Consider the following 49,744-nt stretch of genomic DNA (forward strand, 5'->3'; position numbering starts at 1 on the left):
ACATTCGTAATCACTGGAGTACCTCCATCGGTATCATCATTCCCAATCACATCAATATTTACAGGAGCATCTTCATCCGTGCTCGCTACATCATCTACTAAAACCACATCGGCAATCGCAGTGACGGTAATCACTACTGTAGCTGTTTCTGTTGTCGTACTACCATCGGCATTAGTCACTGTCACTGTATAGTCAAAGGTATCCGTACCGTTAAAGTCCGCATCTGGGGTATAGGTTACTGTACCATCTGCTTCAATAGTCACCGTTCCATTGGCTGGATCCGTCACCTGTGTTACTTCATTATTTACGCCTTCAAAAGTATCGTTTGCTAAGACATCCACATTCACTGAGGTATCCTCTGGTGTACTGTCTGCATCATCCACCACATCCGCAATTGGATTTACACTCACCACCACAGTCGCAGTATCGGTACTCGTCGATCCGTCAGGATTGGTGACCACTACCGTATAGTCAAAACTATCGGTACCATTAAAGTCTGGATTTGGAGTGTAAGTTAGCGTACCATCTGCCTCGATGGTGACTGTTCCATTGGCTGGATCCGTGACATTGGTAATCACTGGAGTCCCGCCATCGGTATCATCATTCCCAATCACATCAATATTTACAGGAGCATCTTCATCTGTACTGGCTACATCGTCTACTAAAACCACATCTGCGATTGGAGTTACGGTGATGACTACCGTAGCCGTTTCTGTATCAGTTGATCCATTTGCATTTGTTATAACTACTGTATAATCAAACGTATCGGTTCCGTTGAAATTAAGATCTGGGGTATAGGTTAGCGTACCATCAGCATTGATCGTTACCGTTCCATTGACTGGGTCTGTTACTTCTGTAATAATATGTCCAGGAACAGTATCATAGGTTCCAGGGACAGTATCATTATCTAAAACAGCTACATTTATTGGAGTGTCTTCTGGGGTTGTATCTGTATCGTCTACAAGCGTAAAACATGCTAGATTTTCAGTATCATCAAGAAAATCAAAAACACCATCACCATTTGTATCTGTAGGTTCAGTATATCCTGGCCCTCCATTTGCCGTGTCCGATATTACGAGTCCATTCTCGTCCACTACAGCAGGGGAGGTATTTCCAAGTTCTCCATCTTCGTCCGCTTTCGCGAAAGCGTCAATAAAACCAGCTTCTACAGTATCATTACAACCGTCATTATCTGAATCTGAATCTAAATAATCTGGAGTTCCGTCTCCATCTGTGTCTGGTGCGTCTATAAATACGTGACTAGGGTCATTATAAAGATTAATTCTACACTCATCAAATTGAATAGAATAAAAACGATCTACTTGTTGGTTTGTCCTTTTATTTGCTCCAATAGTAAAATTAAATGTATTGGTCTCTGTTTTTTGAAAGAATACTCTCCAAGGGTTTCCTGTATCAATAGGTTCTATAGGAGCACTACCGCTACCATCTGCTATGAACTGTACAATTCCTCCTGCTAATTGTTGGGCTATTACTCGTGTGGGATTCCCTATAGAATATCCACTAATATTTTGAACTCTATAAAACTCTCTGATTGAGCTTGTTTCTGGACCGCCATTAGAACCACTGTCAATGTCTTGTATAAAACCACCGATTCTTTCTACTGTCGCGTTCGTTGTTGTATTATCTTCAACAAGTCTAAAGTTAAAGACCGCTGTTCTATCTCCAGTAGTATTTGCATTGTATCTTATAATAGGCTGGAAAGCTACTGTACCTCCTGATGTTTGATCGATATTTGTGACACGTGCTCCTGCACTAATTGATGTAAGTGTTACTAAGGCATCTATAGTGTTTCCATTTATATCAACACCTACATTTTCAAAACGCCATATAGAACCTGCAAATCCTGCACCAGTAGGTGAAGATCCAGCTTGATAGGTTCCACCATTGAAGTCATAGTTAATACCTGTACATCCTATCCCTGTTGGGCCTACCCCTTCATAAAAGCCATATCCTTCTGTAACATCAGTGATCCCGTCATTATCATCATCTCGATCTTCATTATTATTTACATCATCACCATCACTATCTTCATTAGAAGTACGATCTCTAAAATCTACATTACCGCCATCATTGAGGTCTCCTTGTGGAATACCTCCAACGATAGGACCGTCTGTATCTGGAAGATCTGCTGTATCATTGATTGTTCCATTAGGATCTGCATAATTAGGTGTTCCATCTAGTTCTGGTGTATCCGTTGTGTCTACAGCGTCATCGAGTCCGTCTCCATCTGTATCAGTTCCTGCTAAGATTAATCCAGCTTCTGCGGTATCGTTACCTCCTTGATTATCTGAATCTGTATCTAAATAATCTGGTTGATCTACGGTATCTGTGTTTACTGGAAAAATACCAAGCTCTTCGCCTTGCGCATTTACATACGTCACTGGTAATCCAGTAGCGGTCACATTAGGAATACCATCCCCTGCAACGCTTCCGTCTGATCCGTCATCTAGAGGAGGTGTATATCCAAGAGTGGATTGTCCTTCATTATTATCTGGAATACCGTCGTTATCTGAATCTAGATCTAAATGGTTGGGAACCCCGTCATTATCTGCATCCATTGAAGCACAAATCCCATCTACACTAAGCGTACAGAAATCAGCATCTTGATAGTTAGGAATACCATCTAAATCATTATCTGCAGAAGGGTCTAAATTTGCACATATTCCATTTGCATTAAGCGTACAGAAATCAGGATCTCTATAATCTGGAACTCCGTCTGCATCTGTATCTGCCGTTAATTGTGCTTGTGTTAATGATTCTCTGATATCAAGAATTCCATCATTATCATCATCAATATCGAATTCGTCTTCTACACCATCACCATCTGTATCAATATTATCTGGAGTCACTGTAATGACTACCGTAGCTGTCTCTGTTGATGTACTACCGTCTGCATTGGTGACTGTTACTGTATAATCAAACGTATCTGTTCCATTAAAGTTTGGATCTGGTGTGTAGGTAACGGTTCCGTCAGGATTGATAGTGACCGTTCCATTGGCTGGATCGGTTACATCGGTTACTTCATTATTTGCTCCTTCAAACGTATCATTGTTTAAAACATCTACATTGACTGGTATGTCTTCTGGAGTCGTCTCTGCATCATCAACCACATCTGCAATCGGTGCGACTGTTACTACTACCGTCGCTGTATCTGTACTGGTTGATCCGTCTGGACTGGTCACTACTACTGTATAGTCGAAACTATCCGTTCCGTTAAAGTCTGAATCTGGCGTGTAGGTCACTGTACCATCTACCTCGATGGTAACAGTTCCATTGGCTGGATCTGTTACCTCTGTTACTTCAGCAGTTGCTCCTGTAGTGTTATCGTTATCTAAAACATCGATATTTACTGGAGTATCTTCATCACCACTTGCAACATCATCATTAATTATTGGTGTAATTAAAAAACCACTAGATTCTAATGTGATACATGCATTATTATCATGAGTGATAACCACAAAAAATTCTGTTCCTCCAAGACCCGAAACATCACCTATAGCAAGTGTTGCAGTAGTAAAGTCTGTATAATTTGTATCTGTACCATCAATGAGTGTTCCGCCCGCATTGGGGTCTCCAATATACCATTGGTAATTCACTCCACCATTTGCATTTCCAGGTGTCCCATAATCAGGCGTGCCTGTGGTATATCCTGTTGCGTCATCTCCTCTAGCGACAACACTAAATGTAGTCCCGCCTGTCATTACTGATTGATCAGAAACCTCTGTTGTCACTACTACCTGCGTAGCTTGAGTGACATCGGCTGTTGTAGTTTGCTGTTGAGAAGCACCACCTGCATCTTCAGGAATTCCATTTGCGTCTACCTGTCCTTCGTCATTATCTGCAAGGTTGTTTGAACTTGTAAGATCTGATTGCTGAAATGTTCCATTCGCTTCTACAGCATCAGGACATCCATCATTATCACTATCTGTGTCTAAATAATCTGGATCATCAGCACCGTCAGTGTTTAATAGCAAACAATACTTTAGATCAAATAAGCCTAAGGTCACATTTCCAGCATTATCAGAACCATCTGGCTCATCTTTTGCTGCTCTTATGGTTACGAATGTTACAGGTCCAGAAGTTATTACTCTCACCGCATTTGCAGGTGCATTACCTGTTCCATCTGTACTTACTACAGAATTTCCAAGAATAAAAGAGTCGGCATCATCTAGTGCATCAATGTTTTCTATTCGTAATGCTCCATCTGAGGCAAAGTCTGAACGGTCTCCATTATCTAAACCTCCCCAAGAAAACTCAAGATTATAGACAGGTTCACTAAATGTTAATGTATATAGCGCTGTTCTTCCAGTATCAAAATCTGAATCATCCAATCGTGATTGTAGCACTGTTCCTCCTGAAGCATCCTCAATTCCTCCATCCGTAGGCCAATTAGGTCCTACGCCTGCATTGACATCTGCATCTATTGTATTTTCTAACTCCCCAGTAAATGTTGCTGTTACCGCTGGAAGCGGCCCTGCTCCGTCAGGATCAAAGGTATACAAATTACCTTGTGATATTATCTCAGTATTATTTATAGTAAATGTCTGACCCAGAGCCACAGGATCTGGAGAGCAGTTTAGTTCGTCTGTATCTAAAATACCATCGTTATCATCATCTTGGTCTACATAGTCAAACACACCATCTCCGTCAGAATCTTCAACCACCGTAATTTCTAAAAGAGCTGTATTTGAAGAGGTGCCTAAATCGTCTTCAACCCTGAAATTTATATTTGCAGAACCCGTATAACCATTTGCTGGCGTATATGTTACGTTTCCAGAAGCATCTACTACATACGTTCCAATTCCAGGAACAACCAGTGGACTTCCTACTGTTCCTATATTTGTAGGATCATTTGGGTCTATTAAGGTAACACTTGATACATCTAAATTTCCATCAGGATCTGAAGATCCTGTAAGCACATTAATAGGTGTGTTCCCTGTTGAGTTTATTTCAACAATATTTCCAAAATTATCTACAACTACAGGTGGAGCATTAGTATTAACCACTGTTGGATTCCCGAAAACAACCTCTCCTAAAAAACCGATTGAAATTTGTCTTGTAGTAACTGGATCATTATTTACTCTCCCTAATGTAAAGTTTATACTACTTGTATTTACATAATTTAATTTTACAACAGATCTTGTATTTGCAGCGTCTACTCCTGCATCTGTAATATTTGCACTATCAAATCTGATTGTCTGGGCTCCTGGAGTTCCAGCTGTTATAATGGTACCTGGAGGCGTCGCTCCTTCCAACTCATAACTAGCAGGTACTGTAACGATTGCAAACTCTCCTGCATCCATATCAATAATCTCCATACTGTATGAATCTAAAGGAATAGGAATCGCATCTGCAAGATTAGGTTCCGAAGAATCTGCTACAATAAATTGCATATTCCAAGTTACTGCTTCATCTGCTGTATCGTAAGTTATAGAAGGTTCAAATCTATTTACTATAGCTGTTGTTCCATCTACTGTATTTACTGTAGGTGTTCCTGTAAAACTAACTAAAGTCACTAATGCGTCTACGTCAAGAATTCCTCCATTTACCGTTAAAGAAACATCAGAAAATCTATACACAGATCCTGGCTGATTAAGTGTTCCCGAAACTAATACTTGGTTATTAGGGAAAATCGGAGTCTCTTGTGCAAAAAGGCTATTATTTGATGCAAACAGTATAGCAATAAAAAGCGCACTATACTTAAATAGTGTGTGTATGCTTTTTAAGATGATTGAGAATCGAGTATTGATTTTCATACGCTTCTTCTTTTTACGCTTGAGTACATCAAGCATATATTATTTTGATGGTGAGTTGGTCTATTTATATATGTACGAAAAAAAACTTCTAATGGTTTTTTAAGTACATTGATTTTGATTTTTTGAACAAAAATAGTGGTATCGCACTGATTTATAGTGACAAAGAGGTTGCAAAAAGAGTAGAAAGGCATTATGCACCAACATAAAAAATGCATCATCATATATGATGTGCATTTTAAGTCTTCAACAATAGTTAACATTAAGACAAAGGTTGTCTTATTTGTTGCGGAGATTGTAGGTTTGATCATTGGTATATTAAAAAAATTATGATTCTTTTATACAGTTTAGGGACTAAACAAAAGAATAAAATAATTTTACAGCTAAGATAAAACTTAGCGATTTAACTATTCTTTAAGATATAACATTTTCTTTAAAAATCGATGAAACGTATTAAATCATCGACAAGATACACAATTTTATTCACATAATTATTAACAATAACATTTTTTTTACGGTATTTCCGTAGCGGCTATGGATTTAGCTTTAAATATCAGGGAATTAGTACAAAAATGAAAAATACTAGTAAAAAGAGAAAAGCATATGTAAAATTTACTAGTAAAAAGTAGTTGAATACTTTTTAGAAAGAGATCTAGAAATTTGACAAAATTTAAAATTAGGCTGTTTCACGCATTGTTAAAATCAAAATAATAAATGGTAAATAAAATTCTTAAAACGTGCTTAAAACGTTTTAAAAAAAGCTACAACAACGAGCACTATAACAAAAAATGATAGTGCTTGTTGTTTAAAATAATTTTTAGCTATTACACGCTTTCGCGAAAGCGTAGGGAGTTTTATTTGAATAAATTCCAGATATCGTTTCCAAAAATGACAAGCATTAACCCCATCACAATAATGAACCCTATAATCTGACCACGTTCTAATGTTTTTTCTGAAGGTTTTTTCCCAGAAATCATTTCGTATAGTAAAAACATAACGTGTCCACCATCCAATGCAGGAATTGGTAGGATATTCACAAAGGCTAACCACACAGAAAACATGGCTGTAAATGACCAGAATTTTACCCAATCCCAAGTAGGAGACATCATTTCTACAATTCCTATAGGTCCTTTTACTTGTTTATATCCTTGTACCTCCTTATTGAAGATCAATTTAAACTGTCTCACTTGTTTGGTCAATGAGCTTATTGTACGATTCCAACCTTCGGGTATGGAAGCAAGTATTCCGTATTCATCTTTGACGAGTAATTCTTTAGTATCTGTAATGACTCCTACAGGCTGACCTTCTTTTATGAAAAACGTTTTTGTAAATGGTGACCCATTTCTTTCTAGCGTGATTGTTAAATTTTCATCTTTCGCATCAGCCAGCAAGTCTTCAAATTGTCCCCAATAGGTGACAGAATTCCCATTTATACCTACAATTCTATCGCCAATTTCTATTCCATGTTCAGTAGCTAGTGAATTAGGCGCTACTACTCCTATAACATTACTAGCTCTAGGTGAAAGGAAAGCTCCTTTTTTACTTTCTAATATGATCTTTTTTCCTTGGTCACTTATAGGAAAAGGAACCTCTTTTCCATCTCTGAGCACTACTGCATTATCTCCCAATAAAATATCAAATAAGATCCCATCTCCAAATTTCTGGACTTTCTTATCATCTATAGATAAAATTTGATCTCCGTTTTGAAAACCTAAAGCCTCTCCTTCTTCGGTAACTTCTATTCCATATTTGAGTCTGTCTGCAGGGATATACACATCCCCATTAACCACCAATAACGTACTAAAGATCACCCATGCCAATAAGACATTTACGGTCACCCCTCCTACCATCACAATAAGGCGTTGCCAAGCTGGCTTTGATCTAAATTCCCAAGGTTGCGCAGGTTGAGCCATTTGCTCTTTATCCATACTTTCATCAATCATTCCTGCTATTTTTACATAGCCTCCTAATGGCAACCAACCCACACCGTAGACCGTATCGCCTATTTTCTTTTTGAATAGTGCAAACTTTACGTCAAAAAACAAGAAAAACTTTTCGACTTTAATCCCAAACCAACGAGCTGGTAAGAAATGACCAAACTCATGTAAGATTACTAAAATAGAAATGGCAAGGACAAATTGTGATATCTGTATAAATAGCTCCATGGCTGTTGTGGTGTGTCAAAATTTAAAACGCACAAAAGTAACCTTTTCGCACGGTTTAAGAAAGCAATTAGACCATTGTAGGTTTCTTTTCACTTTTTTTTAAGGGAAAAAAGAAGATCAACTCAATTTCCCGTTGTAATTTTGTAAAAACTACGTGTATGCTCCGCTTTTTTGAACGCTATAAAGTCTTTGCTATTGTGATGACCGTTTTATCTATCATCATCATCACTATCATTTATAATCTTCTCAAAGTTCCAAAAAAGCTACCTATCTATCAACCCGAAATGGTAGACAGTACGCTTGTGGATAGCACTATTCAATATGTAAAAAAATACCATAAAATCGCTCCCTTTCAACTCATTAATCAAAACGGAGATACGATTACACAAGAAGATTATAAAAATAAAATTTATGTGGCTGACTTCTTTTTTACCACCTGTCAGACGATTTGTCCTATCATGACAGATCACATGGTACAGATTCAAAAAGAACTTAAAGAAGATAGCGACGTCTTATTATTATCGCATTCTGTTATTCCAGAATATGACACTCCTAAAATTTTAAAGGAGTATGCTATAAAAAAAGGAGTAGATGATACGCGATGGAATCTTGTTACAGGTTCTAGAAAAGAAATTTATACGCTTGCGCGAAAAAGCTATCTGGCGGTAAAAAATATTCCTGGAGAAGAAGATGCCATGGTGCATACAGAAAACTTTATGCTCATTGATAAAAAAAGCCAGATAAGAGGCTATTATGATGGCACTGATCCTAAAGAAATAGAACGTCTTTTGGAAGAAATTGAAATTTTAAAACTCGAATACGAAGACTAAGTAAGTTTAATTTAGTAAATACCTTATGAATCTCTAAAGAGATAGCCCTTTTATTTTAACGAAAAAATCTCTTTTTCCTTTACTTAAAATGGTGTATTTTTGTCTTGTTTAAATTTAATCTAAATAAACATTGAAGAAAACAGTGGCTCATTTACAGAGAGGAGAAAAAGCTATCATTAAAGATATAGCTATAGATAAAGTCCCTCTTAAGCTATTAGAAATGGGCTGTCTTCCTGGCAACGAAGTACAACTTTTGCAACTTGCCCCCTTTTCAGATCCGATGTATATTAATGTAAATGGAAGTTATCTCGCTATACGAAAAGAGACTGCATTACATATTTTAATAGAAACGCCATCTTAGTCTTATGGCAAAGCAACTCAATGTAGCACTTATAGGAAATCCTAATACAGGAAAGACTTCGGTATTTAATCATCTTACTGGGCTTAACCAACAAGTAGGGAATTATCCAGGGATTACCGTTGAAAAAAAAGAAGGAATCTGTAAATTAGACAGAGGTGTGAAAGCACATATCTTAGATCTTCCAGGTACGTATAGTCTCAACGCTTCTTCTCTAGATGAAAATGTTGTTATTGAATTATTACTCAATAAAAACGATAAAGATTTCCCAGATGTTGCTGTTGTGATCTCTGATGTAGAGAATTTAAAACGAAACTTACTTCTTTTTACACAAATAAAAGATTTGGGTATTCCTACGATTCTGGCTATCAATATGGCAGATCGGATGAAACGTAAAGCTATTAGTTTAGATATTCCAAAAATGGAAGCTCTCCTGAACACAAAAATTGCTTTAATAAGTAGTCGTAAAAAACAAGGAATTGATTATCTCAAACAACTCATTACCGATCATAAAAATATTTCTACAAAGCCTTGTGTAAATGCGTCTGTGATTGCACCAGAATATTTTGACAGATTACGCAAAGCATTTCCTAATCAGGACTTATACAAGTTATGGTTAGTGATTACTCAAGATGTTAATTTTGGAAAAGTAGAACGTAAAGAGATGAATACCATTGCTTCCTTTAAAACAGAATCTGTGAGTAATCTTAAACGCTTACAGCAAAAGGAAACGATTATACGCTATAAATTTATTAATGAGGTTCTAAAAGAAACGCTTACGATAGATATTGCAAACGCTAAAGATTTGCGCACACGCCTAGATCGCACACTTACTCATAAAGTCTGGGGATATGTGATTTTCTTTGCTGTACTGATGTTTATTTTTCAGGTGATTTATAATTGGTCACAATACCCAATGGACTTTATAGATGCTAGTTTTGCGTCGTTAAGTGAATGGGTAAAAAATACACTTCCTGCCGGAGCACTTACTAACCTACTCGCCGAAGGAATTATAGCAGGACTAGGCGGGATTGCTATTTTTATACCACAAATCGCCTTCTTGTTTTTATTTATTTCCATTCTGGAAGAAAGTGGTTATATGAGTCGGGTGGTCTTTTTGATGGACAGGATTATGCGTCGTTTCGGACTTAGCGGAAAAAGTGTAGTCCCTTTGGTATCTGGAACTGCCTGTGCGATTCCCGCCATCATGGCGACACGTAATATAGAGAGTTGGAAGGAACGACTTATTACCATACTTGTTACTCCATTTACCACTTGCTCTGCACGATTGCCTGTGTATCTTATTATTATTTCGCTGGTTATTCCTGATGAGAAATTTTTATTTTTTAATTTACAAGGACTCACCCTTATGCTTCTCTATCTTATAGGATTTGGAACTGCCATAGGTTCAGCTTGGATCCTTAATAAGGTATTAAAAATAAAAAGCAAGTCCTTTTTTGTGATAGAAATGCCCAACTACAAGCTTCCGTTATTAAAAAATGTTGCAATTAATGTTTTAGAAAAAACAAAGTCATTTGTCGTTGATGCTGGTAAAATCATACTCGCTATTTCCATTGTGTTGTGGGTACTTGCCTCTTATGGTCCTACCAAAGAATTTTCAAATGCAGAAGCTATTGTAACGGCGCGTATGGATGAGGGCGCTTTCGCGAAAGCGGACTTAGAAAAACAAATTGCTTCCTTCCGATTAGAAAAAAGTTATATAGGACATCTTGGAAAGTTTATAGAACCCGCCGTAGAACCCTTAGGATATGACTGGAAAATAGGGATTGCATTGATTACCTCTTTTGCTGCTAGAGAGGTTTTTGTGGGGACACTTGCTACTATATACAGTGTAGGAAATGATGAGGAAGAAACTATTAAAATACGCATGGCAAACGAGACAAATGAGGTTACAGGGAAGCCTTTATTTAATTTTGCAAGCGGTATTTCGCTCTTATTATTCTATGCCTTTGCCATGCAGTGTATGAGCACCTTGGCTATTGTAAAACGAGAGACCAATACTTGGAAGTGGCCTATACTGCAATTGGGAGTTATGAGTGGTTTTGCGTATCTTGTTGCTTTAATAGCGTATCAAATCCTTAAGTAAAGAAAGATATTTAGCTACGACTGACTAGTGGAGCGTATTTATTAAATTATAGTATATGGATCAATTTCAAAACATACTTGTCTTTTCTATCTTTTTGATAGCTGTGGGATATTTGATCACAAAATTTGTATGGACACCTTCGTTCTTAAAAAGAAAGTCTAAAGATGGTTGTGGGGATGGCAATTGTGGTTGTCACTAGATGGGACTTCTCTTTGTTCTTATAGGGTATATACTTGACTTTAAAAACGACAAAGAAAACTTTCTAAAAGAGTTTGCTGTAGGATGTGCTTATTTTGGCGGGAATTTTATACTAGCACTTATTCTTAAGTTTCTATTTGGAATTCCTTTTCTCTACTGTATTTTTGGATTTGCCATAGAAATTGTACTTCTGTTTTCTATTAAAGCCTACGTGCAAAGCAAAGGTTCATAAAATCTACCCTCTTATTTCTAAATAATATACGCGATCGGATATTGCCATACTTGTGTTAGGGTATGGAGAAAGTCGAACTGCTTTTATAACAGAAGTTTTTGAGGTGTATAAAACAACATCTTTTCCTAAAGCGTCAAAAATAAATTCTTTCTCTATAGGTGCTTTCCCTTTTTCTTTGATACGTACTTTGATTTTTGCTTGCCCAGCCCATACACAGTCTACATCTTTAGGACATCTAGAATCTTCAAGTACTTCAAGAAAGGTAACTTCGACTGTATTTATTTTTTGATGCATTCCTATTCCTAATTTAAATACTAAAGCATCCGCTGAAGTTGTAGGGGAAGTATTTTGTGCTTTCGCGAAAGCGCAAAAACAAATAATAGCTAAAAAAATATGCAAAGATTTCATAAAGTTGTTTATAGTATATATGACAAAAAGGATACCAAATTATAGTATTAGCCTCTAAAGAGAAAGAAATCGTCTTTCATATATTCTATTTTATCATCCTTGTTGGTAACAATATACTCTAGTGCTAGGTCTGTAAATTCTTTTCCTTTAGGAGTCAATGTAACGATATTATTTGTGACCGTAATCATATTATTTTTTTGAGCTAAATCTACTACCGTTTGAGAACGTACTTTTTGCCAGTTGATGTGTTCATTCAAGTGATTGATGTGTCGCTCACTCTTTTCTGTATGATTGTTAAGGTGTAATAAAAAGGTGAGTAAGGACACTTCGGTACGTTGTTGACGCTGTCTGTACATCACTGCAATTAATCCTTTACGAGGCGCGAAGAGATAAACCATTAAAAACACGATACCGAGTACCGTTGTCATAGATCCAGAAATAGAGGCGTCTAATAGGTGTGCAACCCAATATCCTGCTATGGCAGAACTCACTCCAAACACTACGGATAATACTAACATCTTCTTTAAATCTGATGTCAATAAATATGCTGTCGCTGCTGGAGCAATCATCAATGCCACGACAAGTACAGCGCCTACCGCATCAAAAGCACCTACAACAGTTACTGATGATATGGACATTAACCCATAGTGTAAAACAACAGGTGAAAATCCTAATGCAGATGAAAGTCCTGCATCAAACGTACTTACTTTTAATTCTTTAAAAAAGGCGATTAATAATCCTATAGTAATCGTGAGAATCCCACCCATGACCCATAAGGATTTTGGTCCTACGTCTATCTCTGCTATTAAAAGACGATCAAAAGGAGCAAAGGCTAGTTCTCCTAATAAAACTGCATCTACATCTAGGTGGATATCATTGGCATTTTTAGCAATTAAAATAACACCGATACTAAATAAGGCTGGAAATACCAATCCGATGGCAGTATCTTCTTTGACCAATCCTGTTTTTTGGATCCCTTCTACCAAAACCACTGTAATGACTCCAGTAATGGCAGCCAATAAAATAAGCCAAGGGGAATTTAAATCTTCTGTTAGAAAAAATCCTATCACAATCCCTGGCAATATAGAATGGCTGATGGCATCACTAATTAATGCCATTTTACGAAGTACCAAAAATACGCCTGGTATCGCACATGCCATGGCAACTACTGCTGCAATTAGTTGTATTTCTATTTGTGGTGTTGACATTATTGTTTGTATAAATTTTCGGCGGCGTTATACCCATCTTGTGTAAGTGACCATTCTTGGCCTTGTACTTTTACCCAGTTTTTTTCTTCCATTTCTTTAAGTGATGTTTTGGCAAATCCTTGGAAGTTGTTTAGTATTTTGATGGCATGCGGATGTGATATATCTTCATGGGTTTTTGCAATATCAAACATAAATTGTAATGTTTTCTGAAGTTTTAAATCTCTTCTGTTTTGCCAAAACCGAACTTGCTTAAAGAGTACTCCTCTTCCTGGAGAAAATATAAATGAAAACAGCACAAACACCGAAGCCACCAAGACAATAACTGGTCCTGTTGAGAGGTTGTTTTGACTCGCACTAATGGCGGTTCCCAATACGCCTGAAAATGCTCCAAAAACAGCAGCAAGAAGAATCATCACGCTGAGTCTATTTGTCCACTGTCTTGCGGCGGCGGCTGGCGCTAATAGCATCGCACTCATTAAGACCACACCCACGGTTTGAAGTCCTAAGACAATCGCGAGTACAATAAAAAAAGTAATAAGTATGTCTATAAATCGGGTGTTAAATCCTAAGGTTTTTGTGTAATCTGCATCAAAAAGTAAGATTTTAAACTCTTTCCAAAAAAGCAATAATACAACCAAGCAAATTCCTGTTACAATTGCCATCAAGGTAACATCTTTCTCTACTAAGGTTGCTGCTTGTCCAAACAAATATTTGTCTAATCCTGCTTGATTTGCATTGGGTTGTTTTTGAATAAATGTGAGTAATAACATTCCAAATCCAAAAAACAATGATAATACCAATCCTAAAGCGGTATCACTTTTAAGATGTGTTTTGGTGATGATCCCTCGTATCCAAAAAGTTCCTATGAGTCCGCTTACGAGGGCTCCTAATAAAAGTAAATTGGTATCCTTTGTTCCCGTAATCATAAACGCGAGTGCAATACCGGGTAATGCTGCATGAGAAATCGCATCTCCTAAAAGGCTTTGCTTACGGAGTACCGCAAAGCTTCCTAACATCCCACAAATTGCCCCAAGAATAGCGGTGCCTAACGTAATGGTACGTAGGGTATAATCTGAAAATACTAAACTAAAATATTCTTTGAGGTCCATTGTTTTTTTAGCTGTTGGCTGTTAGTCTTTAGCTGTTAGCTATTTGTTTTTATAAATTTTTTAATTCCCTGAATCATTTTTGCTAATTCTTGAAGGTCTGCACGTGATACATCATCTTGCTCTTTGGTAATGTATGATTGCCTTTTAGCAACAGTTGAACAAACGACACATTCTTTTAAAGAATTTAATGCAATATTTAAATATCGATTAAATTGTGCATCTGAACTTCCTTGACCTTCTCCTATAATTTAATGATATAGACAGAGCTGCTCTTTTATATTGAGAGCTAAGACCATATAATTCTTCTTTGGGAAAATCTTTTACCAAAAGATATACTTGATCCACAAAGTCTAGTGATTTTTGGTATACACTAAGTTTTTCAAAATTAAAAGTTACTTCATCTGCCATATTTTAATACTGTTTTTTTAGCTAAGTGCTAAAAGCTAATAGCTTTAAAACTATTTATTCACCGCCACTTTATAGTTAATCCCATACGTCTTTGTTAAATTATCATCATTAAAAATATCTTTAACAGGACCTGTTGCTATTTTCTTAACATTTAAAAAAGTGACCCAATCAAAATACTCAGGGACGGTTTGTAAATCGTGATGCACTACGATAACGGTTTTACCCGCTTTACGGAGTTCTTTTAATATATTGATAATAGCAATTTCTGTGGTAGCATCTACTCCTTGGAAAGGTTCGTCCATAAAATAGATCGCGGCATCTTGCACTAAGGCTCTCGCCAGAAAGACACGCTGTTGCTGCCCACCACTCAACTGACTTATTTGTCTGTTTTTAAAAGGAAGCATTCCTACTTTCTCTAAGGCTTCTAGTGATGCTTTTTTTTCTTTTTGTCCAGGACGTTTTATCCATCCTAATTTCCCATACGTTCCCATCATCACAACATCTAGCGCTGTGGTAGGAAAATCCCAATCTACACTTCCTTTTTGAGGTACATAGGCCACGAGTTTGCGTTGTTTTTCATAAGGTTTATCATAAATGGTCACACTTCCCGCAATAGGTTCTATAATTCCTAATATGGCTTTAATCAATGTGGATTTCCCTGCGCCATTAGGTCCTACAATAGCCATCAAGACGCTTTCAGGAATTGTTAAATCAATATCCCACAACACAGGTTTGTAATTATAAGCAACTGTTAGGTCATCTACGCGAACTGCTATTTTCCTATCTTCCATACTCCTTTTATTTAAGCGAGTTTACGATCGTATTTACATTATACCTAAACATACCTATATACGTTCCCTCTTCAGTTCCTGCATCTCCTAAAGCATCACTATATAACGAGCCACCTATCACCACTTCGTGATCTTTTGCTTTTACAGCGGCTTGTAATGCTTCTATGGTTCGTCTTGGTACGGAGCTTTCTACAAAAATGGCTTTTACATCATTATCAATAATAAATTGAGAGAGTCGCTGTACATCTTGTACTCCTGCTTCTGTTGCCGTTGATAATCCTTGTAAACCAACTACGTTAAAATCATAGCTTTTTCCAAAGTAATTAAACGCATCATGCGCCGTTACCAAAATTCGTTTTTCCTTAGGTAGGGTTTCAATGATGGCTTTTACTTCCGTATCCAGTGACGTGAGTTGGGCAAGATAGGCGTTACCATTTGCTTTAAATTGTTCTGCTTGTTGGGGTAGCTTTCGCGAAAGCGTACTCACAACAACTCCTACAAACTCTTTAAAATACTGGATATTGAACCATACATGCGGATCGTAATTTGATGCAAAATAATCAGAACCAATGAGTGTTGATTTGTCCAATTGTTCTCCTAAAGCTACTTGAGTTTTTGTAGCAGATCCCATCTTTTCAAATACCTCGACGAGCTTTCCTTCCAGATGTAACCCGTTATAAAAAATAATATCTGCATTAGAAAGTTTTGTGACATCACCTGCACTCGCTTTGTATAGATGCGGGTCTACCCCTGCCCCCATAAGCCCTTGTATATCTATCAAATCACCTCCTACGTTTTTGACAAGATCAGTGATCATAGAAGTGGTCGTGACGACTTGTAATCTTTTATTTTTGGAAGCTGTTTCGTTTTTACAACTTATCACGCTTAAAGCGAAAAGAAATATGAGAATCTGTTTTATGTTCATAAATTTATTTTTTGTCTATTCTGAAACTCACACCCGCACTGAGCAAAAAGTCTTGTCCTTCTGTAATACTTTGTCCTATAGTGGCATCTAGCTGAATAAGTGGTGCAATGGCATACGTGAGACCTGCATCCCAAAAATGATTAGCACTACTATCTTCTGGCAAATCCCCATAGAGCTCTACATAAGCACCTAATTTATCTGTAATTGAATATCCGTAAGAGAGGGTGTAGATATACGCAAACTCAGCAGACTCACCACCTAATTGCCCTCCTAGATTATAAGCAATTCCGGAACGTTCACTCAAGGTATGGTTAAACGCAAATCTAAAATCGGCTGCTGTAAATGCAGGTTTGAAGTCAGCACTTGCTGTAAAAGGAAGAAAAATATGTCCTATCAACCCCATTTCTGGAAACCATCCCTTTTCTTGTGCAATAGCGATTTTTGCTCCAAATAATAAGGGTGACAGTCCACTCTGTACATTATCTAACTTATTACCATTTACCGAGCGTTGAACTTCTTCAAAATTCCACCCTACTCTCAACTCTAAATTTTTAAGAATCCCATAGCGTAATAGGGCTGTATTATATCCAAAAACTTCTTCTTTCACTCCGTTCTCTTCAAAGGAAGTTGTAAACGCTCCTGTCTCAACTTGTAAACTACCTACAGGAACAACCGTAGGTGATTCAGTAGCATCTGGGCGATCTGTTACAAGATCAGGTATAGAAGTTGTTTGTGTCTCTTGAGCGGTTACCTTAAAACTTAGCCCTAAAAGGCAGATTATGATGATTGACTTTTTCAAATTATTGATTTTTATGTAAAACTTGGATATATAAATTTTCAGCAATTTTTTTTGAAATAAAAAATTGTTCTTCTTTAACTTGAATAATCATAGAGCCGTCAAAAAATTCTATTCCTAGCACTTTTATTTTTGACCCAATGGCAATTTTACGCTTATCTAGATACTGCAAAAATTCTCCACTAGTCTCTCGAACGCCCACCAGAATTCCTTGCTGGTTTTTACTCATATCTGAAAGTACTTTCTTTTCTGTTTTCTTAATGTTTCCGTCTTTATCGGGTATAGGATCTCCGTGCGGGTCGTAGTCTGGGTGGTCTAAAAATTTGTCGAGACGTGTAATTAATTCTTCAGACTGAATATGCTCTAACTGCTCTGCAATCTCATGAACTTCATCCCATTGAAAGTTGAGTTTTTCTACTAAAAAAACTTCCCAAAGCCTATGTTTACGCACTACGGCGACGGCGACGGCGACACCTTCTTTTGTAAGTGAGGTTCCTTTATATCTACGATAGGCAACGAGCTCTTTATCTGCGAGACGTTGTATCATATCTGTGGCAGATGATGCTTTGGTGTTCATCATTTGGGCAATGGCATTGGTGGCAATAGCTCCTTTTTGTTCCTGCTCTAAATGAAAGATACATTTAAGATAATTTTCTTCTGCTCTCGTATACATACGGCAAAAGTAAATTAATTATGTTGGGTTATAAAAAACTTATTTTAGTTGAGACTAAAAATAGAATTATTACGGAACTAATTCCTTTGCTTTTTCATACACCCAATCTCCTTCCCAGCCTCTATAAAGTAAATAATCGGCTAGTTTTTTTCTTTTCTTGTATTTGTCTTTTTCTTTGGAAAGTTGCTGTATACGCTTTCGCGAAAGCGTATTAAACGTGCTTATATACTCTTCTTCAGAGATTTCTAACAGCGCTGTTTTAATATTATAAGCAGAAATCTGTCGCTGTTTTAATTCTCTTACAATGCGTTGTTTTCCCCAAGATTTATGATTGAACTTTCCACGCACATAGGCTTTTGCAAAGCGTTCTTCGTTTAAAAAATTATGTTCGATCAGATGTCCTATCACGATATCTATCGCATCGGGTATCATACGCATTTCTAAGAGCTTTTTGCGTACTTCTTGATGACAACGGTCTTGGTAGACACAATAACGCTCTAGGGCACGTTTTGCCTCTTCTATGGTGTATGTTTTTATGGGTTTTAACACGGGATAAAGTTACTATTTACTTTCCTATTACAGCTTCATTTTTAAGCACAAAAAAACCCCGTTCCTTTTCAGGAACGGGGTTTTAAATTCTATATTTTAATTTCCTCACCACTTTTATCTGTAAAGCGGTATTCAAGATACGTGTAAGCGTCTCTGGGTATAATTTTTACCCATTTTTTGTGTTCTAAAAACCATTTAGAACGAATAGATGGAAATCCTTTGGTTAGGAAAGCTGCAACAAATGGGTGCGCATGAAGCGTCACTTTACTTTTGCCACTTTTAAGAATTTTGTCAAGTTTACCTTCTAATTTTTGCACCATAACAATAGGTGCTTCTATCTCTCCGTCAGTTCCATTTGGATCTTCTTCTCGGGTTTTGATATTCATTTCTGGTCGTACTCGCTGCCTGGTGATTTGAATTAAACCAAATTTACTAGGCGGTAATATTTTGTGTTTTGCGCGATCATCTTTCATCTCTTCTTTAAGATGATTAAAGAGTTTCCTACGATTGTCTGCATTGTTCATGTCTATAAAATCGACAACAATAATTCCTCCCATATCTCGGAGACTTAACTGTCGTGCCATTTCTGAAGCGGCGATCATATTTACTTCCAGCGCAGTATCTTCTTGATTCTTTGCTTTATTTGATCTGTTACCACTATTTACATCAACAACATGTAGGGCTTCTGTATGTTCTATAACAAGATATGCTCCTTTACTCATTGATACGGTTTTTCCGAAAGATGTTTTAATCTGTCTTTCTATTCCGAATTTTTCAAAAATTGGAGTTGGACTCTTGTATAGTTTTACGATACTCTCTTTTTTAGGAGCGATCTCGCTTACGTAGTCTTTTATTTGATAATAAAGCGTTTCATCATCTACGGTTATTCCCGTAAAGCTATCATTAAAGATATCTCTGAGTATAGAAGATGCTCGGTTCATTTCACCAAGTATCTTACTAGGATGATGTGCGCCTTGAATTTTTTTACTCATGGTAGCCCATTTGTCTACCAAATTTTGTAGGTCTTTGTCTAGTTCGGCGACCATTACTCCTTGTGCAACTGTGCGTACTATCACACCAAATCCTTTAGGACGTATGCTTTGTACTAATCGTTTAAGACGTGCTTTTTCTTCATTGCTTTCTATCTTTTGTGAAATAGAAATTCTATCAGAAAAAGGCACGAGAACAATATATCTACCAGCTATAGAAAGCTCACTGCTTATTCTAGGACCTTTTGTAGAAATAGGTTCTTTGGCGATTTGTACTAATACACTTTGTTTTTGTTTTAAGACATCGGTAATTTTACCGTTTTTGTCTATGTCTTTTTCAAAAGGAAAGTTGTTTAAAGAATAATCTTTTAATTTACCTGTGCTTACACGTTTTATGTAACTTAGAAGTGTAGGAAGTTTTGGACCTAAATCATGATAATGCAAAAAAGCATCTTTTTCATAACCTACATTAACAAATGCAGCATTTAATCCAGAAACTGTTTTTCTAATATTTGCAATATAAATATCACCAACATTAAATTTATTTCCGTCTTCTTCTTTGTGAAGTTCTATAAGTCTTCCATCTTTTAATAAGGCAAAATCAACTGCCGAGGAACTAGATCTAATAACTAATTCTTTATTCACTCTTTAGTAATTTTTATCCATCACGCTATATGCGTAACAAATGGATTATACAATAATTTATCACAGGTGTGCTAACGTATACGTATGTATACAAAATGTAATAAATACGGTGTAACGTAAAGTCCTCAAGGTGTAAGGCTTTTGTGTTACGATGTCAAAGAACTATGAATTATACATAGGTTATCACCATCCAAAAAAGATGAACTTAAGAAAGACAATCACTTTATAGTTTTTATATCATAGCTAATGCCATGCAAAATTAAGTGAAGCCATTTTATGCACACGTATTTAAAAATCTACATAAATAGATTACGAATGGTATATGTATAATTCAAAAGAAAAAGTAGTCTAAGACTACTTTTTCTTTTTGTGACGGTTTGCTCTACGTCTTTTTTTACGTTTGTGCGTTGCTACCTTGTGTCTTTTTCTTTTTTTACCACTTGGCATAAAATGATTCTTTTAATAAGTTATTTAAATTATACTGCAACGTTCGTCTTTACACCTTCTACAAATACTTTTGCAGGTTTGAACGCAGGTATGTTATGCGCTGGAATTTTGATAGTCGTATTCTTAGAAATGTTTCTACCAGTTTTTTCAGCTCTTGTCTTGATAATAAAGCTACCAAATCCTCTTAAATAAACGTTGTCTCCACCTTCTAAAGAGGTTTTAACTTCACTCATAAATGATTCGATAGTTGCTTGTACGTCATTCTTTTCGATACCTAGTTTTTCAGATACCTTTGCTACAATATCAGCTTTTGTCATTTTAATAATTGTTTAGGGGTTAAACTTTTCAAGTTCGCAAATATAAGCATTATAAATTCAAACTTTCAAGCATAATCTTTTAAATTATAAGAAGATAAGTATATAAATTAGCAAAAACCTTTATTTTCAATTGAATATATCTAATAAACTCATATCGTGGTATCTAGAAAACAAGCGTGAAATGCCTTGGAGAAAAACCACAGATCCTTATCGTATTTGGCTATCAGAGATCATTCTTCAACAAACTAGAGTAGCGCAAGGTTTGCCCTATTATTTAAAGTTTACAGAGGCATTTCCCACCGTAAAAGATCTAGCAAATGCTTCTGAAGAAGAAGTTTTGAAATTATGGCAAGGATTAGGCTATTATTCTCGTGGCAGAAATTTACACACAGCTGCAAAGTACATTGTAGAAGATCTTAATGGAGTTTTCCCAAACACGTATAAAGAGTTATTAAAATTAAAAGGTGTTGGTGATTATACAGCTAGTGCCATAGCCAGTATCAGTTTTCAGGAGCCTACTGCTGTGGTAGATGGTAATGTGTACAGAGTGTTGTCTCGCCTTTTTGGTATTGACACTCCTATTAATAGCACACAAGGCATTAAAGAGTTTAAGGAACTTGCTCAAGAACTTATTGACAAAGACCAACCAGCAAACTTTAATCAAGCTATTATGGAATTTGGAGCCATACAATGTAAGCCTCAAAATCCGTATTGTTTACATTGTGTTTTTAATGACTCTTGTGTGGCTTTACAAAAAAATAAAATTGACACACTTCCTGTAAAACTCAAAAAAACAAAAGTTAAAAATCGGTATTTACATTATTTGGTGTTCAGATCTACAGATCATAAAACAATCATACAGCGTCGTACAGGAAAAGGAATTTGGGAAGGGCTGTATCAATTTCCATTAATTGAAGGGGAGTTTGACGGTGTACGCTTTCGCGAAAGCGAACCCTTTCTAAAAGAAACAGCTTCTTACACGATAAAAAATGCGTCTCAATATAATGAAACGCCTATTGTGCATAAATTATCTCATCAACATTTGCATACTATATTTTGGATTATCGATGTAGAACAACTTCAAGAAGATGCGATTGAAATTACAACCCTGAGATCCTATCCAGTTCCTGTGCTTATTTCTAATTTTATAGAAGAAATAGGTTTAATCTAGGATCGTTTTAATCTGTTTTCTGTATGCTGATGGGTTTTGACCTGTAAATGCTTTAAACCTTTTATTAAAATGTGAGAAATTATTAAATCCACTTTCAAAACATACTTCTGTGATACTAATGGCATGTTCTGAGAGCAACTTAGATGCGTGTACCAAACGATATTCATTTACAAACTGAGTAAATGTTTTATTGGTAATCTTTTTAAAATAACGGCAAAAAGAAGGAACGGTCATGTGCGTTAATGCTGCTATTTCTTCTAAGGTAATCTCTTCTTTAAAATGAGTCTTTACATGATTAAAGACTAAATTGATACGGTCATTATCCTGTACATTGGATAATAAGGCAAAGCCATCTGCATTTAAAATTCTAAACTCTTTTGTAATCGCAAGCCTATTAAGGATACTCAAGTAAGAAACTAATCGCTCAAAATCGGTTTCATGTTCCATTTCTTCCATGAGAGCCCCTACCTCTGTCTTGGTGTCTCCAGAAAACACGATACCTCGTTTTGAAACTTGTAAAAGCTTTTTAATAGGAGCCATTTCCGGAATATCAAAAAAGTCATCTCCAAGAAAGTTAGCTTTCATTTGTATCACAGTTTCAAACTTGTTGTTTGTTTGATGGTCTGTAAAACCACAATGTGGGAGATTACTCCCTACTAGTATTAATGTTCCCCAAGTATAATAAGAAAGATTACTCCCTACTAACCGCCTGCCCGTTCCCCCATTCACATAGACAAGTTCTAACTCAGGGTGGTAATGCCATACCGTATTATCATTTCTATTTTCCTTGTCAAATTTTTGATAGGTAAACGAATTGCCAAAATTGGGAGTGATAGTTTCTAATGTAGGTTTTTGTAAAAGCATGTCGGGGGTTTTTCTGGTTAAAGTTAAAAACGCTTCTGGTTATAAATCGTTAGAAATTTACCGTAAATCTATGCTAAATTAACATAAATGATATTCAGGTGTAATATTGAAGTTAATTTAGAACATTAATCTGAACATATTGTAATAGCAACTAACGTATTCTGAGTGTATGTTTGTATCATAATTATTTAGTTATCAATCTTTAAAATCGAAATAGTATGAAAACCACATTAAAATCAGTATTGCTTCTTGTGCTTTTAACAACAAGTGTGTATGTAAATGCAACAGGATCTGAAACATTTATAGATGAGAAAAAACCAATTACATCAACTATTGATAGTGATATGGTTATCCGTAAGAAAGATGAGAAAGTTTCTATAAATCTTTTAAACTTGGACTTAAATCCCGTAGAAATTATTATTAGAGATGGCTTAGGACGCATCGTTTTTTTTGAAACAATCAATAACGATCAGACCATTCAGAAATCATTTAATTTTACAAAAGCATACAAGGGAAGTTATAGTATTAAAGTAAAAGATGGATCTACTACTTATAATAAAGAGATAGAGATTATCTAAACACCTCTCTCCGCTTTACCGCATTTAACTTGCTTAGTTTTGTAAGATCTCTTTTAGATAATTCTATAAGGGATCTTCCTTTTTGGTTTTAAATGAAGTGAACTTTTATAAAACACTTCTTTGCCATAGAACTAAAAGTCTTTTAATATCTATTCTTATCTTTACGTTTATAGATTACAGCCTAATATTTTCTTATATTTGACACTATGGCAGGAACAGTTAATAAGGTAATTCTAATAGGACATACAGGAGACGAAGTAAAAATGCATTACTTTGAAGGAGGTAATAGTATAGGGCGTTTCCCGCTGGCTACCAATGAAGAATATACCAATCGAACTACTGGAGAACGGGTGAGTAATACGGAGTGGCATAACATCGTTGTTCGAAATAAAGCTGCCGAAATATGTGAAAAGTATCTCAAAAAAGGAGATAAGGTATATATAGAAGGTCGTTTAAAAACGCGCAAATGGACTGATGACAAAGGTATGGAGCGTTACAGTACTGAAATACAATGTATAGATTTTACGTTTCTCACGCCTAAAGGAGAAGGCCAACAACCTAATAACACTTCTACACCGTCAGCACAGCCTACGCAAACACCTCAACCTACACCATCACAGACGAGTTCTGCTGAAGATGTAGATGATCTCCCATTTTAAAACTACGTATAACGAATTTAAAGACGATTGGATCCTGACCCCGAACCCTTATCCTTATTTATAGTATTAGCTTTTAACAGTACTATTCTCATAAGCAGTATCTTACTGATACTACTCCTTGCATGCTCTGCACTCATAAGTGGTGCTGAAGTTGCTTTTTTTTCACTAACACTTACAGACTTAAAAGAGCAGGAAGCAGCAGACCAAGAAAATCCTAGATTAAAAATGGTCGTAAGGTTATTACAAAAACCAAAAAAACTATTAGCGACCATATTAGTAGCAAATAATACAATAAATATTGCGATTGTATTGCTTTTTGCGAGTCTTGGAGAGATTTTATTTAAGGATGTACAAGCTACAATCTTTGGAGCTCCTGTAAAATTTATCATAGAAATCGTTATTGTTACCTTTTTGATTTTACTCTTTGGCGAGATTTTACCTAAAATCTATGCGAGTCGTAATAACAAAAAATTTGCGAGCCTTATGGCATTCCCGCTTAGGTTTTTGGATATTATCTTCACTCCTTTGAGCGGTCCTATGCGGTTTATTACATTACAAATACACAAAAAGCTTGGAGATCAAAAATCAAGTTTCAATATAGATCAGCTTTCTCAAGCGCTTGAGCTGACAACCGACGGAGATACCACCAAAGAAGAGCAAAAAATATTACAAGGTATTGTTGCTTTTGGGAATACAGACACCAAACAAGTGATGCGTCCTCGTATGGATGTATTTGCACTTAACAAAGAAGATGCTTATACTTCTATATTACACCAGATAACCACCAAAGGATATTCTCGTATTCCCGTATATGATGAGAGTGTAGATAGCGTTATTGGTATTTTATATGTAAAAGATTTACTCCCACATCTATCAGATAAAAATTTTGATTGGACATCTTTACTAAGAGAGCCTAATTTTGTTCCTGAAAACAAAAAACTAGATGATTTACTTGCCGAGTTTAAAGAAAAGAAAAATCATCTTGCCATTGTCGTAGATGAATACGGAGGTACTAGTGGTATTATTACCTTAGAAGATATAATTGAAGAAATTGTAGGAGACATTAGTGACGAGTTTGATGATGAAGATATTATTTACACCAAAATGGATGATTACAATTATGTTTTTGATGGAAAAACATCTTTAAAAGATTTTTACCGTATTATACATCTAGGAGATGATAGTGTATTTGAAACTCAAAAAGGAGAGGCTGAAACAATTGCTGGTTTTATCCTAGAGGTATCAGGAGGTTTTCCTAAAAAAAATGAAGTAATAAAATACGACAGATATACGTTTACAGTTGAAGCTATAGACAAAAAGCGCATTAAACAAATTAAATTTACCATTCAGCCTTGACCCTACGTTCTCACTTCTATATACTACTCTGTTGCACACTTTTTATTTCTTGTGGTGATGATGTTTTGCCTAAACCTGAAGCTTTTTTGAGTCTTACGTATCCCAAACCAAACTACGTTACTACCACTACAGATTGTGATTATAGTTTTGAAAAAAATGATATAAGTACTGCCTACTTTAAAGATGATTGTTCTGCTACCATCAATTATCCAGAACTTGATGGCACTTTATTTCTAACCTATAGAAAAGTAGACAATAATATAAATGCTTTATTAAGAGATGCTCAAAAACTCACGTATGAACATGTCATAAAAGCCGATGATATTATTGAAGAGAAGTATATTAATAAAGAGCAAGACGTATACGGGATGTTTTACGATGTACGTGGTAATGCCGCTTCTCAATCTCAATTTTATGTAACCGATAGTACACAACATTTTATCACGGGTTCTATTTATTTTAATGCAAAACCAAACTACGACAGTATTTATCCTGCTGCCGTCTATCTTAAAAACGATATCCGTCATCTTATGGAAACTATTTCTTGGAAGAATAAAGATTAGTACGCTTTCGCGAAAGCATACCCACGAGCAAAATCAAGCTTAAAGACCATAATCATGTTACCCACCGCTTTCTTGACTCACAAGGCATTGCGTCTAATTACCCTGAACAATCAACTTTTAAAGTCATAAACTCGTAAACTTACCAACGAATTGCCCTAACTTTGCGTACCTAAAATTTTGCAATGCAAAACAGTACGTTAAAATGGATTTACCTTGTTGTTTTATCCATTATTTGGGGGAGTTCTTTTATACTTATAAAAAAGGGGCTTGTAGGCCTCGCCCCTATCCAACTCGGTGCTTTACGAATTTTATTTACTGCATTTTTCTTATTACTGATAGGTTGGAAAAGTGTACGTACCATCAAAAAACAAGAATGGAAATGGATTCTTATTTCTGGTATTTTAGGTACTGGACTTCCCGTATTTCTGTTTGCCTACGCTGAAACAGAAATAGATAGTGCTATTGCTGCTATACTCAACTCTAGTGTTCCTTTACTTACCCTTTTATTGGGCTTGGTTCTATTCGGCACTACATTCTTAAAACATCAATTAGTAGGGGTTTTAGTAGGATTAAGTGGCGCTACAGCGCTTATCCTTATAGGAGCAAGTATCAATCCTGATCAGAATTACTGGTATGCTTTACTCGTTGTATGTGCAAGTGTGATGTATGCTCTCAATGTCAATATTATTAAACGCTATATGCAGGATATTTCTGCGATTGCGATTGCTACGGGAAACTTTATTTTTCTAATCCCGCCTGCTGTTATTTTATTGATGTATTCAGATTTTTTTAATACAGTTACATTGAACACTCCTGAAGTACAAGTCTCTATAGGTTACATTGTGATACTCGCCCTTTTTGGAACGGCTATGGCGAAAGTGATGTTTAATAAATTAGTACAAATAAGCAATCCTGTATTTGCCTCATCCGTTACCTACCTAATGCCCATCATCTCCGTCTCATGGGGATTACTAGATGGTGAGAAATTTACAATTTGGCAATTTGTTGCTTCGCTTATTATTATAGGAGGTGTATATCTTGTAAATAAAAGAAGAAAAGCTATATAATTAGAAAGGGGTGGTTGTGTATTTTATTTTGGATATTTTTTTAATTCAAAATAAGAATACACTTTCCGTAAAAACCCACTAGAAAAATTTACGCTTTACAATTTCTTGCTTCACTCATTATTATTGGTGGTGTGTATCTGGTGAATAAAAGAAAAAAAATTACCTAGTTTAAACGGGGTGGTTGTATTTTTTATTTTGAAAATTTTTCAATTCAAAATAAAAAATACTTTCCGTTACACTCTAATAAGAAAAATTTACAATGACACAGTTATTTGCTTCATTAGTCATTATAGGTGATGTGTATCTGGTGAATAAAAGAAGGAAAGCTCTATAATTAAACGGGGGTGGTTGTGTATTTTATTTTGGATATTTTTTGACCCAAAATAAAATACACTTTCCGTAAAAATAACTTGAAAAATTTAGTCTTTTTAATTCCCAAATTTTTGTTTCCCCAACCCAGAAGGGAGCAAAAATTTTAAATATTCTAACTAAAGAATTATGAATCATTAGTGTCTTAGGAGGGGATAAAGAAAGTATATTTATTTACTTAGCTGTCGTGTGACTAACAATCAAGTCTTACGCTTATGTCTAAAGGCGAAGCGGTCTTATGTCTAGGTCAGAGACGACTATCATTTAATTTCAATTTTCTTACCTAAAAATTTAGGCTCTACCCCGAACAATATATCCAAAAACACTTTTGTTCTTGCTAGGTATTCCCGAAGCTGTACTTTGATTCCATAACGACCAGAAACATCGGTTGCATTAAAACCAATAGCTTCTATGCCATTTTTTCCAGCAAGGTAAATCGCACGTTCGTTATGAAATTCTTGAGAGATAATCGTAATTTTTTCTTGTCCAAATATTTCTTTGGCTCGTATCACAGAATCTAGTGTTCTAAATCCCGCATAGTCTAGGAATATTTTATGCTCAGGAATGCCTTTTTCTATAAGCTCATTTTTGAAATCTGTTGGCTCATCATAAGACGAAGTACTATTATCTCCACTTACCAAGACAAAGTCAATTTTACCTGCTTTATATAAGGCTACCGTTGCTTCAATCCTATACTTAAAATATAAATTGATTCGACCATTTTGTAGCATTTTTGAAGTTCCTAATACTAAACCCACCTTGTTTTTTTCAATAGTAGAAACTTTATCATAGGTTTTACCATGTGCAAAGGACTCTATAGCGTAGTTAGAAACTACTACAACACTTAATGATATACCTATGAATACAAAGAGGATTTTTACTTTTTTACGCATAGAACCTACATGACTTTTTCTAAAAATAATCAATTTAAAAACAGTTTCATCAGATCGTACCTTCTTATTATTTACTTTTACTATATGACTTTTTACAAAATTTTAGCTAAACTAAATAAGGCTGTCCTCCCATCGTTTTCTAAAAAAGGACTCGATCTAGCCAAAGCAAAAAAATGGCAACTTGCCCTTATTGGGTATCGTGCTTGGGTGACAAAAAGAGCACTATAGAAAACAAAAAGCGATTGCATACACAACCGCTTTTATAAGATTCTCTTTTTATTTTAAATAATCAACGTCTATCCTAGTGGTGGTTGTCCGTTCATAATTTCTTCACTAGCATACGATTCAAATTTTTTAAAGTTTTCTTTGAATGATTTTGCTAGTTTATGTGCTGTTGTGTAGTATCCTTCGTCATTTTTCCAAGTAGCGCGAGGAGATAACACTTCTGTAGGTACGCCTGGGCATGTACGCGGTTGTGCGACTCCAAATACAGAATGGATATGATAATTCTCTGGAGTCACTTCAGACGGTAACTCTCCGTTCATCGCGGCAGAGATCATCGCTCTTGTGTATTTGAGCTTCATACGAGATCCAACGCCGTAAGGACCTCCGGTCCAACCTGTATTTACCAACCATACATTCACTCCTGCTTCTTGCATTTTCTTGCTTAACATATCTGCGTATTTTGTAGGATGTAAAGGCATAAAAGGAGCTCCAAAACAAGCAGAAAAAGAAGGTTGTGGTTCTGTAACCCCTGCTTCAGTTCCAGCAACTTTGGCAGTATACCCACTTATAAAGTGATAGGCTGCTTGTCCAGGTGTTAATTTTGAGATGGGAGGCAGTACGCCAAAAGCATCTGCCGTTAGGAAGAATATATTCTTAGGATTCTTTGCCAATGATGGCACTTTGATATTATTGATGTGATCAATAGGATAACTTACACGCGTATTTTGAGTAATGGATGTATTTGCAAAATCAACGTTCCCATCCTCATCCATAATGACGTTTTCCAAAATAGCTCCTGGCTTTATCGCATTATAAATATCAGGTTCATTTTCGGCAGAAAGATTAATCACTTTTGCATAACATCCTCCTTCAAAATTGAAGATCGTATTTTCTGCAGTCCAACCATGCTCGTCATCTCCTATCAATTTACGATTAGGATCTGCAGAGAGTGTTGTTTTTCCAGTTCCAGAAAGCCCAAAAAAGATAGCTGTTTCTCCGTTTTCACCTACATTGGCCGAGCAATGCATCGGTAAGGTATTTTTTTCTACAGGAAGGATAAAGTTTAATGCAGAAAAAATCCCTTTTTTGATTTCTCCTGTATATCCTGTCCCACCGATTATAATTGTTTTTTCTGTAAAACTTAATATAGCAAAATTAGATTGACGTGTCCCATCTACTTCTGGATCTGCAAGAAATCCAGGAGCATTGAGAATCGTCCATTCTGGCGTAAAGTTTTCAAGCTCTTTCTCTGTAGGTCTCAAAAACATATTATAGGCAAACATATTTGACCAAGGATACTCGTTAATCACGCGTATATTCAATCTATATTTATCATCTGCACAGGCATAACTATCTCTTACATAAAGTTCTTTGTCAGAAAGATAGTCTGTCACTTTTGTTTTTAATTTCGCGAAAGCGTCAGCCTCAAAAGGAATATTAATAGATCCCCACCATACTAAATCTTTGGTCTTATCATCTTTTACAATAAAGCGATCCAGAGGTGAACGCCCAGTAAATTTACCAGTATTGACCGCAAGTGCTCCGCTAGAAGCTGTTTTTCCCATAGTATTCTTTACAGAAATATCATGCAATTCTTGAGGTTCTAGTTGGTAATGAGCGATTGCATTGTCAATTCCGTAGGGTTTTAACGAAATCGTTTTCGTAACTGAAGTGTAAGAAGCCATAAAAATGGTATTTGTTGTGTTGTTTTTAGAGTACAAAGGTAAAAAATACCTTAGAGTTAGCCCTATTTTTATGTTATTTCTATTTCTTCATTTGGAAGAATTTAACAATAAGGACTCCCCAAGCCGTTATTAGCAAGGCTCCTCCTATAGGGGTTACAAATCCAATCGTTGTAAAATCAAAACCTGTGAGTACGTTTGTCGCAAGACCATAGATGGATCCCGAAAATAATATAACGCCTACGAGAATAAGAATGTGAAGCACTTTTTTTGTTTTTTCGCTTAAAGCGAAAGAAGCCACCAACAGCATCAATAATGCGTGATATATCTGATATTTTACGGCTGTTTCAAAAGTAGCAATAGCATCGGCATCTACCAATTTTTCAAGTCCGTGCGCTCCAAAGGCTCCAATCACTACTCCTAAAAATCCTAAAATACTTCCTGTTATTAAAAGTCGTTTGTTCATAAAATTACTTGTTATATAAGTAAGCAAATAACTACATTCGTACTCCACAAATTTACAACCAAATATGTCTACAAGAACAATTTTAGTAATAGGAGCTGGAAAATCAGCCTCTCAATTAATAAATTATTTACTCGATAAAGCTGCTACAGAAAACTTAGAGATCATTGTGGGTGATATTTCTATAGAAAATGCGCAAAAATTAGTAGGTAATCATCCTAAAGGAAAAGCGATGATACTCGATGTTTTTAACAAAGAGCAACGTGAAAAATCCATTCAAGACGCAACAATTGTGATCTCTATGCTTCCTGCACGGTTTCATATAGAAGTGGCTCGTGATTGTATTACCTATAATAAATCTATGGTCACTGCTTCTTATATCTCTGAAGAAATGGAAGCGCTAGATAAAGCTGCTAAAGAAAAAGGGCTCATTTTTATGAATGAGATAGGTCTTGATCCAGGTATTGACCACATGAGCGCGATGCAAGTCATAGATCGCATACGTGATAAGGGTGGTAAAATGATTCTTTTTGAAAGTTTTACAGGAGGTCTTGTAGCACCAGAAAGTGATACTAATCTATGGAATTACAAGTTCACTTGGAATCCGCGCAACGTCGTACTTGCAGGACAAGGAGGCGCTGCAGAGTTTATTCAAGAAGGTGCTTATAAATATATTCCGTACCAACGCCTTTTCAGACGTACAGAGTTTCTAGAAATAGAAGGCTATGGTCGTTTTGAGGGGTACGCAAACAGAAATTCATTAAAATATAGATCCATATACGGCTTGGACAATATTGCTACGTTGTATCGTGGTACGATTCGTCGAGTAGGATTTTCTAAGGCATGGCATATTTTTGTCATGATGGGTATGACAGATGATAGTTATACACTTCAAGAAACCGAGAATATGAGTTATCGAAGTTTTTTAAATCTATTTCTTCCCTACTCTCCTACAGATTCTGTTGAGTTAAAACTACGTCACTCACTTAAAATAGATCAAGATGATCTCTTATGGGATAAACTTGTTGAACTAGATATTTTTAATCCTGACAAAAAACTAGGAATTAAAAATGCAACTCCTGCAAAATGCTTACAACGTATCTTAGAAGATAAGTGGACTCTTGAACCAGAAGACAAGGACATGATTGTGATGTATCACAAATTTGGTTATGAACTCAATGGAGAACGCAAACAAATAGATGCGACCATGGTAAATATTGGGAACGATCAGGTAGAAACAGCAATGGCTAGAACGGTAGGACTTCCTGTAGCTATGGCAACACTGCGGATTCTAAATGGAGACATTACGACTCCTGGAGTACAACTTCCTATCAGAAAAGAAGTATATGCACCTATTCTTAAAGAGTTAGAAGAATATGGTATTACTTTTAAAGAATACGACGTTCCTTATTTAGGATACAATCCTAATAATGTAGGGGGATAAATCTCATCGAGATCTCAACTCGTTCCTTTATGTTTTAAAAAAAGTTTTAGTACTTTAAGATCCTAAAATTGCTTTTGTATGAAAAGAGTCGTATTCATTTTTATTCTTATTGTTCAGCAAGGTTTTAGTCAGATCGAATTTAGAAATGATGAGTCACTACTTTTTGATCAGCAAACAGTATATGGCACTAGTGTACTAGGTCCTAGCATTTCTTTCTTTGATTTTGATCAGGATGGATGGGATGATATTACAGTGCCAGCATCAGCTACGCGTGATTTTCGGTTTTTTAAAAACGTCGAAGGAACTTTTGAAGAAATAAATTTAGGGATTTCAAGCAATAACATTCAAGCAAGACATGTCATTTGGGTCGATTTTGATAATGATGGAGATTACGACTTTTTTGCTACTAGTGATTTAGGACATCTTTGGTTATATAGAAATGAAGGAGATGCTAGCTTTACAGATATCACAGACACATCAGGACTTCCCAGCGTTACTTTTCCTTACTGGGGGTCTTCTTGGGGAGACTATAATAACGATGGTCATTTAGATGTTTTTATTAGCGTCAGAGATGCAAATCAGGAACAAGGAAATTTGCTTTTTCAAGGGAATGGAGATGGAACTTTTATAAACACAACACTTGAGGCAGGAATAGATACAGCGGGCTATATTACTTTTTGTTCTTCCTTTTTCGATTATGATAACGATGGAGATCAAGATATCTATACCGCAAATGATAAGTGTACTACTCCAAACACCCTTTATAGGAATAATGGAGATGGTACCTTTACAGATGTAAGTATAGAAAGTAACACAAACCTGTATATGAGCGCGATGTCTACCACAGTCGATGATTTTAATAATGATGGTTGGTTAGACATCTATGTCACCAATTTCTACCCTCCTTTTGAAGAAGATGTTACCGTAGGAAATGCCTATTTAATCAATAATGGCGATGGTACTTTTAGCAACATTGCTTTAGATAACGGAACTCGATTTGACAGCATTGGCTGGGGTGCTGTATGCTTAGATGTCATCAATAACACTCACAAAGATCTGTATGTAAGTGCTAGTGTAAATGGTGTTGACGGCAGATTATCATCAGCGCTTTACATAAATGATGGTTTAGGTAATTATACTATTGCCACAAATACGGGTATCGAAAATGACGATTTTATAAGCTACTCAAACGCCATCGGTGATATTCAGAATGATGGGCTACAAGACATCGTGGTCATTAATGCCAATAGTGAACCTATCTCCTTATGGAATAATACAAGCACAACAGACAACAATTGGCTCAAAATAAAACTAGATGGAACCACCAGTAATCGAATGGGAATCGGCTCCAGAATAAAAGTAGGTATTGGAGACAACGTATATTATGGATATACACTTTGTGGAGAAGGCTATATGAATCAGAACAGTAGTGCTGAGTTCTTTGGTTTAGGAGACGCCACGGCTGTTGATTATATTGAAGTTACCTGGTTAAGCGGTATGATTGATCGTTTAGAAAATATAGATTCCAATCAAACCATTACGATCCTAGAAGGATCTAGCCCTCTAAACATCGAAGAGTTTGTCTCTAACGATCTCATGGTGTATCCAAATCCTGCAACAAACACCATTCATTTTACCTATTTAGGAAATGAGCAGCTAGTAGATATCCGTATAATTGATATCCACGGAAAAATAATCAAAACGCAACGTATTCTTAATACAAATCAAGAACACACTATGGATCTTTCAAATCTTGCAGCAGGCGTTTATTTCTTATCTATAAAGGATCGTGACAGAAACATTGTCAAAAAAATTATTTTGCTGTAAAAGACGTTAAAACTCGAGATAAGAATTGAATTCCCACCAAAATCGAGATTCGTTAACAAATTATTTTGAATGCTTCTTTCAGACTGTTTAAAACAGCATTTTGCTAATAAAAAGCGCATATTTATCTCTATAATTTTATTAATTACATTCCAGATTTAGTAGCTTGCAATTCTATATGATTGCAGAAAAAGACACCTTACATACGCTTCTAAAAACCCATTTTGGGTATGATCACTTTCGTGAAAACCAATTGGAGATTATTCAAGATATCATTTCAGGAAAAGATACCTTAGTCATCATGCCAACTGGAGGCGGAAAATCCATGTGTTTTCAGCTTCCTGCATTGGCGTTGCCAGGTACCGCTCTCGTGATATCACCGCTTATTGCATTAATGAAAGATCAAGTAGATGCATTGAAAGCAAACGGTATCAAAGCGGCCTATTATAATAGTACACAATCGCAAGAAGAAATAGAAAAAGTAATTCAGGACCTACAAAAAGACGAACTGGATCTTATTTATGTAGCACCAGAAAGCTTGTCATTACTTGACAATGTTTTACAAGAAGCACATATCAGCTTAATTGCTATAGATGAGGCACATTGTATTTCATCTTGGGGACATGATTTTAGACCTGCCTACACCCAACTAGGCTATCTTAAAAAACGATATCCTTCAACGCCTTTGGTTGCACTAACCGCAACAGCAGACACCTCTACACAAGATGATATTGCTGAGCAACTTTCTATACCAAACGCAAAACGGTATGTTGCCTCTTTTGATAGACCTAACCTATTTCTGGATGTACGACCTGGTCAAAACAGAATAAAACAAATTCTTTCTTTTTTGGATAGACGTCCTTTTGAGAGTGGTATTGTTTATTGTCTGAGCAGAAAAAGCACAGAGCAACTTGCTCAAAAATTACGAGATGCAAATCATCCTGCTACTGCATATCATGCAGGAATTAATTCCGAAGAACGCGCACAAATACAGGAAGACTTCATCAATGACAAAACACCTATCATAGTCGCGACAATAGCCTTTGGGATGGGTATTGACAAGAGCAATGTACGCTGGGTCATCCATTATAATATGCCTAAAAACATAGAAGGCTATTATCAAGAAATTGGTCGCGCAGGCAGAGACGGACTCCCTTCACACACGCTCCTATTTTACAGTTATGCAGATACCATACAGTTGCGTAAGTTTATAGAAAACAGCGCAAATATCGAATACCAAACGGCAAAATTAGACCGGATGCAACAATATGCAGAAGCTTTAAGTTGTCGGCGAAAAGTATTGTTGAATTACTTTGGAGAATTTCTCTTAGAAGACTGTGGGAATTGTGACATCTGTAAAAACACCCCTGAATATTTTGATGGTACTGTCATCGCACAAAAAGTACTTTCAGGGATTGCTCGATTAAAAGAGCAAGAACCTTTAGGAATGGTCATAGATGTCCTTCGAGGTTCTCAGAATGCCGCCGTATATGACAAAGGGTATCAACATATCAAAACCTTCGGCGCTGCTAAAGATATTGCCTGGAAAGATTTACAACAGTATATCATTCAAATAATTAATCAGGGGTTGTTGGAAATACGCTTTCGCGAAAGCGGAAGACTCCTTCTTACCCCACTGGCAAATGATGTCTTATTTAACGGATACAACGTACAATTGGCAAATCTCGTCCAGCCCATTGTTGAAATTCCCAAAGAACGTAAACCTAAAAAACCAAAAGGCACCTTATTTGAAAAACTTCGTGAGTTGCGTAATGAACTTGCCCGTGACGAAAACGTGCCTGCTTACATTATTTTTAGTGACGCCAGTTTGAAAGATATGGAAGATCAAGAACCCACGACAGAAGCTGAGTTTCTTGCGATAAGTGGTGTAGGACAAGCAAAACTTGAAAAATATGCTTCTGATTTTCTAAACGTAATCAAGGCTCATATCGCCAAACCAAAAAAACAAAAAGTTGGCAAAACTCACGAAGAAACACGCTCCTACATTGAACAAGGACTCTCTATAGAAGAGATTGCCGAAGCTCGAAATCTTACCCTAAGCACTATATATAATCACATATTAAAATTACGTGAGGACGGTATGGAGATAGATTTTGACCCATTTATCACGACACAGGAAATCGATCAAATCAATAAGGCACAAAACGAAGTAGAAGATGCTACGAGTTTAAAATCATTTTTTACCTACTTTGAAGAGCAAATGCCCTATTGGAAAATCAAAATGGGGTTATACCTATTAAAAGACAAATAACTTGATTTGCTTTCAAAAATAACTTGAGGCTTAGTTCGCTTTCGCGAAAGCGTATATTACAAGAAATTAAGAATACCCACTATGCTCTGGTCATCCTATATTATTTTACTTTTGCTGTTCTTTTAATTACATACATAGCAAATAGATGGAAATTCCTACTACCATAAGCGTATTGACAGTCAACAAAACACCTTATTAAGGTTGCTTAATGAGTTCTAAGAAATTTCAAATAAAAACTTAATCAGATTCTGTTTGTCTTGATAAGACTCGCTATTCACGTATTAGAGTCCAATATCAATTATCTAATCCTTGGTATTATTACAATTATTATCGTAATATTAGCAAGATTTATTTCTATCCTTGAGCAAGGATTAAATATAGGAACCCTTGCAAAAAAATATACTTAATTTATATGCTTCTAGATTTTAAAAAATCGATCTTTATCTTACTGTTTATGAGCGGTTTTGTTCATGCGCAAATTTCAGAATTAGCACGTATAGAATATGTGGGCTTACCTGAAAGAGCAGAAAAGACAGGAACGTCTTTTAATAGATTTAGAGGGAGTGCTAACTATCCTATAAAGTTAAGGGAAGACACTTATTTTGTGGTAGGGGCAGATTTTAGTTATATCGATTTTAATATAGATCAAGATCTTGTTGGTTTTGATGCCAATAGATTAGATCGCTTTCAGTTATTAGATATTAATTTAGGATATACCACTAAGATTAACAAAGATTGGCGTATAGCAGTTCAAATACAACCCGGTTTTAGTACCAATGGAACCGTAAAGGAATTATCCATAAGAGATAACGGACTCATCTCTGGAGGTTTGTTTTTTTTAAACGATAAGAAAAAAGAGGAAATACCTCGTCAGCTTATTTTAGGAATTTCCGTTTCTGCTAATGGAGGATTTCCAATCTTACCCTTTATAAGCTACTATCGTAAGTTTCATTCAAATTGGTCTTATAAATTAGGAGTTCCTAAAATGAATATCCAATACCATATCTCCGAAAAGAATAGATTAAAATTTATTGTTAGATTAGATGGCTTTAGAACTAATTTACAGAGAGATGTTTTTGTTGAAGGTGAAGATGGACCTCAAAAAGTTAATTTCTTAAGACAACGTTTGGTCCTTGGAGGACTTCGGTACGAGTACAAGTTCACAAAGAATTTAGAATATTACATTAACGGGAGTTATGTGATTGATAATTCTATAGAGTTTAGAGGTGATTCTCAAAATACCATTTTAGAATTGCCAGAAGAAAATAATTTCTATTTAAAAACTGGGATTCGATTTAAACTATAACAGTAAAATTGAGGTTATTTTTTTGTTTTCCAAAGCAAGCTTTAAGGTAATTAGACTCCCATCTAAAATTGGGACAAACCCTAGATCCCGCTGAAAAGCGAGACTAGTTCAACTAGCCATTTTAAATTTGTTGTTTTACAACTTTTGAAAACGGCATTTTATTCATAAACTACATTTCATTCTTTTTCCGTAGTTTTAATACCGATGAATACATTTACACTTTCTAGAAAAATAGGGTTTCTCACAGGACCTATACTTTGTATTATTCTCCTTGCGATCCCTTTTACGATCGTGACTCCAGAAATAGATCGTGTGATCGCCATTGCAGCGTGGATGATTATCTGGTGGATTACAGAAGCTGTTTCTATTTCGGTAACCGCGTTAATTCCACTGGCTTTATTTCCGTTATTAGGTATCGGAGATATAAAAAGTGTCGCAAGTAATTATGCAAACCCTATTGTGTATTTATTCTTTGGAGGATTTGTAATTGCGCTTGCCTTAGAAAAAGTACAACTGCATAAACGTATTGCGCTCTCTATTCTTAAAATCACAGGGACCAAAGCCAATGGTATTGTTTTAGGATTTATGATTGCTACTGCTCTCATGAGTATGTGGATTTCAAATACCGCGAGTACCGTTGTGATGCTGCCCATTGCCGTTTCTGTGATTCAGCTACTTATAAACGACGCTGATGGTTTTACAAAAAATGATAAGAACTTTGCACTTTCCATTATGTTAGGCATTGCCTTTGCAGCAAACATTGGTGGGATGTCTACATTGATTGGAACACCTCCTAACTCTGTGATGCTTGCCTTTTTAAATGAAAATTACAACATTGATATCGGTTTTTTCCAATGGATGCAAATGGGCGTTCCTTTTGCTATTGTCATGTTGGCGATCACCTATTTCTGTATCACCCGTATTTTTTTTCCCAATCGGCTAGGAAAAATAGGAGGTTCTGGAGTTATTATTCAAAACGAACTTAAAAAGTTAGGCAAAATGAGTCGTGGCGAAAAAATCGTACTTGTCATTTTTTTATGTACTGCGCTGGCATGGATGCTCCGTAGCCAACTCAACACTTTATTGCCAGACATCATACTCACCGACACTACCATCAGTGTCATTGCGGCATTGGCTATGTTTACCATACCCTTAGATTTAAAAACTGGTAAATTTCCTTTAGATTGGAGAGATACGTCCCGATTACCTTGGGGAATCTTAATCCTTTTTGGTGGCGGACTCGCCCTTGCATCAGGTCTTAAAGATGCAGGGTTTATTGCCATGATTGGCGATTATATTTCTGGACAAACCGACTGGAGTATGTGGGTGGTGACTGCTGTCCTTATTTTCTTGATGCTCTTTATGACTGAGTTAATGAGTAATGTGGCACTGGTCACTATATTGGTCCCATTAGTTGTTGGAATTGCCATTGGAATGGATGTTCCCATTTTACAAATGGTCATTCCTGTGACTTTAGCCTCTAGCTGTGCCTTTATGCTTCCTATGGCAACACCTCCCAATGCTATTGTTTTTGCCAGTGGTCACGTGCGTGTAGATCAAATGGCACGTGTTGGGATTGTATTAAATTTAATTTCTGTAGGGTTGCTATTTGCCGTTGCCTATTGGATTGTGCCGTTGTTGTTTTAAAGGAGTATAAATGAGAGTATGCTTTCGTACTTCGGCTAGCTCAGTATAAACTTCACTTTCGTGAAATCGCAAGCGAACAAACTACCTCTTTATAAACTTGATATGTCTTGATCCGTTTTCAGAATTGAATCGTGCAACATACACTCCCACGGCTAATTGAGAAAGATCTAATTTCATCGTTGAATTTTCTATGGGTTTAATTTGAAGAACTTTGCCTGACAGGTCTGCTATTTGCAACGTTCCATTTATATAGTTTTGAATCCCCGAAATCTGTATTTCTGAATGACTCGGATTAGGATATAGTACTATTTTTTCTTGATCTATCTCTTCAAGTCCAAGTTGAGGATCTCCTTCTATTACCGTAAGGGTCGAATTAATCTGTGGGTTTGTAATCACATCTACAATCCCGCTTAACCAGTATATGTTGATAAAGTCTACTTCTGTAGCCTCGCCGATCCCAAAAAACTCATACGACGAATTTTGCCCTAAATACCCTTCTCCACAAAGCGTGTAGTTGTATTGTTTCTCACTATTGACAGAGATTTCTATAAAAGACCCGATTCCTTGTCGGTTGCTTTCTGTACCTTCTAATTTAATTTTAATCCAATTGTTCGCCGTAACCGTTTCATTTTGCCATAAAAATACATTATCAGGCAAGCAATTTAACACCGCAATTTCATACTTCCCATCATTATCTACATCTCCAATCGCATTACTGTAACTAATGGAAATATCCTCATCAAAACCTATATCATCAGGGATTGTATATAATCCGTTACCAATGTTGTTGTAATAGGCGGCACTCAACTGACCCGAGTCTGGATTATTGATGCTCGCACTTACATATAAATCTAAATCTGTATCAAGATCTGCATCCAAAAACACCGAACTCCATGCAAAGGACTGAAACAAAGTGCCATTATTGGGTGCTACATTCGTAAAGGTACCATCGCCATTGTTCCTCAAAAAAGCATTTCCTTGTTGACTATTGGTTACATAAATATCTAACCAACCATCACGGTTATAATCGCCTATAGTGGTAGACATCGCATCGATGGCAAGATCGGCATTAGCAGCTTCGGCTACGTTTGTAAAAGTCCCATCTTGATTATTATGATAGAGAATATTTTTATTTTGGATCTTATCATTTGAGACATAAATATCTTGCCACCCATCCTTATCATAATCAATCCACGCACTACAAAAAGAAAGGTCGTTTTCTTGAATGAGTTGGGCTTCTACAGACACATCGGTAAATGTTCCATCGCCATTATTTTTATAGAGAATATTAAACTGTGTATCACTATCAAAAAACCGAGACGCCACAAATACATCCAAAAAGCTATCGTTATTATAATCTCCCCAAGAAGCCCCAAATGATTGATGTCCAGGATTGGACAACCCTGCTGCTACAGTAGTATTTACAAAGGTAAGGTCACCTACATTCTCGTACAATCTATTATCTCCCGTTGGCTGATTACTGGTAGCAAAAAAATCATAATCGCCGTCGTTATCAATATCAACCCACTGCACCGACTTGGTTTGAAAAAGTTCGTCATTGATGCCTGGCAAATTGATTAACTCAAAAATACCGTTGTTATTTTTATAGAATCGCACGGGCAATCCCTCAGCAGAAGATACAGTCAGATCATCCCAACCGTCATTATCAAAATCAAAAAAGGAAATTCCGCCTCCATAGGTTTCGTTTTGGTCTTGACCCCACGAACTATTAGACAACCCTACTTCTTGGCTTTTCTCACTGAAAAAAACCTGCGCTTCAGAGACCACAGATATGAATAGGTAAAAAAAACAGAGAAGACACTTCAAATTTCTCACAGGATATGATGAATTAATGACTGTATAAATATAATCATTGTGAAGATAAAAGTGTACGCTTTCGTACTTCGTCTAGCTCAGTATAAACTTCACTTGCGTGAAAGCGTGAAAAGTACACACGTCATTTGAGTGAAAACGTATAATTACTGTACTTCCAGCCCAAATTCTATCTTTTTAAAACCCATTGACACTTCTTTTACATTTTTTTGACATCTTAGTGAAAAAGTCCCCGTAGTTTTATCAAAACACTACCAATGAGAAAACGATCTTTTTTTAAACACTTAGGCAGCAACAACAAAGCACTTATAGTAGTACTCATCCTATGTTCTGTTGTTACGTTTGGTCAAAACCATGATAAAGTTCACTTAATAGATCTTGATAGCACATGGGGAAAAGAAGTTTTCCCATTCCCAATTCGTTTTGCACAAAACATCAATTATGAAGGTGTTGAAGAAGCGCGATTTCCTCCAGAAGGATGGTCTGACGAAAACCATCAGAATTTCTGGTCGTATGCATTTGCTTGGGACATCAACCTGAATAAAAAAATAACCGAAGCAGAGCTCGCGTCAGATATAGAAAAATACTTTGATGGGCTTGTCGGAGACGAATTTATTAAAGGCCGAGAAACGTATAAAGCATCTGCTGTATTTATTGAAGTAGAAGGTGATGAGATGTATTCTGTTTTTAAAGGAAAAATTAAAACCTTTGATCGATTTACAACCAAAGAATTAATCACGTTGTATGTCTTGGTAGAAAGCCATTATTGTAAAAAAGAAGGAAGATCGATACTACTCTTTCGGTTTTCTCCCAAGAGGTTTACACATGAGGTTTGGAAAACCTTAGAAAATGTAAAGCTTAAAGAAGGGGTGTGTGATGAGTAATTTAATTCAAAGCGTAGTAACATTAAATCCGTACGCTTAATCTCAGTTTTTATAATGTACACTTATATTTTTCTTATAGGCGCTATTGCAGATGATTGACTGCATTATCAAATGACACTCTTATGTTCTTTTATTATCTAGAAACTAATGACAATTTATATAACACTAGAAAACACAAGCAGAGAACTAAATATACAGGAATGTAAATGATGTATTTCATAAGATGGCTTTAGTAGTAAGATGTCATCTTATTCATTTGGTTGCGTACAAATGCCAATTTTTTTAACATTTCTTGTAAAATTGACAAGATTGTTATTCTAAGTTTTCCCTCATTTCCGTTTCTCTCAAGGGGAGAAAGGCTTTGCTTTTTTTGGATCAAAAGCATAAAACATTTTGATAAAAATAATAAAAAAAAACAGCTCCTCACCTCAGCGAGGAGAGGTGACTGTATCGAGGCACGAGATACAGACGGAGAGGAGAGATAATTATTAGTAAGTTAAAAACTATCCTTTCTTCCAATGATCATCGATCATTTTTAAGAATTGTTGAGCTATAGGTATGTCTGGATATTTTAGTAAAAGTACTTTAGCTTTTTTTAAATCATCAGGACTCTTCTGAAATGAAACAACTCCAATAATCAATGTTCTAGCATAGTTGATTTCATAAACCTCTGGATTTTCCTGAACAAGAGTCTTATAGATTTTTCTAGACTCTACATAATAATCTAAAGCTAACTGAAATTCAGTTGTTATTGAAAGTAAATAGGCTAAATTACTTAATGTATTAGCAACTTGTGGTAAATATGCGGATGGGTTCTCTTTAGCAAGTTCTCTTGTTATTTCTAAAGATTTAATATGATTTTCTTGAGCTAATGAAAATTTATTAATATCTGAGTATAAAATGGCTAGATTGTTCAAACTCTTAGCTACATCTATCAAATATGTTTGAGGATTCTCCTCTGCAAGATTTTTCCATATCGCTAAGGTCTCCTCATATTCCTGTAAAGCTATTGGAAATTCATTCATCGCCGAATGTAAATTAGCTTGATTATTTAATGTTCCTGAAACATAAGGCAAAAACCTGCGAGGATTTTCTAAAGCAAGATTTCTATATATTGACAAAGATTCATCATACTTTTCTAAAGCTAACGTGTATTCATCTCTTCTTGAATGTATAAGAGCTTGATTATTCAACATCAATGCAATATTAGATAAATACTTCTGCGGATTCTCTTTAGCTAATTTTCTTTGTATTGTTAAAGCTTGTTCATATTCTTCTAATGCTAACACATATTCATACATATTCGAATGTAAATTAGCTAGATTATTCAAAGTCAATGAAACATAAGGTAAATAAATAAGAGAATCGCTTTCTAAAAGATTTTTATATATCGCTAAAGCTTCTTCATATCTATTTAAAGCCAATAAATATTCACTATTAGCTGAATTTAATAGACCTAAATTATTTAAAGTACCAGCTACGTTAGATAAATATTGTTTTGGGTTTTCTTCAGCAAGATGTCTTCGAATCATTAATGCCTCTTCATACTTTACTCGTGCTATTGCAAACTCATTTTTGTCTATATACAAACTTGCTTGGTTATTAAGTGTATCTGAAATATCAGATAAATATAAGTGAGGATACTTACCTTCAATGTTCTTATATATTATTAGAGCTATTTCATATTGATCTATAGCGTCATTTAAAAAATTAAACTCTTGCAAAAAATATCCAAACTTAAAATGATTATTTGCAGAAGGCTCTAATACAATTAAATCTTTATAAAATTGTATAGCTTCTTCATACGCAAATATGGCTTTAGAAGAATCTATTAACTCTTGTAATAGTTCTATTTTATCCTCTTTTTCTTTTTGCTTGTAGGCTTCATAAATCGCAGTTAAAGATTTAGGTTTCCGTTGTTGTACTGCTTCTTTAATCTTTTCTAAAATGGTTGCCAAATACGTATTCCCTTGAGATTTCAACTCTTCAATTTCTTGTGTTAACTCATCGGTTCGCTCATAAATCTTTTTTGTGGCTAATAATAGAACTTCTTTCATTTCTGGATCAATCACTCTTTCAGCATACCAATGTTGTATAGTAGTTCCTGCCTCTTCTTTTCCTTCCTTAAAGTCAATTTTATCTAACCAATCTCCTATATCTCTGGCGTCTATATTTCCTTTTTTAATTTCTTCCTGTATTTCAGAAAGCTGTTCTTTAATCGTAGATAATTCTATAACAATTTCGTCGTGTCTTTCTTGGTCAACGATTAATCGCAAATAATCATGCGCTTGGGACTGCTCCACTAGCCGTTTTTCAAAATACCTTAAAAAATCAAGCGTATCTGGTTTTACAATCTTTTTAGTGATGATATCTCTTTGCTCAATATGTGATTGTAGCAGTGATCTAAGTTCGCGTTCTTTTTGCACTCTTATCTCTTCATTTACAGACCAATCTTTAAGTGCTTTATCAAAAGCTACTTTTATTTGCTTGTCAACACCTTGTGCGCGAAACTTTTTGATAGCAGGATAGATTTCTAACGCAACACCCGCAGCAATACTAATTGCAAAAGAAGACAATGGTTCCATATACTTATTTGATGGTTTTCATAAAACGTTAATATACAGCTATAATAGTCATTAAAAAAAGGGTTTTGTTACGTTGGTAGTTTCGTTTGTGTTTTTTGTTAGAAACAAACATGCTCCCCTCCGTCTGTATCTCGTTGTAAACACTTCGACAAGCTCAGTGTGACATTTGTGGTGTTTATTTAAGTGAGGAGGAGCTTTTTATTTTTAGGATATAACAACTTTTAAAGTATTAAAGCTAGGTGGCTGAGTGATTTCGAAGAATGAGAAATTGTACCGAAGCCCCGAGTTCAAAACTGTTACATCAAAAAATAGAGTAACACTCTATTTTAGAGTACTACTCTATTTCTAGTGAATATGAGTTTGAACCTGTTGAAGGATCAAGAGATGACTATTGGTGGTAGTACTAGGCTACTTTGAATCAAAAAACAAAGGCTTTTCTCCCTCTGGGAGAAACGGGAATGAGGGAAATAAGAATTCCCCTCTCGGGGGTTAGGGAGCCTGCTAGGGGGCTTTTTTTAGTATGGAGAGTGCCTCCTCCTTATACTTCCCCCCAATAGGAATTTCTATGTTTCCGATTTCAATATCTTGTTGCGTAAACGCCGTGATATGATCACGGTTGACGATGTAGGACCGGTGTACGCGGATAAAAGAAGTATCGGGAAGTTGGTCTATAAAATGACTAATCCGTTCTTTAATGACAAGCGTTTCTGTGGTCGTATGAATCTTCAAATAGTCTTTGATACTTTCTATATACCTAACTTCTTCTAAGATGACTTTGACATGCTTTTTATTCACGTGAACAAAGATATGTGTGGGTACGGTGGTAACTTCTTGACTTAGAGTTTCCACAACTTTTGGAGTTACCACTTGCAATCGACTCACAGCTTTGAAAAAACGCTCAAACGTAATGGGTTTTAAGAGATAATCTTGGGCTTGCAATTCGTAACTCTCGACCGCATACTCGCGATAGGCGGTGGTAAAAATGACCTTAGGTGGATGCTGTAATGATTTTAAAAAATCAATCCCAGTGAGCTTTGGCATTTGGATATCTAGAAATAGCACATCTACTTGATTTTTAGATAAAAAATCTGCTGCCAATAGCGCGTTTTTAAACGATGCTCGATGCTCCAAAAAAGGAACATCAGCAATATGCTGCTCAAGTAAAGAGCGTGCTAAAGGTTCGTCATCTACTACTATACAAGTCATCATCGAGTGCGTTCTGTATGGATCCGTAAAGCTACACAATACCATCCATTTTCATCACTCACTTGGTATGAATAATCGGTATATAACAATTCCAACTGCTTCTTTATATTGGAAATTCCTATGCCTTTGGTATAGGCTGTATTATCTGTTTGTGATTCAATCGTCTTGGTATTTTTTACGGTAAAATAGAGCTGTGAACCTTCTTGTTTTAAATGGATATGAATCTTTGGAATCTCGGTACTGCCGCTCGCTCCGTGTTTAAATGCATTCTCTAGAATAGATAACAAGATGAGGGGTCCTATTTGTGTTTCGAAGTTTCTGGGGTACGCTTTCGCGAAAGCAATCTCAATATCATCGCCATACCGTAAACGTTCCAATACAATATAATTTTCCAACAAGGTGACTTCCTTTTTCAAAGGCACAAGTTTATCATTGCATTGGTATAACATGTAATCCAACATCGCCGAAAGTGTCGCTACCGTCTCTGGCGCTTTATCTGATTTCTGAAGCGTGAGCGCATATAAATTATTGAGTGTATTAAATAAAAAATGTGGATGGATCTGTGCTTTTAACGCGCCCAACTCGGCTTTATTCTTGTCGCGTTCTAGTTGAAGTAATGCTTTTTCGTTTTTGTTTTTCTGGGTAATCATACGATCTATTGTCATCGCAAGGGTTGCCATCAATAACGGAATCAAATATCCATCCAATAGAAATTCCCAATCACTAAAAATCTGTACGAATGATTCTTGCTCAAACGGACGTTCTCTAAAAATAGGTTCATACACATACACCGTAAATACCCGATCTAACGCACTTGCTACGTAAAATAACACCACTGTAAAAACCCCAAATAATAGATATTTCTTATTTCTATAGTAATATTGCAATAATACATTATTGAAAATATAGGCAACGATGAGATATGCTGGAAGGTGTTTTAAGTTTTGCGCAAAAATGGACCAAAAGGATTGTGAATTTCCTTCTTGAAAAAACTGAATCAATGCAAAACTGAAGAGTAAGACTCCCCAGAATAGGATGTGGTTTTTATGTGATTTTTTTTTGTTCAACTTTAGTGTATTATTATTTTCAATTTTATTCTTTTCTTTTTTTCATTGCCAAAAAAAAGAAACAAAAAAGTCTAGGCTTACGAAAGGTTGTCTAAATTTATTGTTCTATCCCTGAATTTCCGAAACTCGCTACGCTCAGACAGTCTGAAATTCTACGGGATATTCACTTCAAATTTTACGACAAATTTTCGAGAGCCAAAAAAATCAAAGTATAATAACTATTATTTTATTTTTTAGCTTTCTTTTTCTCTAGTATAGTAAAAAATTCTCGTTAAAAATTTTTGAAGCCTTGGAGAAAATTTAGAGAATTTTTTACGGTTTTTCGCTTCAAGCGAAAAAATACCTAAGAAATCAAAGATTCATAAGTTCCAAAATTTAAAATAGAAACCACACGCATAAAAAGTGTCTTTTCTTTTGGTTCGTTTTCTTTGGACAAGCAAAGAAAATGAACAATCACCATATGCTTATATCGATACTAAATCTTACTATTCTTATTTTCATATTCAATTCAAGTTATTAATCCAACACCGTAGGTTGTATCCCCGCAACGGTAATGCCGTGGCGCGTTAAAGTTTCTGTTTTCTTTTGATTTCCAGTAATCATTACAATCGACTTGACTTCCAATTGTTTTAAAATTTTTGCCGCTGCCGAAAAATCGCGGTTATCTTTATGAAAACCGACCGCTTCATACGCTTCGGCTTGTGGCATACCTTCTTTTTTAAGTGGTAATGTATTGAGTAAGGCATAATGTCCGTTGCCTTTTCCTTCTTGTTCCAACCAAATCACAATCCCTTTCCCTGCTCGTTCTATCAATTGTTGAGAGATTTCCATTTGCTCGCGACAATCACATTCTACACTATTAAAATGATGTGCAAAAATGCAGGATGAGTGTACGCGACATAACACCGCTTCTCCATTTTTTACATCACCCATCACCAGCGCATGCGACTCTTTGATTCCGTCATAAAAGAGGATTTCTCTGTATGTTCCGTATTTGGTTTTGATGGTTCCTTCGGCGAGTTGTACAATCATAATGATTAAAAATAGCTGTTATTTAGTGTAAAATTACAGCTATTCGACCAGATCAGATCTATCGTCGACTAAAAAGCCCTTGCCGAAGACGAGTCTTTTTATCTACGCATACGCACTCTCTATTTCTTTCAATCGCTCATTGGTCTATTTTTCAAAATCTACATGTCAATTTAAAGCACTTTTACGGTATCAATTCAACAAACGAATCGCCATGAAAAAATTTAAACTCAATAAAATCGGTCGCCGTTTCTGGAGAACTGTCTGTGTTTTATTTGGACTTTTAGTCATTTGGAATATCTACTATTTTTCTACGTTTACACGCTTTCGCGAAAGCGCACCCATCACCACCACCGTAAGTCATCCTGATTACAAAAACCCAATAGCAGAAGCCACTACCGTACTTGCCGCTATAGGGGAAGACAAAAAACTACCCTCGTTTTCTGTAGCGGTTGGACATCACGGAAAGGTTATTTGGTCGGCTGCGGTTGGGTATCAAGATATAGATGCAGGCATTGCCGCGACTCCCAAAACACAATACCGTATTGGAAGCACCTCAAAAGCTGTCACAACCACAGGAATTGCTCGTGCGGTGGATGCTCATAGAATACAGTTAGAGGTAATCATCGGAGATACGATTGTGAATTGGACAAAAAAGAAATGGGATTTTAGTATGCAACAACTCTTGAGTCATACGGCTGGTGTTGGTAATTATGAAGATTTTGGGATAGCTTCCGCGAAATATACCATGTGTAATTGTCATGAGTTTACAACTGCCTCAGAAGGATTAACCGTGTTTGACCCGTATGATTTGATTTTTGAACCTGGGACTTCATTTGCATATTCGACATTTGATATTAATCTTGCGAGTGTGGTTTTGGAACAGGCTGTTGGTACTCCTTTTCTGGAGTATATGGAAGCAAACATATTTCAGCCTTTAGGAATGAAGGACACATACGGCGATCACAACCGCCCAAAAACAGAAGACTTTGCTACCTTTTACGAAACTAGAAATGAGTATTACCGAGAGTTTCGAAGTTTTGAGCAAGTGTACGATATCAACTTAAGCTATAAATGGGCTGGCGGTGGGTTTATCTCCACTCCTACAGATCTTGTCAAGATGGGAAATGCCTATCTTAAAGATGATTCTTTTATCAGTCACGACACCAAAAGAAAATTCTGGACACCTATGAAATTAGACAACGGCGAGGTCAACGAACAACTCTATGCTTTAGGATGGCGCTCATATTTGGACTATACAAACCCCAATCTCCTAGACGGCAAAACCCCTGTATGGATGGTACATCATGGAGGCGTGAGTAAAGGATCTCAAAATTTCTTAATCCTTTTTCCGAATTATGACCTTGTGATCGATGCCTCTATCAACACGAATGTAGCTGACTTTGGAATCTTCTCTGATGAAGTGTATAAAATTGCAAATGTCTTCTTGAAAACTATAGAAAAGAAGGAGAAGGTACTTTACAGAGAAATCAAACTTAGTATTGAAGAAGCATCTGTTAAGTAAACTATCTCAGGGAAAACCCACGAGGGATTTTAAGGAAAGAAACCATTTAGTTTTAAGACAAGCCTCGGAGCATTTAAATCTCGATTATCGAGTAAAACCCGTACAAATACGGTTCATTTTTAGAAGGTTTATAACTATTTTGGCTCTATAAAAACAACCCTCCATGAAAATAACCATTACAAACAAATCTGCAATCACTGACGCGAAAAAAATTTTCCTTCTATTAACAGGAAACAGTTTTAAGGGTAGTGGCATTACGGTAGGAAAATCAACGCCTTTATCATCATTAACAAACAACTCTTT

At 35.9% G+C, this 49,744-nt stretch carries 41 protein-coding genes; 18 read left to right on the forward strand and 23 right to left on the reverse strand.

The annotated features are described in order from the left end of the window. Together Q0505_RS21175 and rseP are read right to left on the reverse strand one after the other, a co-directional pair. Nucleotides 1–5,777, reverse strand: a 5,777-nt coding sequence (locus Q0505_RS21175) for an Ig-like domain-containing protein (RefSeq protein ID WP_299217647.1), incomplete at its 3' end; no start/stop codon positions are given. An 851-nt stretch (nt 5,778–6,628) separates the two neighbouring features. Further along, nucleotides 6,629–7,939 carry an RIP metalloprotease RseP gene (gene rseP / locus Q0505_RS21180; RefSeq protein ID WP_299217650.1) on the reverse strand — a complete coding sequence of 437 codons (1,311 nt, stop codon included), beginning with the start codon at nt 7,937–7,939 and terminating at the stop codon, nt 6,629–6,631. A gap of 158 nt (nt 7,940–8,097) precedes the next feature. Here rseP and Q0505_RS21185 point away from each other — a divergent pair, with 158 nt between their 5' ends. From Q0505_RS21185 to Q0505_RS21200, 4 genes are all read left to right on the forward strand, one after another. Continuing rightward, nucleotides 8,098–8,769, forward strand: coding sequence for an SCO family protein (locus tag Q0505_RS21185; protein ID WP_299217653.1), 672 nt, complete (start codon nt 8,098–8,100; stop codon nt 8,767–8,769). A gap of 130 nt (nt 8,770–8,899) precedes the next feature. Further along, the gene (locus tag Q0505_RS21190) at nt 8,900–9,130 is read left to right on the forward strand and encodes a FeoA family protein (protein WP_299217656.1); all 231 of its coding nucleotides are present in this window, start codon (nt 8,900–8,902) and stop codon (nt 9,128–9,130) included. Between the two features lie 4 nt (nt 9,131–9,134). Then, complete coding sequence (gene feoB / locus Q0505_RS21195; protein ID WP_299217659.1) at nt 9,135–11,234, forward strand: ferrous iron transport protein B; 2,100 nt, start codon at nt 9,135–9,137, stop codon at nt 11,232–11,234. 199 nt (nt 11,235–11,433) lie between these two features. Then, on the forward strand, nt 11,434–11,664 hold the full coding sequence (locus tag Q0505_RS21200; RefSeq protein WP_299217661.1) for a hypothetical protein: 231 nt from the start codon (nt 11,434–11,436) through the stop codon (nt 11,662–11,664). Nucleotides 11,665–11,667: 3 nt separating this feature from the next. Here Q0505_RS21200 and Q0505_RS21205 read toward each other — a convergent pair whose 3' ends face one another. The 12 genes from Q0505_RS21205 to Q0505_RS21260 form a co-directional block, all read right to left on the reverse strand. Then, nucleotides 11,668–12,072: a hypothetical protein gene (locus tag Q0505_RS21205; protein WP_299217664.1), complete on the reverse strand. Its 405-nt coding sequence runs from the start codon at nt 12,070–12,072 to the stop codon at nt 11,668–11,670. A 47-nt stretch (nt 12,073–12,119) separates the two neighbouring features. After that, nucleotides 12,120–13,280: a metal ABC transporter permease gene (locus tag Q0505_RS21210; RefSeq protein WP_299217667.1), complete on the reverse strand. Its 1,161-nt coding sequence runs from the start codon at nt 13,278–13,280 to the stop codon at nt 12,120–12,122. Then, nucleotides 13,280–14,389, reverse strand: coding sequence for a metal ABC transporter permease (locus Q0505_RS21215; protein WP_299217670.1), 1,110 nt, complete (start codon nt 14,387–14,389; stop codon nt 13,280–13,282). The genes Q0505_RS21210 and Q0505_RS21215 overlap by 1 nt, the downstream gene beginning before the upstream one ends. Nucleotides 14,390–14,424: 35 nt before the next feature. Further along, entirely contained in the window at nt 14,425–14,637 is a 213-nt protein-coding gene (locus Q0505_RS21220) for a four helix bundle protein (protein WP_366519459.1), read from the reverse strand. Then, a complete protein-coding gene (locus Q0505_RS21225) occupies nt 14,597–14,797 on the reverse strand; it encodes a four helix bundle protein (protein WP_299217673.1) in 201 nt (66 codons plus the stop codon). Before Q0505_RS21225 ends, Q0505_RS21220 begins: the two co-directional genes overlap by 41 nt. Before the next feature lie 50 nt (nt 14,798–14,847). After that, nucleotides 14,848–15,588 carry a metal ABC transporter ATP-binding protein gene (locus Q0505_RS21230; protein ID WP_299217676.1) on the reverse strand — a complete coding sequence of 247 codons (741 nt, stop codon included), beginning with the start codon at nt 15,586–15,588 and terminating at the stop codon, nt 14,848–14,850. A 7-nt stretch (nt 15,589–15,595) separates the two neighbouring features. Further along, nucleotides 15,596–16,513 (reverse strand): zinc ABC transporter substrate-binding protein, encoded by a 918-nt coding sequence (locus tag Q0505_RS21235; RefSeq protein WP_299217680.1) that lies wholly within the window; start codon nt 16,511–16,513, stop codon nt 15,596–15,598. A 4-nt stretch (nt 16,514–16,517) separates the two neighbouring features. Next, a complete protein-coding gene (locus Q0505_RS21240; RefSeq protein WP_299217683.1) occupies nt 16,518–17,312 on the reverse strand; it encodes a transporter in 795 nt (264 codons plus the stop codon). A 1-nt stretch (nt 17,313) separates the two neighbouring features. Further along, complete coding sequence (locus tag Q0505_RS21245; protein ID WP_299217685.1) at nt 17,314–17,982, reverse strand: metal-dependent transcriptional regulator; 669 nt, start codon at nt 17,980–17,982, stop codon at nt 17,314–17,316. A gap of 69 nt (nt 17,983–18,051) precedes the next feature. Beyond that, a complete protein-coding gene (locus tag Q0505_RS21250; RefSeq protein WP_299217688.1) occupies nt 18,052–18,531 on the reverse strand; it encodes a regulatory protein RecX in 480 nt (159 codons plus the stop codon). Between the two features lie 89 nt (nt 18,532–18,620). After that, a complete protein-coding gene (locus Q0505_RS21255) occupies nt 18,621–20,165 on the reverse strand; it encodes a ribonuclease E/G (protein ID WP_299217690.1) in 1,545 nt (514 codons plus the stop codon). Nucleotides 20,166–20,641: 476 nt separating this feature from the next. Next, nucleotides 20,642–20,929 carry an HU family DNA-binding protein gene (locus Q0505_RS21260; RefSeq protein WP_089370712.1) on the reverse strand — a complete coding sequence of 96 codons (288 nt, stop codon included), beginning with the start codon at nt 20,927–20,929 and terminating at the stop codon, nt 20,642–20,644. Between the two features lie 130 nt (nt 20,930–21,059). On the opposite strand from Q0505_RS21260, the gene mutY reads away from it, so the two are divergent. After that, nucleotides 21,060–22,100: an A/G-specific adenine glycosylase gene (gene mutY, locus Q0505_RS21265; RefSeq protein WP_299217702.1), complete on the forward strand. Its 1,041-nt coding sequence runs from the start codon at nt 21,060–21,062 to the stop codon at nt 22,098–22,100. Here mutY and Q0505_RS21270 read toward each other — a convergent pair. Next, nucleotides 22,092–22,964: an AraC family transcriptional regulator gene (locus Q0505_RS21270; protein WP_299217705.1), complete on the reverse strand. Its 873-nt coding sequence runs from the start codon at nt 22,962–22,964 to the stop codon at nt 22,092–22,094. The genes mutY and Q0505_RS21270 overlap by 9 nt on opposite strands. A 218-nt stretch (nt 22,965–23,182) precedes the next feature. On the opposite strand from Q0505_RS21270, the gene Q0505_RS21275 reads away from it, so the two are divergent. The 5 genes from Q0505_RS21275 to Q0505_RS21295 all read left to right on the forward strand — a co-directional run bounded on the left by Q0505_RS21275 (nt 23,183) and on the right by Q0505_RS21295 (nt 27,187). Beyond that, the gene (locus Q0505_RS21275; protein WP_299217708.1) at nt 23,183–23,542 is read left to right on the forward strand and encodes a hypothetical protein; all 360 of its coding nucleotides are present in this window, start codon (nt 23,183–23,185) and stop codon (nt 23,540–23,542) included. 206 nt (nt 23,543–23,748) lie between these two features. After that, complete coding sequence (gene ssb, locus Q0505_RS21280) at nt 23,749–24,201, forward strand: single-stranded DNA-binding protein (RefSeq protein WP_299217710.1); 453 nt, start codon at nt 23,749–23,751, stop codon at nt 24,199–24,201. 27 nt (nt 24,202–24,228) lie between these two features. Continuing rightward, nucleotides 24,229–25,557 carry a gliding motility-associated protein GldE gene (locus Q0505_RS21285; RefSeq protein WP_299217712.1) on the forward strand — a complete coding sequence of 443 codons (1,329 nt, stop codon included), beginning with the start codon at nt 24,229–24,231 and terminating at the stop codon, nt 25,555–25,557. A gap of 20 nt (nt 25,558–25,577) precedes the next feature. Next, on the forward strand, nt 25,578–26,120 hold the full coding sequence (gene gldD, locus Q0505_RS21290) for a gliding motility lipoprotein GldD (RefSeq protein ID WP_299217760.1): 543 nt from the start codon (nt 25,578–25,580) through the stop codon (nt 26,118–26,120). Nucleotides 26,121–26,302: 182 nt separating this feature from the next. Next, nucleotides 26,303–27,187: a DMT family transporter gene (locus tag Q0505_RS21295; protein WP_299217715.1), complete on the forward strand. Its 885-nt coding sequence runs from the start codon at nt 26,303–26,305 to the stop codon at nt 27,185–27,187. 629 nt (nt 27,188–27,816) lie between these two features. Here the strand turns inward: Q0505_RS21295 and Q0505_RS21300 are convergent. Continuing rightward, nucleotides 27,817–28,449 carry an ElyC/SanA/YdcF family protein gene (locus Q0505_RS21300; protein WP_299217717.1) on the reverse strand — a complete coding sequence of 211 codons (633 nt, stop codon included), beginning with the start codon at nt 28,447–28,449 and terminating at the stop codon, nt 27,817–27,819. An 84-nt stretch (nt 28,450–28,533) separates the two neighbouring features. On the opposite strand from Q0505_RS21300, the gene Q0505_RS21305 reads away from it, so the two are divergent. After that, complete coding sequence (locus tag Q0505_RS21305) at nt 28,534–28,677, forward strand: SsrA-binding protein (protein ID WP_299217719.1); 144 nt, start codon at nt 28,534–28,536, stop codon at nt 28,675–28,677. A 68-nt stretch (nt 28,678–28,745) separates the two neighbouring features. Here Q0505_RS21305 and pckA read toward each other — a convergent pair whose 3' ends face one another. Both pckA and Q0505_RS21315 read right to left on the reverse strand, forming a co-directional pair. After that, nucleotides 28,746–30,359 carry a phosphoenolpyruvate carboxykinase (ATP) gene (pckA, locus tag Q0505_RS21310; protein ID WP_299217722.1) on the reverse strand — a complete coding sequence of 538 codons (1,614 nt, stop codon included), beginning with the start codon at nt 30,357–30,359 and terminating at the stop codon, nt 28,746–28,748. Nucleotides 30,360–30,438: 79 nt separating this feature from the next. After that, nucleotides 30,439–30,822 carry a DUF423 domain-containing protein gene (locus Q0505_RS21315; protein ID WP_299217725.1) on the reverse strand — a complete coding sequence of 128 codons (384 nt, stop codon included), beginning with the start codon at nt 30,820–30,822 and terminating at the stop codon, nt 30,439–30,441. Between the two features lie 64 nt (nt 30,823–30,886). Here Q0505_RS21315 and Q0505_RS21320 point away from each other — a divergent pair, with 64 nt between their 5' ends. The 5 genes from Q0505_RS21320 (at nt 30,887) to Q0505_RS21340 (ending at nt 39,312) form a co-directional block, all read left to right on the forward strand. Next, nucleotides 30,887–32,263, forward strand: a complete 1,377-nt coding sequence (locus tag Q0505_RS21320; protein WP_299217727.1) for a saccharopine dehydrogenase C-terminal domain-containing protein — start codon at nt 30,887–30,889, stop codon at nt 32,261–32,263. 78 nt (nt 32,264–32,341) lie between these two features. Beyond that, nucleotides 32,342–34,090, forward strand: coding sequence for an FG-GAP-like repeat-containing protein (locus tag Q0505_RS21325; RefSeq protein ID WP_299217729.1), 1,749 nt, complete (start codon nt 32,342–32,344; stop codon nt 34,088–34,090). A 175-nt stretch (nt 34,091–34,265) separates the two neighbouring features. Further along, entirely contained in the window at nt 34,266–36,359 is a 2,094-nt protein-coding gene (gene recQ, locus Q0505_RS21330) for a DNA helicase RecQ (protein ID WP_299217731.1), read from the forward strand. Between the two features lie 412 nt (nt 36,360–36,771). Next, on the forward strand, nt 36,772–37,665 hold the full coding sequence (locus Q0505_RS21335) for a DUF6268 family outer membrane beta-barrel protein (protein WP_299217733.1): 894 nt from the start codon (nt 36,772–36,774) through the stop codon (nt 37,663–37,665). A 204-nt stretch (nt 37,666–37,869) separates the two neighbouring features. Further along, complete coding sequence (locus Q0505_RS21340; protein ID WP_299217735.1) at nt 37,870–39,312, forward strand: DASS family sodium-coupled anion symporter; 1,443 nt, start codon at nt 37,870–37,872, stop codon at nt 39,310–39,312. A gap of 81 nt (nt 39,313–39,393) precedes the next feature. On the opposite strand, the gene Q0505_RS21345 is transcribed toward Q0505_RS21340, so the two are convergent. Next, complete coding sequence (locus Q0505_RS21345; protein WP_299217737.1) at nt 39,394–41,100, reverse strand: FG-GAP-like repeat-containing protein; 1,707 nt, start codon at nt 41,098–41,100, stop codon at nt 39,394–39,396. Nucleotides 41,101–41,402: 302 nt separating this feature from the next. Here Q0505_RS21345 and Q0505_RS21350 point away from each other — a divergent pair, with 302 nt between their 5' ends. Continuing rightward, on the forward strand, nt 41,403–42,029 hold the full coding sequence (locus tag Q0505_RS21350; RefSeq protein WP_299217740.1) for a hypothetical protein: 627 nt from the start codon (nt 41,403–41,405) through the stop codon (nt 42,027–42,029). A gap of 503 nt (nt 42,030–42,532) precedes the next feature. Here Q0505_RS21350 and Q0505_RS21355 read toward each other — a convergent pair. The 4 genes from Q0505_RS21355 to Q0505_RS21370 form a co-directional block, all read right to left on the reverse strand. Then, nucleotides 42,533–44,614 (reverse strand): tetratricopeptide repeat protein, encoded by a 2,082-nt coding sequence (locus tag Q0505_RS21355; protein ID WP_299217744.1) that lies wholly within the window; start codon nt 44,612–44,614, stop codon nt 42,533–42,535. A gap of 501 nt (nt 44,615–45,115) precedes the next feature. Continuing rightward, nucleotides 45,116–45,823 carry a LytTR family DNA-binding domain-containing protein gene (locus Q0505_RS21360; RefSeq protein ID WP_299217747.1) on the reverse strand — a complete coding sequence of 236 codons (708 nt, stop codon included), beginning with the start codon at nt 45,821–45,823 and terminating at the stop codon, nt 45,116–45,118. Then, the gene (locus tag Q0505_RS21365; RefSeq protein WP_299217750.1) at nt 45,820–46,887 is read right to left on the reverse strand and encodes a histidine kinase; all 1,068 of its coding nucleotides are present in this window, start codon (nt 46,885–46,887) and stop codon (nt 45,820–45,822) included. Before Q0505_RS21365 ends, Q0505_RS21360 begins: the two co-directional genes overlap by 4 nt. A 516-nt stretch (nt 46,888–47,403) precedes the next feature. Then, entirely contained in the window at nt 47,404–47,919 is a 516-nt protein-coding gene (locus Q0505_RS21370) for a GTP cyclohydrolase (RefSeq protein WP_299217753.1), read from the reverse strand. 211 nt (nt 47,920–48,130) lie between these two features. On the opposite strand from Q0505_RS21370, the gene Q0505_RS21375 reads away from it, so the two are divergent. Continuing rightward, nucleotides 48,131–49,441, forward strand: coding sequence for a serine hydrolase (locus Q0505_RS21375; protein WP_299217756.1), 1,311 nt, complete (start codon nt 48,131–48,133; stop codon nt 49,439–49,441). Nucleotides 49,442–49,744: the final 303 nt, after the last annotated feature.

Source organism: uncultured Dokdonia sp., from assembly GCF_937910895.1.
Lineage (GTDB): Bacteria > Bacteroidota > Bacteroidia > Flavobacteriales > Flavobacteriaceae > Dokdonia.

What these genes read in the sequence shown, in the direction of transcription:
- Q0505_RS21275 (WP_299217708.1), top strand. Translation starts at nt 23,183, where the DNA reads ATGAAAACCACATTAAAATCAGTATTGCTTCTTGTGCTTTTAACAACA.
- Q0505_RS21360 (WP_299217747.1), bottom strand. Translation starts at nt 45,823, where the DNA reads ATGATGACTTGTATAGTAGTAGATGACGAACCTTTAGCACGCTCTTTA.
- Q0505_RS21185 (WP_299217653.1), top strand. Translation starts at nt 8,098, where the DNA reads ATGCTCCGCTTTTTTGAACGCTATAAAGTCTTTGCTATTGTGATGACC.
- Q0505_RS21210 (WP_299217667.1), bottom strand. Translation starts at nt 13,280, where the DNA reads ATGTCAACACCACAAATAGAAATACAACTAATTGCAGCAGTAGTTGCC.
- Q0505_RS21200 (WP_299217661.1), top strand. Translation starts at nt 11,434, where the DNA reads ATGGGACTTCTCTTTGTTCTTATAGGGTATATACTTGACTTTAAAAAC.
- Q0505_RS21375 (WP_299217756.1), top strand. Translation starts at nt 48,131, where the DNA reads ATGAAAAAATTTAAACTCAATAAAATCGGTCGCCGTTTCTGGAGAACT.
- feoB (WP_299217659.1), top strand. Translation starts at nt 9,135, where the DNA reads ATGGCAAAGCAACTCAATGTAGCACTTATAGGAAATCCTAATACAGGA.
- Q0505_RS21230 (WP_299217676.1), bottom strand. Translation starts at nt 15,588, where the DNA reads ATGGAAGATAGGAAAATAGCAGTTCGCGTAGATGACCTAACAGTTGCT.
- Q0505_RS21215 (WP_299217670.1), bottom strand. Translation starts at nt 14,389, where the DNA reads ATGGACCTCAAAGAATATTTTAGTTTAGTATTTTCAGATTATACCCTA.
- Q0505_RS21355 (WP_299217744.1), bottom strand. Translation starts at nt 44,614, where the DNA reads ATGGAACCATTGTCTTCTTTTGCAATTAGTATTGCTGCGGGTGTTGCG.
- Q0505_RS21340 (WP_299217735.1), top strand. Translation starts at nt 37,870, where the DNA reads ATGAATACATTTACACTTTCTAGAAAAATAGGGTTTCTCACAGGACCT.
- pckA (WP_299217722.1), bottom strand. Translation starts at nt 30,359, where the DNA reads ATGGCTTCTTACACTTCAGTTACGAAAACGATTTCGTTAAAACCCTAC.
- Q0505_RS21260 (WP_089370712.1), bottom strand. Translation starts at nt 20,929, where the DNA reads ATGACAAAAGCTGATATTGTAGCAAAGGTATCTGAAAAACTAGGTATC.
- Q0505_RS21205 (WP_299217664.1), bottom strand. Translation starts at nt 12,072, where the DNA reads ATGAAATCTTTGCATATTTTTTTAGCTATTATTTGTTTTTGCGCTTTC.
- Q0505_RS21370 (WP_299217753.1), bottom strand. Translation starts at nt 47,919, where the DNA reads ATGATTGTACAACTCGCCGAAGGAACCATCAAAACCAAATACGGAACA.
- Q0505_RS21315 (WP_299217725.1), bottom strand. Translation starts at nt 30,822, where the DNA reads ATGAACAAACGACTTTTAATAACAGGAAGTATTTTAGGATTTTTAGGA.
- Q0505_RS21295 (WP_299217715.1), top strand. Translation starts at nt 26,303, where the DNA reads ATGCAAAACAGTACGTTAAAATGGATTTACCTTGTTGTTTTATCCATT.
- Q0505_RS21245 (WP_299217685.1), bottom strand. Translation starts at nt 17,982, where the DNA reads ATGTATACGAGAGCAGAAGAAAATTATCTTAAATGTATCTTTCATTTA.
- Q0505_RS21225 (WP_299217673.1), bottom strand. Translation starts at nt 14,797, where the DNA reads ATGGCAGATGAAGTAACTTTTAATTTTGAAAAACTTAGTGTATACCAA.
- Q0505_RS21320 (WP_299217727.1), top strand. Translation starts at nt 30,887, where the DNA reads ATGTCTACAAGAACAATTTTAGTAATAGGAGCTGGAAAATCAGCCTCT.
- Q0505_RS21300 (WP_299217717.1), bottom strand. Translation starts at nt 28,449, where the DNA reads ATGCGTAAAAAAGTAAAAATCCTCTTTGTATTCATAGGTATATCATTA.
- Q0505_RS21305 (WP_299217719.1), top strand. Translation starts at nt 28,534, where the DNA reads ATGACTTTTTACAAAATTTTAGCTAAACTAAATAAGGCTGTCCTCCCA.
- Q0505_RS21270 (WP_299217705.1), bottom strand. Translation starts at nt 22,964, where the DNA reads ATGCTTTTACAAAAACCTACATTAGAAACTATCACTCCCAATTTTGGC.
- rseP (WP_299217650.1), bottom strand. Translation starts at nt 7,939, where the DNA reads ATGGAGCTATTTATACAGATATCACAATTTGTCCTTGCCATTTCTATT.
- recQ (WP_299217731.1), top strand. Translation starts at nt 34,266, where the DNA reads ATGATTGCAGAAAAAGACACCTTACATACGCTTCTAAAAACCCATTTT.
- Q0505_RS21235 (WP_299217680.1), bottom strand. Translation starts at nt 16,513, where the DNA reads ATGAACATAAAACAGATTCTCATATTTCTTTTCGCTTTAAGCGTGATA.
- ssb (WP_299217710.1), top strand. Translation starts at nt 23,749, where the DNA reads ATGGCAGGAACAGTTAATAAGGTAATTCTAATAGGACATACAGGAGAC.
- Q0505_RS21335 (WP_299217733.1), top strand. Translation starts at nt 36,772, where the DNA reads ATGCTTCTAGATTTTAAAAAATCGATCTTTATCTTACTGTTTATGAGC.
- Q0505_RS21325 (WP_299217729.1), top strand. Translation starts at nt 32,342, where the DNA reads ATGAAAAGAGTCGTATTCATTTTTATTCTTATTGTTCAGCAAGGTTTT.
- Q0505_RS21350 (WP_299217740.1), top strand. Translation starts at nt 41,403, where the DNA reads ATGAGAAAACGATCTTTTTTTAAACACTTAGGCAGCAACAACAAAGCA.